This is a genomic window from Streptococcus sp. 27098_8_12 (assembly GCF_041432115.1).
Lineage (GTDB): Bacteria > Bacillota > Bacilli > Lactobacillales > Streptococcaceae > Streptococcus > Streptococcus parasanguinis_V.
The window spans coordinates 1-57,671 of the sequence record NZ_JAPVZA010000002.1 but is presented as its reverse complement, the minus strand read 5'-3'; the positions used below and the strand labels follow the sequence as shown (position 1 = coordinate 57,671).

Here is a 57,671-nt window from a genome sequence, read left to right as displayed (position 1 = left end):
CCAGCCTGAAAGCTTCTGGAATTCTAAGACCACGATGGGGATCCTGATGCCGGTCAACGAAGAATTCTTGAAATCCAAGGGAGATGATTACGGTCAAGGAACCTCTCCGTCTAGTATCCTCTACTGCGGACCTTATTTGATCAAATCCATTACTTCGAAATCTTCTGCGATATTAGAAAAAAATCCAACCTACTGGGATGCGGAAAATGTCAAGATCAGTAAAGTCAAACTGACCTATTATGATGGTCAAGACTCCGAGTCTCTGATCCGTGGATTTGATAACGGTGACTATACAGTTGCCCGTGTTTTCCCAAATGGTTCCAACTATAAGAGTGTAGAGAAGAAGCATAAGGACGACATCGTCTATACTGACCAAGGTTCCTCAACCTATAACCTTTCCTTCAACATTGACCGTCAGGCCTATGAAATCACAAAGAAGACCACGGATGCTCAAAAGGCCTCTACCAAGAAAGCAATCTTGAACAAGGACTTCCGTCAAGCTATTATGTTTGCCTTCAACCGCAAGGCTTATGTAGCGCAAACTAACGGGGAAGCGGGTGCCAATAAGGTGATCCGTAATACCTTTACGCCACCAAACTTTGTCCAAATCGATGGCAAACAATTTGGTGATGCAGTAGAAAAAGACTTAGAAGCTTATGGGGATGAATGGAAAGGGGTCTCTGTCGCAGATGGAAAAGACACCCTCTACAATCCAAGCAAGGCCAAAGAAGAGTTTGCCAAAGCTAAGGCAGAATTGCAGTCTCAAGGAGTTGAATTCCCAATTCATTTAGACCTTCCAACTTCTTCGACTTATACGGAAGGAATCAAACAAGCCCAATCCTTCAAACAGTCGATTGAATCTACATTGGGAGCAGAAAATATTGTCATCGATCTGAATATGGTTTCTGAGGATGATCTTCAACGAGTGACTTACTTTGCTGAAAATGCTTCCCAACAAGACTGGGATCTAAACAATAACTTGGGCTGGGGACCAGACTATACGGACCCATCTTCTTACATCGACATCACCAGTGGTAAATCTGGTGAAAATGCCAATTCTTACTTTGGATTCGATGCTGGTACGGATAATGCGGCGGCAAAAGCAGCTGGCTTTGATGAGTACAATCAATTAATTGAAGACGCTCAAAAAGAAAACACAGATGTCAACAAGCGTTATGAAAAATATGCTGCGGCTCAAGCTTGGTTGACCGATAGTGCCCTCTTGATTCCGATTCATTCGGATGGAGCTTCTCCAGTCGTTCGTAAGACTGTACCATACTCTGCAGCCTTTGCTTGGACCGGCCACAAGGGTCAAACCTTTAACTATAAGTATTTAGAAGTTCAAGACAAGGTCGTAGCGGCGAAAGACTACGACAAAGCGCGTGAACAATGGAAGAAAGAAAAAGAAGAATCCAATAAAAAAGCGCAAAAAGAACTTGAAAAGCATGTGAAATAGACTTTTCTTAGCGAAAACAGGATGGACAGGTCCCGTATGGGACCTGTCTTTTTCTTTATCTGAACCTTTAAAAATCGCCTAAAAATGGTATAATAGGAGCATCACGAAAATTGGAGAGACGCTATGAGTTTTTACGATCATAAAGAAATCGAGCCTAAGTGGCAAAAATACTGGGCTGACCATCATACTTTTAAGACAGGAACAGATGCTTCAAAACCTAAGTTTTATGCATTGGACATGTTCCCTTACCCATCTGGAGCGGGTCTACACGTAGGACACCCAGAAGGCTACACAGCAACAGATATCCTTAGCCGTTTCAAACGTGCGCAAGGCTACAACGTCCTTCACCCAATGGGCTGGGATGCTTTTGGTTTGCCTGCAGAGCAATATGCGATGGATACAGGGAATGACCCAGCAGAATTCACAGCGGAAAACATTGCCAACTTCAAACGCCAAATTAATGCCCTTGGATTCTCTTACGACTGGGACCGTGAAGTCAATACGACAGACCCAAACTACTATAAATGGACACAATGGATCTTCACTAAGCTTTACGAAAAAGGTTTGGCCTATGAAGCTGAAGTGCCAGTAAACTGGGTGGAAGAGTTGGGAACAGCCATCGCCAACGAAGAAGTCCTTCCTGATGGAACGTCTGAGCGTGGAGGCTATCCAGTTGTCCGCAAACCAATGCGCCAATGGATGCTCAAAATCACTGCCTATGCGGAACGTTTGCTGACTGACTTGGATGACCTTGACTGGCCAGAGTCTATCAAGGACATGCAACGCAACTGGATTGGAAAATCAACTGGTGCCAATGTCACCTTCAAAGTGAAAGGGACTGACAAGGAATTCACCGTCTTTACGACACGCCCTGACACCCTTTTTGGGGCGACTTTCACTGTTTTGGCTCCTGAGCATGACTTGGTAGATGCTATCACAAGTCCTGAACAAGCTGAGGCTGTAGCTGATTACAAACACCAAGCTAGCCTTAAATCAGACTTGGCTCGTACAGACCTTGCCAAGGAAAAAACAGGGGTTTGGACGGGTGCTTATGCCATCAACCCTGTCAATGGGAAAGAAATCCCAATCTGGATTGCTGACTATGTTCTTGCTAGCTACGGAACAGGTGCTGTTATGGCTGTACCTGCCCACGACCAACGTGACTGGGAATTTGCCAAACAGTTTGGTCTTCCAATCGTAGAAGTGCTGGAAGGTGGAAACGTTGAAGAGGCTGCTTACACAGAAGATGGCCTTCACGTCAACTCAGACTTCTTGAACGGTCTTAACAAAGAAGAAGCGATTGCCAAAATTGTGACTTGGTTGGAAGAAAAAGGCTGTGGTCAAGAGAAGGTGACTTACCGTCTCCGCGACTGGCTCTTTAGTCGTCAACGTTACTGGGGTGAACCAATCCCAATCATCCATTGGGAAGATGGAACTTCAACAGCTGTTCCAGAAAGTGAACTCCCACTTGTCTTACCAGTAACTAAGGACATCCGCCCTTCAGGTACTGGTGAAAGCCCACTAGCTAACTTGACAGACTGGCTGGAAGTGACTCGTGAAGATGGCGTCAAAGGTCGTCGTGAGACCAATACCATGCCACAATGGGCAGGTTCAAGCTGGTACTACCTCCGCTATATCGATCCACATAACACAGAAAAATTGGCTGATGAGGACCTCCTCAAACAATGGTTGCCAGTGGATATCTATGTGGGTGGTGCAGAACATGCCGTACTTCACTTGCTTTACGCTCGTTTCTGGCACAAATTCCTCTATGACCTTGGTGTTGTACCGACTAAAGAGCCATTCCAAAAACTCTTTAACCAAGGAATGATCTTGGGAACTAGCTACCGTGACCACCGTGGTGCTCTTGTGGCGACTGACAAGGTTGAAAAACGTGATGGTTCATTCTTCCACATGGAAACAGGGGAAGAATTGGAGCAAGCACCGGCTAAGATGTCTAAATCCCTCAAGAACGTGGTGAACCCAGACGATGTGGTGGAACAATACGGTGCTGATACCCTTCGTGTCTATGAAATGTTCATGGGACCACTTGATGCTTCAATCGCTTGGTCTGAAGAAGGTCTAGAAGGAAGCCGTAAATTCCTCGACCGTGTTTACCGTTTGATCACAAGTAAAGAAATCGTTGCGGAAAACAATGGCGCTCTTGACAAGGTTTATAACGAAACGGTTAAATCTGTTACTGAGCAAGTCGAGTCTATGAAATTCAACACAGCCATTGCCCAACTCATGGTCTTTGTCAATGCAGCTAACAAGGAAGACAAACTCTATGTAGACTACGCCAAAGGCTTTATCCAATTGATTGCCCCATTTGCGCCTCACTTGGCAGAAGAACTCTGGCAAACAGTCGCAGCAACAGGTGAGTCTATCTCTTATGTGGCTTGGCCAACATGGGACGAAAGCAAATTGGTTGAAGACGAAATTGAAATCGTCGTTCAAATCAAAGGAAAAGTCCGTGCTAAACTCATGGTCGCGAAAGATCTTTCACGCGAAGAATTGCAAGAAGTCGCTCTAGCTGACGAAAAAGTCAAAGCAGAAATCGATGGCAAGGACATCGTGAAAGTGATTAGTGTCCCTAATAAACTTGTTAATATCGTTGTTAAATAACGAGTTTATTAGCCCTATCTGCCACCTTCAATAGTCCACTGGACTATTGAAGCCAACTAAATTGGTTAATATTGTTGTAAAATAAAAATGAATCCTTCAGAGTTCAGCTCTGGAGGATTTTTTCGTTTGGTTGATTAAGGATCAAAAAAGCTTCGGTAGGAAGAACCCTACCGAGGCTTTTTAACATGTTGAAAACGATTGTTGAATATCTGGATGATTTTCCCAATCAGCTCGATTGTAGCTTCCTGTAATGGTGTGCTCTTCAGAAAAGAGCAGAACCCGTTCCACAATCGGAGCGATTTGCTCGAAATGGTGGGAGGAAATAACAATCGTTTTTCCTGCTGTTTTGAGTTCTTGGAACAAGGCGACAATCAGCTTCTGGTATTTGGGGGAGAGACCGTTAAAGGGCTCGTCAAATAGCAAGAGACTAGGATTCATGGTGAGGACACTGGCAATGGCGACTAGCTTCTTTTCCCCTCCGGAAAGATGGTAGGGAATACGATCTCTCAGGTGCTCAATCTCTAGAAGACCGAGCGTATCCTTAACGCGTTGTTCGACTTCGGTCTCGGCTAAGCCTAATTGGCGTGGCCCAAAAGCAAGCTCATCATAGACGCTTGTATTGAACAATTGGGTATCGCTGTTTTGAAAAATGAGTCCAACCTGCTGGAAGAGTTGCCCAGCACGATGGGGATCTTTCAAGAAGTCTTGGTCAATGGTCCAGTCCTTGAAGTGGTACTGACCAGAAGAGAGGGGCAGGAGTCCAACCAGAATTTTAAAGAGGGTCGATTTTCCAGCTCCGTTTGGGCCCATCAAGCCCACGGTTTCCCCTTTTTGAATCTGGAGTTGAATATCGTGGACACCAGTTTCTTCGGTATAGTGGTAATTTCCATCCTGAATGGTAATCATAGGGCTTCCTTTCTAGCCAAGTAAGGTCGTGAAGGTCGTGAGAACCGCCAATTCCAATAGGAAAAAGACGTCTTCCTTCTTCCAGTGGAAGGCTTCTTTGCGCTTTGTATCCATACCGTAGCCTCTCAGCAACATGGCCTCGTAGACCTCTTTGGTATGGTTCTTCGTTGATAGATACAGGAGACCCAGAAGAGAGCCAAAGAGATGGAGGTTCACTTTTTGACCAACGGTCCGGAGTTGGACGCACTCAATTTGTTGGTGAAGGTGTTTTCCCAAAATATAACTATATTTCAGCGTAATATCAATGGTCTGGACAAAGGTCTTGGGGACATGTAGCTGCCTTAGGGCCTCGACCAGTTGCACACTTGTCGTTGTGGCTAAAAAGAGAGAAATATTGAGGACAATCATCCCTGCACGTAGCAAAAAGAGTCCTCCATTTTGAAATCCTTGAAATAAGATGCTAGGCAATATCACAATTGTGGAAATCAACAGCACCTTGAACAGGACCTTAAAGAGGTGGAGTAGGACCTCTCCAGGAAGCATGGCAATGTGCATTAACAAAAGGATGCCGATCAACCACAGTTGGATGGGATGGTGGGCAGTCGTAATGAGAATGGCTAAAATTAAAAAGGAAACGAGCCGCATCCAAGACGAAGTTTTGGCCTTGAATGCGGGCGTCGTTTGTTTCATTTTGCCAAGAAAGTGGCGCAATGTTTGAAGATTCATTTGTAAATAGTGATGGCTTTTTGAAGCTTCTAGAGTCGCTTGCTCTTGATGAAGCCAGTCAGGGAGTTTACGCATGAGAAGTTTTTTCTCCGTTCATTGATCGAATGATTTTACTGATGATATAGAAGATAAGGACGGCTGTCACGGCTGAGAGAATATAGCCGATCGCAATTTTAGTTCCAGGAATGGTGTAATCACTAAACAAGGCATCAAATGAGAATCCATTTTTGATCCCTGTTGGAACTTTGCCATGAAGCAGGCTACCCAATTCTTCAGCAGACCATTCACCAAAGGCTGTCCCATCTGCGAGAAGTCCAAGTGGGCTGAGGACGATCAAAGCAAGGAGCACCCAGCGAATTTTTTTAACGAATGAAGTTGTATTGACTGAACTTGGTGTGTACAACTCTGTAGGAGCGACTTGTTTGACAAAACGGTAAATCACAAAGGTGAAGAAGGCTTCGACCCAACCTGCTACAAGGAGGTGAGCTCCCAACATGGCAGGTACGGTAATACTCAATCCATAAGGGTTATAGAGCGGCTGACCAGCTTCTGAAGCGATGAGTGGTTGCAAGCCCAATTCAACACCAGCTAAGAAGGCTGCAGCATTGATCGAAAGATAAGAGCCGACAATGACGCCAAGCGTTTCCTGATGGTGCTTGCGGAACAAGCTATAAATAGCATAACCAACGAAAGGCATCACAATGGCCATGTTGAAAATATTGGCCCCAAGAGCGAGAATACCTCCATCCCCAAATAAGAAGGCCTGTAGCAGTAAGGCGACTGTCAGCGCCAGAGAGGCTGCATAGGGACCTATGAGAATGGCAAGAAGGGTTCCTCCGACAGCGTGAGCGGTCGTTCCGCCAGGGACAGGAACATTAAACATCATTAATAAGAAGGACAAAGAAGCAGCGATCCCAAGCATCGGAGCCAGCTCTTTATTTTCTTTTAATTGCACCTTGACTTTTTTGACAGATAAGACAATAACAGGTGCAGCAGCAACCGCTAAAACCGCACAACTTGCAGGACTAAGGTAATTATCTGGTATATGCATAACAAATTCTCCGTTAGTATGAATTATTTTCGTTAACAGATTACCACATTATAAAATCAGGTGTCGTTACAAAACGAGTCCAACATTTGTTACACATGCTAGAAAGAGGGCTATCTTGCTAAAAGAAATTAGTAGAAAGAAGAAGAAAAAACTAGTTTGAAGGGCTAGAAAGGCTTTTTTAAGGTGAATTTGGATAAAATTATTGGTTCCATATCGAAATAGTTGACAGATGTAACAAGCAGTGGTACAATGATTTTGATATTTCGATATAGAAATAAAAAGGAGACAAAATGGACAAGATGTTAGGGGGCTACCAAGCTTTACAGATACGCTTATTAGACGGGCGACTTTTTCAAAAACTCTTGAGCAAGGAACCAGATGCCCAATACCGAAGTGAACAGGGGAAAATTTTAACGATTTTGTGGAAGCAAGACTTGGGGTGCGCTACTGCGACCGATATCGCTCTTGCGACGGGCCTAGCCAATAATACATTGACCAGCATGGTTAAGAAACTGGAAGAACAAGGCTTGGTTACGATTCAACCTTGTACGCAGGATAAAAGGAAAAAATATATTTCTTTGACAGATCTCGGTTGGGCGCAAAAAGAAATTGGAGACCGCGTTAGTAAAGAGTTGGGTGAGATTTTCTACCAAGGCTTTTCGGATCAAGAGATCCGAGAATTTGAAGCCTATCAAGAGCGTATTATTGACAATTTAAAAGCTAAAGAAAATGACATCTAGGGAAAGGAAGAAACAGTTATGATTGGAATAACAGGTGTAACAGGGAAATTAGGCTCTTATGTGGCTGATCTTGTCGATAAAAAAGGAATTGCTTCTATCCATCTGGCAAGAAGCCCAGAGCGTGCAAAAGTCTACGCGTCTGCGGAAATCCGTAAAATAGTGTATACCAATACTCCAAAAGTGGTTGAGGCCTTGAAGGGGGTCGATGTCTTATTGATGGTCTCTGCTCGGGAAAATCCAGAGCGTGTTGAGGAACACAAGAGTCTTTTAGATGCCGCAAAGCTTGCTGGGGTGCAGCATATTGTTTGTACCTCCTTTTATGGGGCAGATGAGAAGGCAACTTTTACATTGTCTCGAGATCATGCCCAGACGGAAGCCTATATCAAGGAGTTGGGGTTCACCTACACTTTTTTGAGAGATAATTTTTACTTGGACTTCTTGATTGATATGGCGCTTGAAAATGGAGAGATTCGTGGTCCAGCAGGAAGTGGGAAGGTTTCAGCAGTTGCCCGTAAGGACACATCTAGTGTTGCAGCAGAGATTCTTTTACATGCTAAGAAATGGGAAAATCAAACCTTGAATTTGACAGGGCCAGAGGATCTTTCCATGGAAGAAATCGTAGCGCTTCTCTCAAAAGAGAGCGGTAAAACCATCGCGTATGTAGATGAATCAGTAGAAGAAGCCTATGAGTCACGGAAAAAATGGCCAGCACAAACTTGGGAGTATGATGCCTGGGTCAGTACCTATACAGCGATTAAAGCTGGAGAACAAGCTGGGGTTTCAACAGATGTCGAAAAAGTCCTAGGGTATCCAGCAAGTAGCTTATTGGATATTCTTAGAGACAGAAAACTTATTGAGGAAAAATATGATTGAATACAAACATGTAGCCTTGCGCTACACGGAAAAGGACATTTTGAAAGATGTCAATCTCCGCATTGAAAATGGAGAATTTATGGTTCTTGTGGGACCTTCAGGATCTGGAAAGACCACCATGATCAAGATGGTGAACCGTCTCTTGGAGCCGACGGATGGCAATATCTATATGGATGGGAAACGCATCAAAGAATATGACGAACGGGAGTTACGTCTCAGTACCGGCTATGTCCTTCAAGCCATTGCCCTATTTCCAAACTTGACCGTTGCTGAAAATATTGCTCTCATTCCTGAGATGAAGGGCTGGACTAAAGAACAAATTGCTTCTAAAACAGAAGAACTCTTGGCCAAGGTGGGGCTACCTGCTGCAGATTATGCTCATCGTTTACCAAGCGAGTTATCTGGTGGCGAGCAACAGCGGATTGGTATTGTGCGGGCTATCATTGGGGAACCAAAGATTCTATTGATGGACGAGCCTTTTTCAGCCTTGGATGCCATCTCCCGTAAGCAGTTGCAGGCTTTGACTAAAAAATTGCACAAAGAGTTTGGTATGACCACCATCTTCGTTACCCATGATACGGATGAGGCCTTAAAATTAGGGGATCAAATTGCAGTGTTGCAGGATGGAGAAATCCGCCAGGTGGCAGACCCTGAAACAATTTTACAAGCGCCTGCGACAGACTTTGTCGCAGATTTGTTTGGAGGTGCTCACCATGTCTAAACTACTTACAACTTTTCAAGATCGTTTTGGGGAATGGTTAACAGCCCTTGGGCAACACTTGCAATTGTCTCTTTTGACCTTATTGGTTGCTATTTTTCTGACCATCCCACTTGCGGTTTATCTAAATAGTCACAAAAAAGTGGCGAATTGGGTGCTACAAGTTGCGGGTATCTTCCAGACCATTCCCTCAATGGCTTTGTTGGGGCTCTTTATTCCTTTCATGGGGATTGGAACCTTACCGGCCCTTACAGCTCTAGTCATTTATGCTATTTTCCCGATTTTGGAAAATACAATCACAGCCTTGAACGGCATTGATCCTAGTCTTGAGGAGGCAGGGATTGCTTTTGGAATGACCAAGTGGGAGCGACTCAAGAAGTTTGAAATTCCACTGGCCATGCCTGTTATTGTATCAGGGGTTCGTACAGCAACCGTTATGATCATTGGGACAGCGACTTTAGCCGCTCTTGTTGGAGCTGGTGGATTGGGCTCCTTTATCCTTTTGGGGATTGATCGTCGAAATGCTAGTCTCATTTTAATCGGCGCAATCTCATCAGCCATTTTGGCCATTCTATTTAATGTTATTCTCAAATGGTTGGAAAAGGCAAAGTTGCGTACGATTGTTGCGGCCTTTGCGGTGATGCTCCTTGGTTTGGGAGCGAGTTACGCTCCAAGCATGATTCCTCAGAAAGAAAAAGAAAATCTAGTCGTAGCTGGGAAATTGGGGCCTGAGCCTGAAATTCTCATGAATATGTACAAACTTCTCATTGAGGAAAATAGTGACATGACAGTGACGGTTAAGCCTAACTTTGGGAAGACAGATTTCCTTTATCAAGCGCTTAAAAAGGGTGATATCGATATCTATCCAGAATTTACAGGGACCATTACAAGTTCTCTTTTGCAACCAGCTCCTAAAGTCAGCAACGACTCCAAAGAAGTTTTCGAGGTTGCGCGTGATGGTATAAGGAAACAAGACAATCTCGTCTTGCTCAAACCCATGGCTTATCAAAACACCTATGCGATTGCTGTTCCGAAAAAGATTGCAAAAGAGTATAATCTGAAGACGATTTCTGATCTCAAGAAAGTTCAGGACAAGCTTAAAGCTGGTTTCACGTTGGAATTTAACGACCGTGAGGACGGAAACAAAGGGCTTCAATCAGTTTATGGACTAAATTTTAATGTAGCTACCATGGAGCCGGCCCTTCGCTATGAGGCAATCCAACAAGGCAATATCCAAATAACAGATGCCTATTCAACAGACCCAGAAATTGCTCAATATGATCTAGTTGTTCTAGAGGATGACCAACACCTCTTCCCACCTTACCAAGGAGCACCCCTCATGAAAGAAGCTCTTCTTAAGAAACATCCAGAATTGGAAGGTATTCTTAATAAGTTATCTGGTAAAATCACAGAGAGCCAAATGAGTCAAATGAACTACCAAGTGGGAGTAGAAGGAAAACCTGCTGCCAAAGTAGCGCGTGACTTTTTGGTCAAACAGGGATTATTGAAGAAATGATGCAGCAAGAGGAAATACAAGAGACTCTTTTGCGACTCTGTGAGCACTATGGAGAACAAAATTGGTGGCAATCGGAGAACAAACTGGAAGATCTGGTATCGACTATTTTGATCCAACGGACAACAGAGAAGAATGCTAAGTTGGCTTTAGCTGGTTTGATGGATGTCATGACAGTAGAGGGGATCCTGGCTTTACCGCTAGAAGAGTTACAGGAACGTATTCGGCCTGCCGGATTTTTTAAGCAAAAATCTCAAACGATTAGGGGACTTCTGATATGGTTAAGAGAAGTTGGTGGTTTTGAGGTTCTGTCCAAGATTGGAACAGAAGATTTACGGAAGCAACTGTTGGAGTTAAAAGGGATTGGACCAGAGACTGCAGATGCACTTTTACTTTATCTTTTTGATCGTCCAGTTTTTATTTCGGATGAATATGCGAGAAGACTTTTTCGACGCTTAGGATTTGGAAACTATGATACCTATAATGACATGCATGCTGTTTATGGTAACGTCTTGGAAGGGCTCGCTCTCAAACAATGCCAGGAGATCCATGCTGTCATTGATGAACATGGGAAAGCTTTTCGCAAAAGTAAAGGCCAGTTAGACGAAAGTTGGTTACGATAAAAAAGAGCCCGGGACAGTCGTTCCCTGACTCCACAAAAGCAACGGATTTGCCGTTGCTTTTTGCATGGTTTCGATAGCCTTAGTAAAATAGAATTGGTCAATAAGTCATTTAGAAAATCGATCTCATGCATATGAAAAAGTGATGAATACAGTAGAGAATAGTCACTTCTACACTCTCTATCATCACTTTGGCTGCCCTTTTTAACCCCTAAAATGCTTTCAGCAAGCTTTTGGGTTAGAAGAGGAGACCTTCCTTCAAAAACTCTCCATTGAGTCTGGCTTAAAATTATGTTACAATAAGCTTTGAAAATGAATGAAAGTATATGGAAAAAGTATGAAAAAACAACCAGTGATTGGAATTACAGGAAATGAAAGACCCTTCCCAGATGATCCAGACGCGAACATGAGTTATGCGGCGACTGGTTTTGTCGAAGCGGTCAAAGAGGCAGGAGGGATTCCCTTGATCTTGCCAATTGGAGATGCAGCCTTGGCTAAAGACTATATATCGATGATTGATAAGCTCATCATCACCGGTGGACAAAATGTCTTGCCCAAGTTTTACGGAGAAGAAATCACCATCGACAGTGATGATTACCTCTTGAAACGCGATCTCTTCGAGTTGGCCTTGATTGAAGAAGCGCGTGCGGCTAAAAAAGCGATCTTTACCGTCTGCCGTGGGACCCAGCTCTATAATGTCGCTTTAGGGGGAACTCTGCATCAAGACATTGAACACCACTGGCAGGACAATCCAGGTCAGTACACCAGCCAAGAGTTGGTGACCAAGGATCAGACGACCCTGCAAGAGATCTATGGTAAGACCAGTCGCATCAATTCTTTCCATCATCAAAGTATTAAAGACTTGGCAGATGGCCTAGAAGTGATCGCGTGGGATCCTAAAGATGACATCATAGAAGCTGTTCAATCCACAGATGAGAGCCGTTTCCTCGGCGTTCAGTGGCATCCGGAACTGCGTTTTGACAAGAGCCCAGCAGATCGCAAGCTCTTTGAATATGTCGTGACTCAATTGTAAAAAGGACCAGCTCCCTTAGGAATTTTTCCTAAGGGGCTTTTTCTTTAATCTGCGTAAGAAAGACTGTAAATTGTGCCTAGGTTTTGGGGGAGGATGCGCTACAATAGAGCTAGTAGAATGAGGAGGATTAGGACATGTATCAATTTCCAAAGGATTTTTTATGGGGGAGTTCGACCTCGGGGCCTCAAACAGAAGGACGTCTAGCCCAGGATGGAAAGGGAGACAATCTCTGGGATTACTGGTATAGGGTCGAGCCCAACCGCTTTTATCAAGGGCAAGGACCAGAGAAAACATCGACTTTTTATGAACACTGGGAAGAAGATTTGGATCTCTTGTTAGAAACCGGCCACACCGCCTTTCGAACCTCTATTCAGTGGTCACGTATTTTCCCAGAAGGACGAGGGGAGATCAATCAAACAGGTGTTGATTTCTACCGCCGTGTCTTTGAAAAGATCAAAGAAAAAGGGATTCACCTCTTGGTCAACCTCTATCATTTTGATTTACCGATGGCTCTTCAAGAGCAAGGGGATGGTTGGGAAAATAAAGAAACCGCCTATGCTTACCAAGAATATGCGCGTTTTTGTTTCAAGACCTATGGGGATCTGGTCGATCAGTGGATCACCTTTAATGAACCCATTGTCCCTGTGGAGTTTGGTTATTTTTATGATGCTCATTTTCCTCATAAGGTAGACGCGGCAGCAGCAGTAAAAGTGGCCTACCACACCCAGTTAGCAAGCTCTCTAGCAGTGAAGGCCTGTCATGAGGTGAATCCTAATTACCGTATCGGGATTGTGCTCAATTTGACACCAGCCTATCCTCGGAGCCAGCATCCAGAAGATGTGAAAGCTGCGCGTATTGCCGAGCTCTTTCAAGCCAAATCTTTTTTAGATCCATCTGTTCTTGGTCATTATCCTGAAGAATTAGTGGAGATCCTACGGGAGCGCGATCTCTTACCGGATTATGATCCCTTTGAATTGCGCTTGATCGAGGAAAATACGGTGGATTACCTAGGGGTTAACTATTACCAACCACTCCGTGTGGCGGCTCCTCGTTATGCTCCAAATCCAGCATCTCCTCTACTCTTTGAACAATTCTATGAACCCTATGTCATGCCAGGCCGCAAGATCAATCCCCACCGGGGTTGGGAAATCTATGAGCAAGGCTTGTATGACATTGCCCAAAATATCAAGGAAAACTATGGCAATATCGAGTGGATCCTGACAGAAAATGGGATGGGAGTCGAAGGAGAGGAAAAATTCCGCAAGGATGGCGTGATCCAAGACGACTACCGGATTGACTTTGTCAAAGACCATCTTCGTGAGCTCCATCGGGCTATTCAAGATGGTGCCAACTGTAAAGGTTATTTGATCTGGACCTTTATTGACTGCTGGTCATGGCTCAATGGCTACAAGAACCGCTATGGCTTGGTTGAGTTGGAGCTCGAAAGTCAAAAACGAACCCTCAAAAAATCTGGTCATTGGTTCCGTAAGTTGAGTCAGCGGAATGGATTTGAAGAGTAGAAAAAGCAACCTATCAACCAAGATGTTGATAGGTTTTTCTTAACCCTCCCTTAACTAGACCAATTTTCTTGAATTTCCTAGTTGACAAACTGGAAGAAGCATTGTATACTGACTCCGATGGTTGCTTTTTGGTCAAATTAGACTAGACCAATTTTAAAGTAGCTGAGAAATCGACCATGGGTCGTTTGACTAAGTAAAGGGGAAAGTATAGCAAGGCTATATCGTAAAAATTATGTGCGGAATCGTTGGTGTTGTAGGAAATACAAATGCTACAGATATTTTGATTCAAGGACTTGAAAAACTCGAATACCGAGGCTATGACTCTGCGGGTGTTTTCCTGGCTAGTGAAGGCAAGAGCCAATTGGTAAAGGCAGTTGGCCGCATTGCAGAATTGTCGTCTAAGGCAGAAGGTGTCGAAGGAACAGCTGGGATCGGACATACCCGCTGGGCCACTCACGGAAAACCAACTGAGGACAATGCTCACCCACACCGCTCGGAAACAGGTCGCTTTGTTTTGGTCCACAATGGGGTCATTGAAAATTACCTTGAAATCAAGGAAGAATACCTAGCAGGTCACCATTTCAAGGGGCAAACAGATACAGAAATTGCTGCCCACTTGATCGGAAAATTTGCTGAAGAAGATGGCTTGTCTACGCTTGAAGCCTTCAAAAAAGCCCTCCACATCATCCGTGGGGCCTATGCTTTTGCTTTGATGGATGCGGAAGATCCAAGCACCATCTATGTAGCAAAAAATAAATCACCACTCTTGATCGGTCTTGGCGATGGCTACAATATGGTCTGCTCAGATGCCATGGCTATGATTCGCGAAACCAACCAATACATGGAAATCCATGACCAAGAGTTGGTCATTGTCAAGGCTGACAGTGTTGAAGTGCAAGACTATGATGGAAACGTCAAAGAACGGGCTAGCTACACGGCTGAACTTGACCTTTCTGATATTGGAAAAGGGACTTACCCATACTATATGCTCAAAGAAATTGATGAGCAACCAACTGTCATGCGTAAGTTGATCCAAGCCTATACAGATGAATCTGGTCAAGTAGTGGTAGATCCAGCTATTATCAAGGCTGTTCAAGAAGCGGACCGCATCTATATCCTTGCGGCTGGTACCTCTTACCATGCTGGATTTGCGTCTAAAAAAATGTTAGAAGAGTTGACAGATACCCCAGTAGAACTCGGTATCTCCTCTGAGTGGGGCTACGGTATGCCACTTCTCAGCAAGAAACCACTCTTCATCTTTATCAGCCAATCTGGTGAAACAGCCGATAGCCGCCAAGTGTTGGTCAAAGCCAATGAAATGGGAATTCCAAGCTTGACAGTGACCAATGTTCCAGGTTCAACTCTTTCACGTGAAGCAGACATGACCATGTTGCTCCATGCTGGTCCTGAAATTGCGGTAGCTTCTACTAAGGCTTATACGTCTCAAATCGCAGCCCTTGCCTTTCTGGCTAAAGCTGTTGGGGAAGCCAATGGCAATGAGAAGGCCAAAGCCTTTGATTTGGTGCACGAATTGTCTATCGTTGCCCAATCGATCGAATCAACCCTTTCAGAAAAAGAAGTGATCGACGAAAAAGTTCGTGGCTTGTTGGAAACAACCCGTAATGCTTTCTATATCGGACGTGGCCAAGATTACTATGTTGCCATGGAAGCTAGTCTGAAACTAAAAGAAATTTCTTACATCCAATGTGAAGGCTTCGCTGCGGGTGAGTTGAAACACGGTACCATCGCTCTGATCGAAGAGGGTACACCGGTCATTGCCCTCTTGTCTGATCCAGTCCTAGCCAGCCACACACGTGGGAACATCCAAGAAGTGGCAGCACGTGGGGCTCATGTTTTAACCATTGCAGAAGAAAATGTCGCTAAAGAGACAGATGATTTAGTCTTGACGGCGGTTCACCCTTATCTATCACCAATCTCAATGGTGGTGCCAACCCAATTGATTGCTTACTTTGCAACCCTTCATCGTGGACTCGATGTCGACAAACCACGGAACCTTGCTAAGTCTGTAACGGTTGAATAAACTTGTCTATATAGAAAAAACATCCTCGTTAGGTTTTTCCTAACGAGGATATTTGTTTTATTTATCAAAACCTTGCAAGGCTTTGAGGCGTTCTTCTGTTTGTCCCTTGGCATCTAGTTTTTTACCTTGGTAGACAGCAGATTCCCATGATCCATACATTGGATTTGGGAAGATGATGAATTTTTCACCAAATTCTTTTTGCAATTCGTCTAATTTCTTGTCGCGATCAGCTTCAGATGTCTTAGAGAAGTCTGCAAAGTCGACCAGGTTGTCCCCAAAGAGCAAGACAAGATTGGTCTTTTCTTGCACAGCTTGGCGACGACCTTCTTTTGATTTGACGCCATCTTCTAAGAACATGAGGTGGTCACGTCCTTGTACCGGAATGCCTTCTTTTTCAAGATTCTTGATGGTATCATCTACTTGAGAGGTTGTACGGTCAGAAATATAGTAGATTTGAACCCCATTTTGATCCGCATATTGAAGAAAATCTTTGGCACCTGGTACCGCTTTTGCGGCTGCTTTTTTCACCCAAACATCCCAATCTTTAGGATTGAAGGCCGTACCATCTTTGACGTTTTGAACTTGGTAAGGGCTGTTGTCTAAAACAGTTTCATCCAAGTCTAATACGATTGAGTATGGCTTATCAGAAGGCGTTTGGAGGATCTCTTTCAAACGGTCAGTAGCGACATTGTAGCCTTGTAAATACAAAGCCTTGGTTTCTGCTGCCTTTTGGTACCAGAGAACAGACATGGTATTTTCTTGTGAGCGCTGCTGATCATAGGTCATCGTCACCTGATTTTTAGTGCTACTTGCTTTTGTCTCTTGCGTTTTAGTGGTGTTGCTTCCACAACTCGTCAGTAAAATGACAGAAGCAAGAGCAGAAACGATGGTAAAGGTGGTTTTTGTTGTTTTCATAAACCGTACACTCCTTAAAATTATTCTATAAAAATTATACTCCTTTCAATCTTGCCTGACAAGAAAGAGAAGAAGGTGTCTAGGAATCGGTGAAAAGAAAAAAGAAGGAAAAACGCTGCTATGAAAGGTTTCTTCGCCTCAACATATGCTATTTTTTCCTTTAAAAGAAGGGATATAGTTTTCTGCTATAACCGGATCAAGAAAAGATCAAAGCATCCCTTTTCTTCTAAAATGAAACAATAAAGAAAGATACTCGCAAGTCCCTATTTTCAAGCACTTGCGTTTTTTTGATGCCTTTCTCAATAAAGAAATTTTAAGGCCTTGATAGGGAAAATATATTAGTCAGCTACTTTTTGAGGTGATATCATGGTTACAAATTCCAGAAGGAAAGCAGTCAGTCTTTCTGTTGGAGAAATATTGAGGAGGATGTACAGTATGAGTAAAAAAGAATTGGTTCTTCGTGCCATTCGAGGCGAAACAGTAGAGCGAATCCCTGTAGGATTTTGGCTCCATTATGTGACCCAAGAAGAAAAAGAATTGGGTCTAGACAATCCGGCTGTAGTAGAAAAAAGTATTAAGGGCCACCAACACTATGTAGAAGAAATTTCACCTGATTTTGTCAAGATCATGAGTGATGGCTTCTTCCGCTATCCGAGTGCTCTTTATTCGAGAGAGATCCAATCGATCCGAGAATTGAAGGATATTCAACCGATTGGAGAGCATCATCCATGGATTGAAAAACAAATCGAGGTGGTCAAGGAAATTTGTTCTCATTTCCATGAAGAGATTGCTTCTTTCTACAATATCTTCTCGCCCATTTCTTATTTGAAACGCTGGTTCCGTACGGATCAATCTCGTGGAGACCAAGTGATTGCAGACTTTATCAAGGAAGATCCAGAAACTTTAGCTCATGTCCTTGACGTGATTGCAGGAGACATCGCTACTTTAAGTTGTCGCTTGATCCAAGAAGCAGGTATTGAAGGTATTTACTTTTCAACCCAGCAGATCCAAGATGAGCGTGTGACAGATGAAGAATACCGCAAGTTCATTGAGCCTAGCAGCATCGCTGTCCTAGAAGCAGCCAATGAAGCTGGAGGCATCAATATCCTTCATATTTGTGGTTTTGAAGGGGCCAGCAATGAAGTGGAGCTCTTCAAGGATTATCCAGCCCAAGTCATTAACTGGGCGACCCATCATGAAGGCCTTAGCCTAGCCGCAGGTCGTAAACTTTTCGGCGATCGTGCCGTCTTGGGTGGCTTTGTCAATGGCAAGAAAGGTTTGCTCTACCAAGGGGAACGAGAAGCTATTGAGCAAGAAACGCGTCGCTTGGTGGCTGAAGCCGGAAGTCGTGGTTTGATCCTTGGAGCAGACTGCACCGTGCCAGATGATTTCCAATTGGAACGCTTAGATTGGGTGCGTCAAGCAGCCGTATTGTAAAAAGAAAGGAGAGGGAGATGAAAAAGATCAATGTATGGTGTATCCTGGTAACCGTTTTGTTTTTGCTTCTCGGGCTTAGTAAAGTTGCTCTAGCAAGTAGTCAGGGGAAAGCAAAAAAAGATCCAGATATGGCAAGACTGGAGAAAATTCCTGCCCATAGTCTCTCCCTCCTTCGCCCGTCTGATCTAGCAGGAATTCTTCTTCTCGAAGATCAGTGATAAAAAAAGATGAAGAGCTTGATAAAAAATATATATTAGTCAAAGCATTATTGAAGTGATAAGATAACAAACAAGAAAAGATAGAACGAGGTAAGAACATGTCATCAAAAAGAGAATTAGTGTTAAAAGCTTTTAAAGGAGAAGCAGTTGACCGTGTGCCAGTTGGATTTTGGCATCATTTTACAACAGAAGAAGAATGGTTGAAAGGATTTTCTAATCCGGAAATTATTGAAAAAAATCTCAATGGCCATAAAAACTTCCTTCACAAGGTCAAACCAGACTTTGTCAAACTCATGAGTGATGGTTACTTTGCTTATCCAAATCCAGCCATTCACAAAGGCCTTGAAAATATTTCTGACTTAGCAGGGATTGAACCACTCGGAGCAGATCATCCATGGATCACAGAGCAGGTAGAGCTCGTTAAAAAAATCCGTGCCGGTTTTGAAGAAGACATTGTGGCTATCTACAATATCTTTGCTCCGGTGACCTACTTCAAATGGTTGGTCGGAGAAGTTTCAGGAGGAGATGACTTGATCGCAAACTTCATCGATCAAGATGCAGCAACTCTTAAAAAAGTATTGGATACAATTGGCCAAGATATTGCAAGTTTGAGCCAACGAATCATTAAAGAAGCAGGAGCAGACGGGATCTACCTCAGTGTTCAAAGTATCCAAGATGCGCGTGTCAGTCAGGAAGTTTACAAACAAGTCATTGCACCGAGTGAACTCCATGTCTTAGAGGCAGCTAAGGAAGCCGGTGGCGTAAATATTCTTCATATCTGTGGCTACGAAGGAGCTCGCAATGATATCCATCTCTTCACAGACTACCCAGCCCAAGTCATTAACTGGGCAGTCGGACCAGAAGGCATCAGCCTAGCAGAAGGACGCGAAATCTTCGGTGGACGCACGGTTCTTGGTGGTTTTGAAAATGGCAAAAATGGTCTTCTCTACACAGGAGACAAGGCTGCGATCCAAGCAGAAACTAAACGCATCATTGCAGAAACCGGAACGACAGGCTTGGTCATCGGTGCCGATTGTACCATTCCAAGTGACATTGATGAAGAACGAATCGAATGGGTTCGTGAAGCTGCAGCAGAATAAGGAAAATAGAAAGAGGGAGAACAGAGTATGAGTAAAAAAACATGGATTATCGGTGGGGTGGCAGTACTTGCCATTGCAGGTGCAACCATTCTTGGACGGAGCTTGAACCATGCAAATGACAGCAAAGGCTCGACAGGATCTAATAAAGTAACAACCTTGAAAGTAGCCCACACTCAAAACTATGTGCCTTATGATTTCGTTGATGAAAAAGGAGAATCAGATGGCTATGAAGTAGCCGTTCTCAAAGCCATTGACGAAAAACTACCGGACTACAAGTTTGAGTACACTGGAACAAGTGATGATGACCTCTTGATCGGTCTAGAATCTGGTAAATACGATATCGGAACCAAAGGAGCTTGGTATACCGAAGAACGTGCCAAGAAATTTATCATTCCAAAAGAACCAATCGGAGCAAGTATCATCGGATTTACCATACGAAAAGAAGATGCGGATAAATACAAGAACATTGATGACTTTGCTAAAGAAAAAGGAAAATTGGTTCCAATTTCACCACAAAATGCACAATGGAATGTTATTAAAGAATACAATGAAAAGCATAAGGACCAACAAATCGAATTGACAGCTGCGGAATCTTTCAAAGTCGCAGATGCCTATGCTTGGGTTCTTGAAGGACGTTACGATGCCTTCTTTGACATTAAACTTTCCTTTGAAAAAGCTGTCACAGATAAAGATGGTTCTTACCACCAATATGCGGACAAACTGAGCTGGTTTGCCTACAAAGGAATTCCAACTTACCCATTGATCCATAAGGATAAGAAAAACGAAAAATTTGCGGAAGCCTACAGCAAGGCCATCAAAGAATTAGAAAAAGATGGCACACTTGCTAAATTGTCGAAAAAATATTTCGGTGAAGATGTCTTCAGTTATGTAGATAAAGAGAAATAAGATGAAACTGGGTGCGCATAGCCCCAGCTTCCTTATTTCTATACGGATACAGAAAGGAAAAGAAACATGGTCTCATACGACATTTCCAAGGTCTGGTCATTTCTTCCAACCTTGGTCCAAGCTCTGCCAGCGACCCTAGCTTTGATGGTTTTAACGACGGTTCTCGGTTCTGCATTTGGCTTGGTTTTGACCTGGGCACAAGTATCAGAAGATAAGGTAGGAGCAGGTCTGGCAAAAGGTTATGTCTTTACTTTGCGTTGTACCCCTCCGATTGTCTTGCTCTTTTTGGTCTTTTATGGGCTCCCCCAATTTTTGAACTGGTGGTTGGGCATTGACATTGACCACTGGTCCAAGTTTGTCTTTGTCTTGGTTGCCATGTTTCTTCTCTTTGCCGCTATGATCTCTGAGGTCTTCAAGGCAGCCTATTTGGCCATTCCAAAAGGTCAGATGGAAGCGGGCTTGAGTATCGGCTTGACGCCAGCTCAAACCATTTGGCGGATTGTCCTTCCCCAAGCCTTTCGCGTGGCTCTTCCAAATATGACAACTGCCATCTTGAACCTCATGCGCGATGCCGCTTTGGCTTATACCATTGGCTTTATCGATATCATGGGAGCAGGCAACAACTTGATCAGTCGCAATCTTGGGAATTATTCCCTCGAGACCTATACAGCTGTAGCAGTGATCTACTGGGGAATTGCCCTTGTCATCTCCTTCTCCGCTCAACTCCTTGAGAAACGACTCAGTGTAACAGAAAGGTAGCTTATGGATTTCAATTTTATTAGTAAAACGTTTCTAGCCACCTTGGGTGGTGTGCCAGTGACCCTTCTGATCATGGTCGTATCGATTCTCTTGAGTTTTTTTCCAGCCCTCTTTTTGGCACTCGGCCAGATCTATAAGGTCAAAGGGGTTCGCAGTTTCTCAGTGGTTTACTTAGCTTTTATCCGCGCGACGCCTCCGATTCTCTTAATTCTCTTCTTTTATAGTCTCTTCCCAAGTCTCTTAAATAGCTTTTTTAAGAGCATAGGCAGTCACTTTAATGTCTTTGAGATCAATCCCATTTACTATGCCTTTATCATTTTTAGCTTGATGACAACGGGGAGTCTGGCTGAAATTCTCCGGTCAGCTATTCTGACGGTGGATAAGGGCCAGCTAGAAGCAGCGCAAGCTATAGGTTTGACCAACCGCCAAGCCTATATCCGCATTGTTTTTCCACAAGCCCTGCGTGCAGCCCTTCCCAATTTGTGTAACTTAGTTATCAATTTGGTCAAAGGAACCTCCCTTGTCTTTGTCATGACGATCAAGGATATCACCGCCATTGCCAAGGTAGAAGCCTCTTATGGCTATCAATATTTTGAATCCTATCTAGTGATTTTTATTCTTTATATTGTCATTTGTGGGGTGATTCAGTGGGGATTCAATCTCTTAGAAAAACGCCTGACACTCGCATAGAAGAAGGAGAAATAAGAAGATGTTAGAAGTAGAACACGTATCGAAAAAATTTAAGGACCACCAAGTCCTGGTAGATGTTAATCTCAAGGTCAACCAAGGAGATGTCGTCGTTATTTTGGGGCCATCTGGATCAGGAAAAACAACCTTCCTTCGCTGCCTCAACCACTTGGAAAAGGCAGATACAGGCCACCTCACTTTAGGTGGAAAAGAGTATGACCTCTCAAAACTCAGCAAAAAAGAGATTCTAGAAATCCGCCAAAAGACAGCCTTTGTCTTCCAGCATTACAATCTCTTCGCTAATAAAACAGCGCTTGAAAATATCTTAGAAGGGCTGGTTGTAGCCCGTAAGATTCCAAAAGAAGAAGCCATCCAACGGGCAGAATCAGCCCTTGAAAAAGTTGGTCTCCTCGCTTACAAGGATTACTATCCTTCTCAATTGTCAGGTGGCCAGCAGCAACGGATCGGAATTGCGCGTGCCATCGCAGTCAAACCAGACGTGATCTTGCTAGACGAGCCGACTTCAGCGCTAGACCCAGAGTTGGTCGGTGACGTCTTAGATGTCATGAAGCAATTGGCCCAAGAAGGAGTGACTATGGTTGTCGTAACCCATGAGATGGGCTTTGCGCGTGATGTGGCTAACCACGTTATCTTTATGGATGGCGGACACATCATCGAAGAAAATGAACCGCATGAATTCTTCAATAGTCCAAAGGAAGAGCGAACCAAACAATTCCTCTCACGGATTTTATCCGATGCCACTTATAGCGTCGAATACATGATTTAACAAGAGACACACCTAGTAAGGGTGTGTTTTTTAGGTTCTGGAAAAAATTTTTAAAAATTGGGTCATTTTTTAAAAATCATTACGAATAATATAAGTGAGAGGGAACATATGACTGATAAAAAACAACGATTAATGCTACTATTCTTACTGACTTTGTTTCTAGGAGGCTGCAGTCTTTTTACAGATAAAGCTGCTGAGAGAAGGGAAATGATTCAGATTGTAGAAAGCACGAAAATGGAGCGAGCGATAAAACACTTGTTAATCAGTATCGATCCGAAAGCTTTCACTTCAGAAGGAGTCATTCACTCCTATACCCTGATAAAAGGTGAATTGGAATACAACCCAATGGGAGGCATGAATGTCTACCTCGTTATCAATGGCGATAGACAGTTAACGATCGATACGACTGTTCAAATGGAGGATTCAGGACAGTTCGAAGCAGGTAGTTACGGCATTTCAGCAAAATTAGATGATCTGTTAAGTAAAGCAGAAGAGGCTGGGAAATAAACTCATTCAGGTAAATACCCCTAATATAAGTAAATAGAAACATTTCTGGATCAAAACCAATATGTTACATCAATAGCTAGTGCTTGTAACGATTTGGCAACATTTTTTAACAAAAGTAACATTTCAGGTATGAATAGAATTTTGTATAATAAATTCTAAGAAAGCTGAAGAAAGAATGGGAAGAAGATGAAAAAAAGTAAATTTATTGTGTTGCTAATGGTAGTATTTAGCCTGAGCTTAGGAGGCTGTAGCTTTTTTAATGGACAATCTGCCAAGAAACAAGAAATGATTCAAATCGCAGAGAGTAAGAAGATGAAGGTAGCGATTGAAAATATGTTGAAAAAATTAGACCCTAAAGCTCTTACTCCAGAAGGAAAAATAAAATCATATAAAATTTCTAAAGATGATTTAGATTATAATCCGATGGGAGGGCTATTAGTAAAAATAGTTATAAATAATGATGAAAAATTAGTTTTAAGCACAACTATACAAGAGGACGCTACAACAGGGAAATATGAAGAGACCTATTTTGGGGAAACAGAGGAGTTAAGTGATTTATTAGATAAGGAGTGATAATGGCTAATAATTTAAATTTCAATGATCAACAAAATGTTAAAGCTGCTCTACTTGAATACGAAAAAGATGTCAAAATAAATGGAAAGTTTAAAATTGGGACGAAGAAAGACGAATACATTGGTAATGTTGCCCATATTTATGATAACGTAAATGACAATGAGGAGCAGGTCTTCGTTCTTACTAATAATGGCCAAGGCGCGCAACAAAATGCAGTCCCCTATACTGCTTCAGATGAAGAACGTGCCCAAATCCATGACGTGACTGTCTTGATGAAGGGATCTGAAACTGAAATAAGTACACAAAAATTACTCCATGATACATATACGGATTGGGTAAAGACAGATTTGCCAGCAGCTTCCAATATTTTGAACCCTGGTGGTGCGAGCGAGTATGCAACCGAATATGCGAAGAATTATGCGCGAGATAAGGCTAAGGATAGTTTTAATAATTTTGTAGAAGCTTTTGAAGATGCGATTATTCCTACTTCTGTTAATCTTCCTCCGGAGGCCACACCCTTAGGTAGGTTTATGAAAAAAGCGCTGGATAATCCTGTCAGCAATTTCGTACAGGAAAAAGCATCAGATGTGGTCGGCTTTTTTGCAGAAAGGACAGCCGAAGAACAGGTTAAATTTCCCGCTTTAGTGGGAGCTGCTTTTTTAAAAAAATACAATGATGAAAACGGGACTTTCCCGCCTCCGCAGTTTAAAGATGCTGCAGCTCATTTGAAAGAGGTGATCCGAAAATACCCCAATGCCAAGATCGATCTATACGGTCACTCTCTGGGTTCTATGAATATTCAGTATGCGCTTGCCTGTTTGACGGAAGAGGAAGCTTCTCATATTGGGACCGTACACCTATATAATGGCCCTAATGCCTATCCTATCTTAACACCTGAGCAAAAAGTGCGTATAGATTCGCTGAAGTACAAAATCTACAACCACATTGACCATAAAGATTTGGTTAGCTTGGGCTATCAGGATTCTGGAAGCAAGGAATCCAGTGGGATTGTCAAGCACCTCAAAACTAAGAATTTGATAAATACGGGCCTTCAGCACATGATGCATGGTTATATCTATGATAAGGACGGGAATTTGGTTCTTGAAAAGGGAACGGAAGCCATCACTCGCAAGGAAATCATTGAAGAGCGGATGAAGGTTTACTATCGCCTAAAGGATAAATTGCAAAAAACAGGTGGTGGACTGAGTTCAAGTGAACAAATCTATCTCGATGCCTTGCAGGCACGCTTGGCTTCTGATGAGCTGATTCGAGTAGTGGATGAAGGGCTGGAGCAAGCTCAGAAATCTAAGGCACGACTGGATACAGATTTAGAAGCTTTGGAGAAAGTATTACAGACCGTTCCGAAAGGCTTCATTCTCAATCTTTCCGAAGTAGAAGAGGCCTATGCACAGGCTGGTGCAACAAGGCAAACAGTTGTCACTCAAGTAAGAGAAAGGTTCGACAATCGTTTGGCTGCATATCAGTCCTTATCGAATGAATTTCATGCTTTAAACGAGCAAGTGAATACAGGAATTGAGCTCTTAAAAGCAAAAGATCAAAAAATAGCAGGAGAAATGAACCAGTGGGAACAACTAGCTTATTAATTTCATCTACTCTTTCAAAAAAGGAAAAGAAACTAGATCACTTGGAAAGAGAGTTCCAAAAAGCGCGCTTGGAGCTAGATGAAAAGCGTTGCCTAGTGGAAAGAAAACAGCAGCTCTTCACCCAGATGCTGGAAGAAGAGTATGCGATGGCAGCTTCCTTCTTACAAGAGCAGGAAGTTGATAACAGTTGTGGATGGGAGTCCCTCCATCGCTGTATCGAAGAGTATGATATCGAAGCTAGAGAAGCTGCACAAGTAGCTTTAAAACAGATCGAAATCGAGGAAGAGAATTTATGGCAATCCTACCGGAAAGATAGACGCCAACTGGAAGAGGAGTTTGCACAAGATAAAGTTTCATAGTATAGAAGAGGAGGAAGTATGGGTGATAGTCCAGTCAAAGATTTCTTTGATTTAGATATGAAAGATAAGATGAGGATCATCGAAAGCCGAAAGAAACTTGAAAAAGATTTAATCCGGGTTGTCTATGCGCCCGTTTTATTGACCTGCAAGGCAGGAGTTGAGAAGCGTTACAATGATGGCTTGACTGCGATTGCAACAGTAGCTGAAGAAGACGTCCAAGTGGTCGGGAAGCAACTAGACCAATCCATGGTGGGGCAATTTGCTAAAAATGTACAGACAGCTATTCAAGAAAAAGCTGGTAAATTTAAATCTATCTAGCCAAGAACTTCTATTTAAATATGGAATCTGGAGTGACATCCAGATTTTTTTAATAAATTTAAAAAATTATGTAAAAAAGCGTTGACAAAGAAATCAGTCTGCGTTATAATAATTTATGTAAACAAAAAGAGGTTGAAAAAACCTACTAGTTTACAAGATCAATAGTGGAAAGGAGATGGTGATATGCTATTTCCAAAATTAAGACAACTAATTGATAAAAGGAAAAATAGAAACTGTTAGCCTGTAGGGCTATTATTAAATAAATGAATTAAAATTATGTAAACAATCAAACAGCAGCCAATTGGTCTGCTAATTTTCAAGAATGAATTAAAATTATGTAAATTAGAGGTATACAATATGAATAACAACTTTAACAATATGGATGATCTTTTCAATCAACTAATGGGAAACATGGGTGGTTTTCGTTCTGAAAGCCGTCGCTACATGATCAACGGTCGTGAAGTGACACCTGAAGAATTCGCTATTTACCGCCAAACTGGTCAACTTCCAAATGAAGGAAGCGAGCAAGTGCAACACCATCAAGGTAAAGGAATGAAACAAGATGGGATCCTTGCAAAACTTGGTCGCAACTTGACCGAAGAAGCTCGTGAAGGAAAATTGGATCCGGTCATCGGACGTAATAAAGAAATTCAAGAAACTGCTGAAATCTTGTCTCGTCGTACCAAGAACAACCCTGTCCTTGTAGGTGATGCCGGTGTTGGTAAAACAGCAGTTGTAGAAGGTTTGGCACAAGCTATTGTGAACGGGGATGTTCCAGCTGCTATCAAGAATAAAGAAATCATCTCGATTGATATTTCTGGTCTAGAAGCTGGTACGCAATACCGTGGTAGCTTTGAAGAAAATATTCAAAATCTGATCCAAGAAGTCAAGGCTATGGGAAATGTCATTCTCTTCTTTGATGAAATCCATCAAATTCTTGGTGCAGGTAGCACAGGTGATGGTCAAGGATCTAAAGGTCTTGCGGATATCATCAAACCTGCTCTTTCACGTGGGGAATTGACAGTCATTGGGGCAACGACTCAAGATGAATACCGTAACACTATCTTGAAGAATGCGGCTCTTGCTCGTCGTTTCAACGAAGTGAAAGTCAATGCTCCATCAGCTGAAGATACTTTCAAGATCCTCCAAGGGATCCGTGATCTTTATGAAAAACACCACAATGTCATCTTGCCAGATGAAGTTTTGAAAGCAGCGGTTGATTATTCGATCCAATACATTCCACAACGTAGCTTGCCTGATAAGGCCATTGACTTGGTCGATGTGACAGCTGCTCACTTGGCAGCCCAACATCCAGTAACAGATGTCCATGCTGTGGAACATGAAATTGAAGAAGAAAAAACCAAACAAGAAGAAGCTGCGGCTAAAGAAGATTACGAAGCAGCTTTGAAAGCAAAAGTTCGAATCGAAGAACTTGAAAAGAAAATTGAAAACCATACGGAAGACCATAAAGTAACAGCAACAATCAACGATGTGGCTGAATCAGTAGAACGGATGACGGGTATTCCAGTGTCTCAAATGGGTGCAACTGATATTGAACGTTTGAAAGATATGGGTCACCGTTTGCAAACTAAGGTTATCGGTCAAGATAAAGCCGTTGAAGCAGTGGCACGTGCTATCCGTCGGAACCGTGCAGGATTTGACGAAGGGAACCGTCCAATCGGTAGCTTCCTCTTTGTAGGTCCTACTGGTGTTGGTAAAACTGAGTTGGCTAAACAATTGGCTCTTGATATGTTCGGAACCAAAGATGCTATCATCCGTTTGGATATGTCAGAATACAGCGACCGCACAGCCGTTTCTAAATTGATTGGTACAACAGCTGGTTATGTTGGTTACGATGATAACAGCAATACCTTGACAGAACGTGTTCGCCGTAACCCTTACTCTATCGTCCTTCTTGACGAAATTGAAAAGGCAGATCCTCAAGTGATCACCCTTCTCCTTCAAGTCTTGGATGATGGTCGTTTGACAGATGGTCAAGGTAACACGGTCAACTTCAAGAACACTGTGATTATCGCCACTTCAAACGCTGGATTTGGTTACGAAGCTAACTTGACAGAAGATGCGGATAAACCAGAACTCATGGATCGTTTGAAACCTTACTTCCGTCCAGAATTCTTGAACCGTTTCAACGCTGTCATTGAATTCTCACACTTGAGCAAGGAAGATCTTTCTAAGATTGTTGATTTGATGTTGGTAGATGTCAATAAGACCCTTTCTAAGAAAGAAATCGACTTGGCAGTGAGCGATGCAGCTAAAGAATACATGACTGAAGAAGGTTATGATGAAGTGATGGGTGTTCGTCCACTCCGTCGGGTAGTTGAACAACAAATCCGTGACAAAGTCACAGACTTCCACTTGGATAACTTGGATGCCAAACATCTCGAAGCAGACATGGAAGATGGTGTCCTTGTGATCAGAGAAAAAGACACAAAGAAGGAAGAAAACGCTGATAAACAAGCAGATTAAGGCGAATTAGTTTGTGAAAAATAGAGACTGCTATCATATAGCAGTCTTTATTTTTTCTTCCCACCTGGGGGAAATTATTCGCCGTATAAGGCCAAAATCCTCCTATTTGAGCTAAAAAAACATCAATAATTAGTGAAATTAATCCAATTTGAGCAAAATTATTAATAAATAAAGAAAATAAGTATATAATCTATACAAGAATAAAATTTGAGGAATGGAAGTAAGATGAGCAATACAATTGATATCTACTCAACTCCCGAATACAGAAAAGTGGAAGCCGTTGTTCAACTGATGGTTGACGGTCGCTTGACGAGCTATCGTGTCGCAACTGAAACAAACATCAGCAAAATGAGCTTGGCGACTTTGACGAAGGGAACGAGTAAAATCAAAAATATTACCTATCAAACGGCTTTGGCCTTGATTGATTGGTATGATGAGAATCATGAAAAGTATGGCATTACGATTGACTAGTCAGTAGCCCACTTTTCGTGGTTTTTTTCTTTTTCAGCAAAACTTGCCTCCTCTCTGAGACTGGACTCTGATTTTACTTGAAGAGGATGGGAAAACTTGAAAAGACGGGCGAAATTTGATATAGTATAGCATATATGAAAATTAAAGGAGAAACATATGCAAGGCGGAAGTTTGCTAATTATGCTCGTTCTTATGGTCGGTTTGATGTACTTCATGAGCCGTAGCCAAAAGAAACAGTACCAAAAACGGATGGAAAGTTTGAATAAACTTCAAAAAGGAAATGAAGTCATCACGATTGGTGGCTTGTACGGAACCATCGATGAAGTCGACACAGACCGCAAGACCGTTGTCTTGGATGTTGATGGTGTCTACCTGACCTTTGAATTGGGAGCGATCAAAACAGTTCTTCCTGTATCAGAAGGAATCTCAGCCACTGCTACAGAAGGTGCTAGCTCAGATGCCGATTCAGCCATCGAAGAATAATCATCAAAGAAGAGGCAAGGGCCTCTTTTTTGGTGGGCAAATAGGACGATGTGATGAAGGAAAGTCCTGCTGGTTCAAAAAAGAGGCCAGAGTCCCTATTTTATGGGGATTTATGGTATAATGAAGCGATAAATATTGAAATAGGTAGAAAAACATGTTTCGTTTTAAGAAAAAAGAAAAAATCGAGATACCTTTAGAAGTCCCGAAACACATTGGGATCATTATGGATGGTAATGGTCGCTGGGCGAAAAAGCGGATGCAACCGCGCGTCTTCGGTCATAAGGCAGGGATGGAAGCTCTCCAAGAAGTGACGATTGCAGCAAAAAATATGGGGGTTCAGGTCCTGACTGTCTATGCCTTTTCTACGGAAAACTGGACACGCCCTGAAGATGAAGTCAAGTTCATCATGCACTTGCCGGTCGAGTTTTATGATCGTTTTGTCCCCGAATTGCATCGCAACAATGTCAAGATTCAAATGATCGGTGATACCAAGAAATTACCAAAAGAAACGCTGGAGGCTTTGGAAAGAGCAGAAGCGATGACCCATCTCAATACAGGCTTGATCCTGAATTTCGCGCTCAATTATGGTGGACGTGCTGAGATCACCCAGGCCGTGAAGCAGATCGCCCAAGAAGTCTTGGATGCGAAGTTCAGTCCAGAAGATATCACAGAAGAGATGATCGCAGATTCTCTCTATACCGAGAGTTTGCCACGCGTCCTAAGGGATCCGGATTTGATTATTCGTACCAGCGGAGAGATCCGTTTGAGTAATTTCCTTCCTTGGCAGGCTGCTTATAGTGAGTTGTATTTCACAGATGTGATGTGGCCAGATTTTGGAGAGGAAGCACTACGAAGTGCCATAGTAGAATATAGCCATCGCCATCGGAGATTTGGTGGTGTTTAGGAGAAGATGATGACGAAAGATTTACAAAAACGTGTGATTTTTGGAGGAATTGCCCTGCTCTTTTTCATTCCAACAGTAATGGTTGGAGGGGTGTTCTTCCAGATTGTGATTGGCTTGATCGCCATGCTTGGGGTTCATGAATTGCTCAAGATGAAGGGGCTTGAGACAGCGACCTTTGAAGGAGCACTAGCCATGTTAGCGGCCTTTGTCCTGACTTTGCCGATCGAGGACTATCTCCCTTACCTTCCAGCAGATGCCAATATGATTGCCTATGGTCTGGTTGTCTTGATTCTCATGGGGACAACTGTTCTTGCTCAGAATTACAATTATGAAGATGTGGTCTATCCCATTGCCTCCAGCTTTTATGTTGGACTTGGTTTCCATTCCTTAGTAGATGCGCGAATCGCTGGTATTGATAAGGTCTTATTGGCACTCTTTATTGTCTGGGCGACAGATTCCGGTGCCTATTTAGTAGGAAGTCGCTTTGGGAAACGTAAGCTCATGCCTGCGGTTTCTCCTAATAAAACGATTGAAGGAAGTCTTGGGGGAATCTTGTCTGCAGTTGCGGTAACTGTGATCTATATGATCGTGGATCGCTCGGTGGCAGGTGGACATGGTTTTCTAGCTATGATCTTCTTTACCATTCTCTTTAGTATTGCAGGTCAGTTTGGCGACCTGGTAGAGAGTGCAATCAAACGCCACTTTGGTGTCAAGGATTCTGGGAAATTTATTCCAGGACATGGCGGTGTTCTAGACCGTTTTGATAGTTTGATTTTTGTCTTTCCCTTGATGCATTTTTTGGGCTTGTTCTAAGACAGAAGAGATAGAAAGGAAACCACGTATAGAACGATGCAGTTTATTGCCTTTATAGTTATTTTTGGAGTGATCGTTCTCGTTCACGAGTTTGGTCATTTCTATTTTGCAAAAAAATCGGGCATCCTGGTGCGAGAATTCTCGATCGGGATGGGTCCAAAGATCTTTGCCCATATTGGTCAGGATGGGACAGCTTATACCATTCGGATCTTGCCTTTAGGTGGCTATGTTCGTATGGCTGGCTGGGGTGAGGATACCACGGAAATTAAGACCGGTACTCCTGTGAGCTTGACGCTCAATGAGGCTGGTAAAGTCGTCCGGATCAATCTTTCAGGAAAGAATCTGGATCAGACAGCCCTTCCCATGAATGTCACCCAGTTTGACTTTGAAGATAAATTAGAAATCACCGGCTTGGTTCTCGATGAGACAAAGACCTATGATGTCGATCATGATGCGACCATCGTTGAGGAAGATGGGACAGAAGTGCGGATTGCACCGAGAGATGTTCAGTATCAGAATGCCAGCATTTGGGGACGGTTAATCACCAACTTTGCGGGTCCTATGAACAACTTTATCCTCAGTATTGTTGTCTACTCACTCTTAGCCTTTATGCGAGGCGGTGCGATTGACTACTACAGCAACAATGTTCAGGTGGCACCTGATGGGGCGCTGGCCAAGGTTGGTGTCAAAAGCAATGTTCAGATCCTTCAGGTAAACAACGATACCGTTAGCAACTGGGATGAGTTGACAGACGCTGTTGAAAAAGCGACCAAGGACAGCAAGACGGCTCCTGAATTGACCCTGAAGGTCAAGACAAATGGCCAAGAAAAAGAAGTTAAAGTAAAGCCAACCAAGTCAGGGAATCGTTACTATCTGGGTGTGACAAATGGGATCAAGACTGGATTTGTGGATAAACTCTTGTCTGGTTTTACAGATACCTGGAATACAGCGACACGGATTTTGGGAGCTTTGAAAGATATCATTTTCCACTTTAGTCTCAATAAACTGGGTGGTCCGGTCGCTATCTACAATGCCAGCTCACAAGCTGCTCAATTAGGGATTCCGGCAGTCTTGTCTCTTATGGCCATGCTCTCTATTAATATTGGGATCTTCAATCTAATCCCGATTCCGGCTTTGGATGGCGGGAAAATCTTGATCAATTTGATCGAGGTCGTCCGGAGAAAGCCACTGAAACAAGAAGTAGAAACCTATATGACGCTTGCAGGTGTAGCTGTAATGGTTATTTTGATGATTGCTGTCACCTGGAATGATATTATGAAATTATTTTTGAAATAGAAAAGGATATTGTCCATGAAACAAAGTAAAATGTTGATTCCAACGCTTCGCGAAATGCCAAGCGATGCTCAAGTCATTAGCCATGCTTTGATGTTGCGTGCAGGTTATGTTCGCCAAGTCTCAGCTGGTGTCTATTCTTATCTGCCATTAGCAAATCGAGTGATTGAAAAAGCAAAAGGCATCATGCGCCAAGAATTTGAAAAAATTGGAGCAGTAGAAATGCTAGCTCCAGCCCTTTTGAGTGCGGATCTCTGGCGTGAATCTGGTCGTTACGAAACTTACGGGGAAGACCTTTATAAGTTGAAAAACCGTGAAGGCTCTGACTTTATCTTGGGTCCAACTCACGAAGAAACCTTTACCGCTATTGTGCGCGACTCAGTAAAATCTTACAAACAATTGCCGTTGAATCTCTACCAAATTCAACCAAAATACCGCGATGAAAAACGCCCACGGAACGGTCTTCTTCGGACCCGTGAATTCATCATGAAAGATGGTTACAGTTTCCATGCCAACTACGATAGCTTGGACGTTACTTATGATGAATACAAGGCAGCTTATGAGCGGATCTTCACCCGCAGTGGCATCGACTACAAAGCCATCATCGGTGATGGTGGTGCCATGGGTGGAAAAGATAGCCAAGAGTTTATGGCTGTTACGCCTGCTCGTACGGACTTGGACCGTTGGGTTGTTTTAGACAAATCAGTAGCTTCCTTTGATGAGATCCCAGCAGAAGTTCAAGAAGAAATCAAAGCAGAATTGCTCAAATGGATGGTTTCTGGTGAAGATACCATTGCCTATTCAAGTGAATCCACCTATGCTGCGAACTTGGAAATGGCTACTAACGAATACAAGCCAAGTAACCGTGTCGTAGCGGAAGAAGAAGTGAAACGCGTGGAAACACCAGGTGTCAAATCGATTGATGAAGTAGCTGCATTCTTGAATGTTCCAGAAGAAGCTACTATCAAGACTTTGGTTTACATCGCAGATGGTGAGCCTGTTGTTGCCCTTCTTGTAGGTAATGATCAGCTCAATGAAGTGAAGTTGAAAAACTACCTCGGCGCAGACTTCTTTGAACCTGCAACCGAAGTGGAAGTGAAAGAATTATTAGGAGCTGATTTTGGCTCTCTCGGTCCAGTAGATCTTCCTGAAAATGTTAAGATTATCGCAGACCGCAAGGTCCAAGACAGTCGCAATGCAGTAGTCGGTGCCAATGAAACAGGCTACCACTTGACTGGTGTCAACCCAGGACGTGACTTTACTGCAGAATACGTCGATATCCGTGAAGTTCGTGAAGGCGAAATCTCACCAGATGGGAAAGGGGTCTTGAACTTTGCACGAGGGATCGAAATCGGTCACATTTTCAAACTCGGCACACGCTACTCCGCTAGCATGGGGGCAGATGTCTTGGACGAAAACGGTCGTGCGGTTCCAATCATCATGGGCTGCTACGGTATCGGTGTCAGCCGTCTTCTTTCAGCCGTTATGGAGCAACATGCTCGCCTCTTTGTCAATAAGACTCCAAAAGGGGAGTACCGTTACGCTTGGGGAATTAACTTCCCTAAAGAATTGGCGCCATTTGATGTGCATTTGATTCCAGTCAATGTTAAGGATGAAGCAAGCCTTGCTTTGACCGATCGGATCGAAGAAGCCTTGGTGAATAAAGGCTACGAAGTCTTGGTGGATGACCGAAATGAACGCGCTGGTGTCAAATTCAGCGATAGTGATTTGATTGGACTTCCAATCCGCGTAACAGTTGGTAAAAAAGCAGCTGAAGGTATCGTAGAAGTGAAAATCAAAGCAACAGGAGATACCATCGAAGTTCATGCGGACAATCTCCTTGAAACCCTTTCAATCTTGAACAAATAAGAAAAAGCTTTCTGAGCCCTCACCAGTGTGGTGATGAAACTCAGGAAGCTCTTTTTATTTTTCTTCTTTGAGACCTTGATCTTTGAAATAGGTAAAGAGATCTTGAGGTTTGCCATTGAGGTATTTCAACATGGTAGTGTTGGTTTCTTCCCCTTGATCAGCCAGTAATTTCACAAAATCTTCTTTTTTCATTTGAGTAAAATCAACATGCATAACGTTTGTATAGGTCTGTTTATCATCAGCGATTTTGATGCTTGTGTTGATTCCAGCTTGTCCGTTAACACCGTGTTTGGAATTTGCTTTATCAGCTTCTTCTTGATAGACTTCCTTCAATTCAGCGACATCTGATTTTTGCATATCTTCCGGTATTGGTGCAACTCCCATGATGGTCATGGAAACAATCTCATCATTCTTGTAGCCAATTTGAATTTTGTTTTGGTGGTGATCGCCGAGGTCGCTAACAAAGGTCTTGGTTTGGACTTGCTCCTTTTTGGTTTGAGTGGCTTCTTGCTTGGAAGAAGCGGCAGTAGTTTCTTTACCTTGTTGGCCTTGGCTACAAGCGGTAAGGGCTAGCAGACAGACAGAGGCAAGTAGAAATTTTTTCATATATACTCCTTATAGGTTAATGGTGTTCGATCTTGTATGAAACAAGTTTTGAACAGGTTTCATTATACCATAAAAGTTTTAAAAATGAAAAAATATACAAAAGTCATCGAAATTTGCTTTTAAAAACACCTAAAATCAACAACTTTTATCTATGTGTTGAGTTAATATAAAAGGACAGAGTGTCTTCTTTTCTTCTCAGAAATAATACTAGTTAGAGACTACTGGGGCAAGGAATCCAGGAAACATGTTACACTTTTATGACAAAATGTTACACAATTGTAACAAAGTTACAATGTTTTATCAGTTAGTCCTCTAAACTTGACATTCTGGCAATATTTCATTAAGATATTTTTAAGTAAATAATACAAACAGGGAGAAAAAGGTAAAATATACAGTTATCTGGCATTTTACTAATTCGTACTAAAATGTATTGTTTATGAAAAAAATATAAGGGTATCAGCCCAAAAGGAGAAAAATATGGCTCAAATTAAATTAACTCCAGAAGACCTACGTGCTTCAGCACAACGTTATGCACAAGGTTCTCAAGAAATCGATCAAATCCTTACTACTTTGACTCATGAACAACAAGTCATCGACGCAAACTGGGATGGATCTGCATTTGATAGCTTTGAAGCACAATTCAACGAATTGTCTCCAAAAATCAAACAATTCGCTCAATTGTTGGAAGACATCAACGGTCAATTGATCAAAGTTGCTGATATCGTTGAACAAACTGACCAAGATATCGCTGCACAAATCCACTAAGATAGTCTTGGAGGTGATCTTACTTCTTGTAGGTAGATCACCCTTTTGTCTTTTGATATATAGAAAATAGGGGTTAGATTCTTAATTCCTAACCCCTATTTTGTATCTATGAATTAGAAAAAGGAAAAGGTATGGAAGTTAAAAATAAAAAATGGTTAAAATACATCGGTCAGAGTGCGGTTGTGCTCCTTTTGATGGGATCTGTCGTGGGTCTTTATACGACGGTTCAAAAGGACCAAAAGCAAAACGAAGCCAAGACCGTGCAAACGACAGAAAACACCAAGCTCAACATTGCGGTTGTCAATGAAGACAAGGCGGTCAAGCTGAATGATAAAGAATACAACCTTGGGGCTAGCTATGTAAAGAATATCGAGCGGGATAATTCGCAAAACTGGTCTGTACTCCCTCGTGGAGCTGCTGAGTCAGGGCTTGCAGATGGCAAGTACCAGTTGATGATCGTCATTCCAAGTGACTTCTCAGAAAAGGTCTTGGAAGTGAACGCGGTTAATGCAGAGAAGACCACGGTGACATATAAGGTCAATGCAGCTGGGAATTCTCAGGTTGAAAACGAGGCCAATAAAGTCGCTAAAGATATTGTTTCAGACTTGAATAGCCAGTTGGTTGATATGTATATGGTTAGCATTTTGAGCAACCTTTATACAGCTCAGAAGAACGTGGAAACAAGTAACAAAATCCAATCGACCAACATTGGTTCATACCGGAGTAACTTATTGGATTCAGCTTTAGATTCAAAGAATATCTTTCCAAGTCTCTATAGCTTGTCTACGTCTTCTGTCGAGTCGAACAATGCTTTGAAGACAGTCCTTGAGTCTTATACACAGGCTTTTGACCAATTGACCCAATCTCAGGATCAGTACGGTCAAAACTTCGACACATTGATCAAACAACGCTCTGAGGACAAGATCAGCCATGAAGAGTTCATGAACCAGCTGATGTCTATGAACCAGTCTGTTGTCAGTGAAAAGACCCAAGAGTTGTATAAGAATCTACAACAAAACCAAGAAGCAATTACCAAACAATTGAGTCAACCAACTGAAACAGAAGGAGATGCTTCAGGGACCAAAACCTATGCAGGCTTGACAAAAGATGTGAATGATCGTGTGGCAGACCTCGAAAAAGGGATCAAGGCAGAACGCGACAAATTAGATGAGCACGAAAAGAACATCGAGTCTTCTGTAAAATCGAAGATCCTTGACTACTATGGTCTAAAAGAAGGAGACAAAGTCACTCTTCGTACCTTGCTTGGAAAGCCAAAAATCGAAACTATCAGCAAGGCTCGAGATAAAGCGGATGATGACATTCGTCAAGCGATTGAAAAACTTCCGTCTTTAGACCCTGCTAGTCTTAATCTGAATAAGTATGGGAATCTCAACGCAGCGATTAATTTTGATAGTGCTTTTGCTGGAACGAAGGCGCAAGCAAAAGGGAATGCCGATGACTTAAAACGATTGGCTGCAGAAGTGGATGCCAAATCAACGGCAGTTGCGGATGTCCTCAATGCTAAATCTGGAAAACAAAAAGTTAGCATCCAAGTGCCAGCAGGAGTCAAGGTTGATACTTGGACCTATGATGGACATACTTATACAGGTAGCGGCGAGCAGGAAGTCGAACTGAAAGATGGCAAACAAATTCAAATTCACCTTGTTGAAGATGGAGGAGCTATGCCAAGCGCGATTGATGTTGAAGTTCTTGTGAATGGAGTTTCCTCCACCAGTGTGACTGTATCTGCAGATGAATTGAAAACAGCTGTCGCTAACTATGCATCGAAAGCTAGTGAAATCGCCTTGGATTATCAACGCGCAGGAGCATTGATCGATGCCTACTATCCAGAAGATGACAACCATGTTCGTCATTCGCTCTATGATCCGATCGAAGATATGGATTTGACAAACGCTTTGGTCGACATCGTGAAGGCAGCCGTTTCAAGTAACATAAAGGACTACCGTAAGAGTATTGAAACGGATGAATCTGGTGATGCAACGAAGAGTGTGAAAGCCCAGTTAGATGGTACACTCCAACAGTTGCAAGACTTGGGACCACAATTGCAGGCCAATCTTCAAGCAATCGAAAATACTAACAAAGATCTGACCCAAAATATCAACGATCAATTGGCGCAGTATGCAGACCTTCAAAAACGCTTAGAAGCTATCTCAGCTGCACAAGAAACAGTGACACAGGCTCAAACCAAGACCGATGCAGATTTGTCAGCTCTTGGTTCTGAATACACGTCATTATTGAGCTCGACAGAAGGCGTTAAGAGCTCATCTCGTAGCAATGTAGAAGCTGCTAACTCTACCAATGAAATCTTTAGCCAATTGAACAAAGAATTGGAAAAAGCCCAAGGCAATACAGAGAAATTGTCTAGCAATGCGGAAAGTTTGATGGGTGAATTCGACAAGGAATTGTCTGAAAACGGGAACTTCGTCGAAGCCTTCCGTAAAGTCTTCAACAATGCCTATGAAAACGGAGTGCCGAATGAAGTCTTGCTCGACTTCTTGTCAAATCCAGTTGCAGAGAAATCGTCTTCTGTGAAAGCGACCATCAACGTCTACCGTCCATTTATCTGGATCTTTATGTTGGAAGTGTTAAGCCTCTTCACAGCTTATCTCTTTGCGACTCAACCAATCATTCGCAAGGTTAAGGATCGTTTCAAATTGGATCGCTTGCAAGAATCAGATCTCTTGTCTGTCGGTGTCCTTGTGGGACTCTCTCTCATCCTTGGACTAGTGATCGGAATGATTTCAAGTATTCAACTCTCTGTTGGTCGTGAATATGTACCTTCTTGGGTATTCTTAGCGGTTCTAGCAAGCTTTGTCTTGGTACAACTGCAATACCTTCTCTTGAAACACTTCCGTGTGATCGGAATGGGACTGGCCTTCTTCATGTTGATCAGCTATGTCTACCTATCAAGTGCGATCGGAACGACCGCGACCTTATCAGGCCTTCCAGCACTGGTGAAAAATGTCAACCTCCTTTCTATTTTGGAAGGACAGTTTGCGGGTTACTTTGATGGACAAACAGCCGGTATCGGCGTCTTCTTCGGATTATTGGTCTTCTTCGGACTTTTGGCGGTTGTCAATATCTTCATTCCAAAGAAGTTTACTCAAACAAAGGAAATTGAATCAAGCTTATGAAAAAAATGATGTATCTTCTCTTTGTCTTTAGTCTCTTACCAGTACCTGTTGTTTCTGCAGATGATTTTATTGATAATCGTCTGCAGGTCAACAACTCACGTCTTGAGACCGAGCAGGAAAAGACACTTGGGGGCCAATTGGATGCGACTGAGTCTCTTTTCAATGAGAAGGATCAGAAAAAATTAGCAGATGAAAAACGCAAGCAAGAGAAACAATTGACCGATTCAGACGGCCAGTTGTTTTCTGCTATAAAGGGAAAGAAAAAAACGGGGCCTGAAGCGGACCTGTTCCAGCCTGAAAATCAAAAATTATCTAAATTCGAGTCCAATGTGGAGGACAATTCGGCCAGCTTGTCGGATTTTATTCCAGCCTTGCAAATGCTGGCTTGGAGTGCCCTTCTCTTTGGGATTGCTGGCTATATTTCCTATCGAATCTATAGAAAAGAGGCCTAAATGGACCAACATATCAATGTCACCTTCCGTATGAATGGTGCAAGCCATGACCTCCGAATCCCAACACGGATGGAGGTGCGACGCTTGATTCGGGAATTGGATCAGATCTTTGGGTCTGCCATGGAGCCTAGAAGCAAGTATCAGTTGCGCGTGGTAAATAAGGGCATCTTGCTGGATGAAGGCAAGGTGGTACAAGAGTATCCGATCACGAGTGGTGATCTGATCGAGATTGAGGAGTGGTAAGGTGAAAGAAGAACAATTTACACTGGGAGAACAAGTCTTCCGTTTTGAAAAAGAAGAAACGAGCTGGCGGCTGGACCTCAAGCGTTCAGAAGTGGATAGCCAGGATTTACGCAATTTATGGATTTTGGATCTCCATCATCCCTTGTTTTTAGAGCAAAGTATGACAGCGGATCAAGACCGGATTCATCTGACATATCAGACAGATGCGCTAGGCTTGAGTGCTGAAGAAATCCAGGCATTACCAGTTTCAGACCGTCTGCGTCTAGCCATTAATGTCTTGGATTTGGCGCCAGCCTTGGAGCTTCCGGTGACCTTTATGTTGCATCCCATCAATTTGTTTGTGACCAAGGATGCGCAAGTCAAGATCGCTTACCGCGGGGTTCCGGGAATGATGGTGCCACGCAAGTGGGATCAGGATGAATTCTTGCGTCAGGCCAAGTGCTATGCGGTCACTCTTTTTGGGGACTGGGATTTCATGGAGCTCTATCAAGGGACGCTTGAATTAGAAGATCTACCAGATTTCTTGGTGGAAATCCGTGATGCCGCTAGCTTAGAAGAGATGAAAGCTCTCTTAGAGAAAGCCTACCAAGAACGCAAGGAAGAGGAAGAAAAAACCTTGACCTTGGTTTCAAGTCGTCAACACCGAATCTTTAAGTTGGCAACCGTATGGCTTTCAGCTGTAGTGGCCCTCTTACTCTTGCCTTTGATCTATTTAGTCTTTTTCCAAGCACCCTTTAAAGAAAAGTTGCTTCAAGCGGATACAGCCTATCTCAAGGTAGACTACACCGGTGTGATCGATGAATTGGAGGGAGTAGCTCCAAGCAGTCTTCCAACGACACAGAAATACGAGTTGGCGACGTCTTACTTGCAAGGCTTGAATTTCTCAGAGGACCAAAAGAAGGTCATCCTTAACAACGTCACGCTCAAGTCAGACAGCCTCTATCTCCACTACTGGATCTATATCGGACGTCATGACTTTACTCAAGCGCTGGATACAGCCAAGCGGATCGACGATTCAGACTTGATCATCTACGCCCTTCGTAAAGAAATCAAGGCGACACGTGATAGCGAAAAACTCTCTGGTGAACAGCGCGAGAAAAAACTCTCTGAGCTTGAGGGCGAATACAAGAAATACTGGGATGCCCGCTCTAAACTCTTGGAAGCAGAGACAGATGAAACCAAAGCTTCCACTAGCAGCTCAACAACAGCTTCATCTACAGAAGGTTCCTCAACAGAAAGCTCGTCTTCTACAACTGCAAGCTCGACTGAGTCTAGCGAACACAAGGAGTAGTCTATGAAAAAACGTATCATACTCTATAAAAAAGGTTTTCGCTATGAGCTAGCGCTAGAAGAGGGAAAAACAGCGACCGTATCGAATCAAGAAACAGCTCAGTTGACCCTGGCTTCGCAAGAAAAACCCCTTCATTTCCAATGGAGTCAAGGAGAAATCTTCTACCAGTATGGTGAAGACAAGGGTGTGCTTGAAAATAGCAAGATTCTTGGAGATGTGGTCTGCTACTTGGCGACAGGGGAAGTCCATACCTATGAACTGCTTGATAAGGAAGAAATTCTCGTAGCAGATGAAAAGGGTGCGGATGTGCGCTTGCACTATCCAGTACGCTTTCTCCTTGTGAAAAAAGAGCAGACTTGGACTTGTCAGCTCTTATCCGGAAAACTCTACCATAACCACAAACTCGTCAGTGAAGCGACTTTTCCACTGGCCTTTGGGGATGAACTGGCTATTGGAGATGTGACCTTTAAGCTCTATCCGGAAGAATTTGGCGTGGAAGGGGCTGTCGAAGTGAGTCCTTATCTGGTGCCGCGCTTGCATTCACGCTATGACTTCTACAAGGACTATCCAGAGTACCACCGGTCTCCGCGGATCATCTACCGGAGTTCGGAAGACAAGATCTTGATCAATCCTCCAGGAGCGGAGCCTCAAAAGCCATCGGATGAACTCTTGAAGTTGATCATGCCACCCCTCATCATGGTTGGGGTGACCCTCTTGATCACCATTTTCCAACCGCGGGGTCTCTATATCATCGCGACGGTATCCATGTCTGTGGTCAGTGTGATCTTTTCGGTCCAAGGCTTCTTCAAGAATCGTAAGAAATACAAAGAAGACAAGAAAGAGCGCGTGGAGCTCTACCATCTCTATCTCAAGGACAAGGCCAAGGACTTGGAACAGCTATCTCGTAAGCAGCGAGAAGGCATGTTTTACCATTTCCCAGCGATCGAAGATTTGACCAAGATGGTCAAACGCTATGATTCGCGGATCTACGAAAAAACACCGCTTCATTTTGACTTTTTGGCCTATCGTTTGGGATTGGGCAAGGTTCCAACCAGCTATGAGCTCAAATATGGTCAGGAAGAGCGCAGTGGGAAGAAAGATGCCTTGGAAGAAGAAGGCTATGCTCTTTTCCAAGCTCATCAAAAAATCGACAATCTTCCGATTGTAGCCAGCCTCAATCGGGGTCCCGTAGGGTATGTCGGCCCTCGTCCTATCGTGCTCGAGCAGTTGCAACTCCTGGTTGCCCAATTGGCTGTCTTTCACTCTTACCATGATCTGACCATTATTCCGATCATTCCAGAAGAGGAAAAAGAAAGCTGGGATTGGATGCGCTGGTTGCCCCATGCGACCTTGCAAGACATGAATGTCCGTAGCTTTGTCTACAATCAGCGGACACGCGATCAGGTCTTAAACAGTCTCAACCAGATCCTCAAGCTCCGCAAGGCGCAAAAAGAGGAAGAAAAAGCTAATGATACCAAGATCTTCCACCCTCACTATGTGGTGCTCATCACCGATGAGACTTTGATTTTGGATCATGTCATCATGGAGTTCTTCCGTGAAGATCCGACTGAGCTAGGCTGCTCCATTATCTATGTGGCAGACGTACTCTCATCTCTTTCTGAAAATATCCAAACCGTTATCTCTATCAAGGACCGCAACCAAGGGCAATTGCTCTTGCAAGAAGGGGTTCTTCGGGAGCTCGACTTCCAATTGGATCACTTCCCTGAAGGCTATGACAAGGAAGCCATCTCGCGTGGCCTTGCCCCACTGAAGCATATCCAACAGCTCAAGAGCTCGATTCCAGACTCGGTGACCTTCCTTGAAATGTACCAGGCGGAAACTTTCAATGACCTCAAGGTCTTGAGTCGTTGGGAGAGCCATGCCCCTTACCAAAGTTTGGCCGTGCCGATCGGTCTGCGTGGGAAGGACGATTTGGTCTACCTCAATCTCCATGAAAAAGCTCATGGACCACACGGTTTGATCGCAGGGACGACCGGTTCTGGTAAGTCTGAGACCATTCAGTCTTATATCCTGAGCCTTGCCGTTAACTTCCACCCCCACGATGTGGCTTTCCTCCTCATCGACTACAAGGGTGGAGGAATGGCCAACCTCTTCAAGGATCTGCCTCACTTGCTTGGGACCATCACCAACTTGGATGGTGCCCAGTCTATGCGGGCCTTGGCTTCTATTAATGCGGAGATCCATCGTCGGGAGCGGCTCTTTGGCCAATATGGGGTCAACCATATCAACCAATACCAAAAGAAATTTAAACTTGGTGAAGCGACTGAACCGCTTCCTCACCTCTTCTTGATCAGTGATGAGTTCGCTGAGCTCAAGGTCAACCAACCAGACTTCATCAAGGAATTGGTCTCTATCGCGCGTGTCGGGCGTTCCCTCGGGGTACACTTGATCCTTGCGACGCAAAAACCTTCTGGGGTCGTGGATGACCAGATCTGGTCCAACTCCCGCTTCAAGCTAGCCCTCAAGGTGGCAGACCGTGGCGACTCTATGGAGATGCTGCGGACGGCAGATGCGGCTGAGATCACGCAGACCGGCCGGGCCTATCTCCAAGTCGGGAATAACGAAGTCTATGAACTCTTCCAAACCGCTTGGTCAGGGGCAGACTACCAGCCTGAGAAGGATCAGCTAGGAATCGAAGACCATACCATCTACTTGATCAATGAACTGGGTCAATACGAAGTCCTCAACCAAGACCTATCTGGTCTGGATATGGCAGAAGAAATCAAGGAAGTGCCAACAGAGTTAGATGTCATCGTGCAAGAAATCAATCACTTGCACCAAGAAGAAGGCATCGCAGCTGTGGCCCAACCATGGTTGCCTCCGCTCAAAGAGCGGATCACGCTGGATGAGTTGGACAAGGTCGTGCCGATCGAGGCTTGGCAAAAACGGACAGCTCCAAGCGTCCTGATCGGGGTCGCCGATATCCCGCAAGCGCAAAAGCAAGAAGCAGTCGCTATCGATCTGTCAAAAGATGGGAATATCCTCCTTTACGGAAGTCCAGGTACAGGAAAGACCACTTTCCTTCAGACAGTCGCAATGGATCTGGCTCGCAAGCAGAGTCCAGAAAATCTGAGCATGTACCTGCTTGATTTCGGAACCAATGGTCTAGCACCCTTGACTCAACTGCCGCATGTGGCCGACAGCCTCTTGCTGGATCAGACGGAGAAAATCCAGAAATTCATCCGGATCATCAACCGCGAGTTGGATCGTCGCAAGAAGCTCCTGTCTGAGCATGGTGTCGGCACCATCGCCCTCTACCGTGAAGTGACCGGTAAGCAAGAGCCAACCATGGTCATCCTCATGGATAGCTATGAGTCTATGAAGGACGAGCCTTATGAGACAGATCTCTTCAAGCTCTTCATGCGGATCTCTCGTGAAGGTCTCAGCATCGGTGTGCACTTGATCATCACAGCTAGCCGTCAGAACAACCTACGGGCACAGCTTTATTCAAACTTCAAGCACCAACTGACCTTGCCACAAAATGATATCTCTGAAGTCCGCGGTATCGTGGGAGCAACGCCACTGGCGTCTACGATGGAAGACATTAAGGGACGGGCACTCATGAAGCGTGACGAAGTCGATGTCGTCCAGTTTGCCCTACCAGTCGCAGGGGACAATGATATCCAAATCATCAACAATCTCCGCGACCAAGTCCAAAGCCTAAAAGAGATGTGGACAGGCCGCACTCCAGCAGGCATCCCAATGGTGCCAGATGAGTTGACAGAGGCAGCCTTCTACGGACGTGAGGATGTAGCAGCCTTGCTGGATGAAGGAAAAGTGCCACTCGGACTGGATCTTGAAACAGTTGAACCGGTGACATGGGATCTCAAGAAAGGCAACCTTCTCTATCTGACAGATAAGGAAGAGCAGATGACTCAATTCGTCAAACAAATTGCTCGTAGCAAGCAGAAGGTGATTGTGTTGGCTCCACGTTATCATTCATTAGGAAACTTAGACGATTTGACTTTGATTAATCAAATAAGTGAAATTGAAGAGATCGTGAACGTCTTAGAAGCTAAAATTCAGGAACGTTTGGTACATCGGGTTTCTGAACATGAAGTAACTGTTGTCTTATTCAACATTAATGAACTTGTTGATAAGATGGATGCTACTTTATTAGAAAAAATAGCATTTATTCTTACTAAGGGAATTGGTGCAGGATATGGTACTGTAGTTATCGGTCGACCTAATATGAATAGAAGTATTGACATGGTGTCACAAAATGCTAAAAACATTAAACAGGCGATCCTTGGAATTAGAATGAATGATCAAACGGTTGTTAATATAAATAACAAACCATATAGAGAAGCTGCATTGGAAGAACAAATCCATTATTATATAACTGATGGTATTTCTAGAACTGTAAAAGTATTAATGAAATAAAAATGAGAGGTTAAGGAATGGGAAAAAAAGACAATAGTGCTAAAATAAGACAGTTAAAGACAGAGGCGGCCGGGTTAAGTTCACAGATATCAGAACTGGAGACCTTACTTAAAGATTTGAATGCTGCATATACCTCAATTAAATATGAACTAATAAGCCATAGTAGTATAAAAGAAAATTATACTTTAGCTGGAACTAAATATTTAGAAGAAACTCAGGCGGAGCAAGATCTATTAAAAAATGAGCAACGTAACTTGAAAACCCATAAAGAAAATGCAGCTTCGGCAGTAGAAAAAAAGATAAAATCGCTCAGCTCGCAACTTGAAAGCATTAATAGTCAGATAGAAAAATTACAATAAAGGAAGGATTGTAAATTATGTCAGATAGGATTAAAATTCATGATTTGCCAGGTCTATTGCAGTATGGGACTGCATTGAATAGCTATGGAGATAATGTCGAAGCAGCTGCGAAGGATACTGAAAGAATATTTAAAGATAAATCGGATGGAGCAGAATCAACGGCTGTACTTGCTTTTTTTGAAAGATTAAATATCTTGCAACAGCAAGTGTTTTATAGTGCGCCATCTATCATAAAATTATATGGATCAAATGTTACTACATTTAGTAATGATGTGACAGGTGTAGGTTTTAGTAAGAAAGCTTGGACATGGGGTGATGGGAAAGATAGCGTTAAAACTATTTTAACTGGTAAACAAGTAGACACTATAAAAACACGATTTCAGGCAATTCAACCATTGTTAGACCAAGCAACAGAAAAAGCGGATTTTCCTGAGGTGAATTTAGAAAAACGCCATTTAGCCACTGCGACAGAAAATTTATCTACTATGGCTTCTAACCGTGAATCAACACATACCTCAGTTGAAAATGCCCATACAACATTTAACACGAGTCTAAGCACTAGAATCTCAGAATTAGAAGCATTGAATACAATTATTGAGAGAGCTAAAGCTGTAACTGCGATTAGTCCAACCGTAATTTTTGCGGCAATCAAAGACCAATTGTTAACCGAAGAAACCATGTTTTATATAGATAATATTGCAAACGAAACAGATGCACGAGCAGTTGAGGCAGTATTAGGTGGCCACCCAGAAATATTGATGCAACTAGATCAAAATGCAATTTCAGAAGGGACCTACCCATCACTGGCTAGTGTAATGTCTGTTTGGTATCGTAGAGCAGCTGATGGGAACAAGGAAGCTATAGAGATAATGAATCACTATATGGATTCATTTAATGGAGTAGATTCAACTAGAGTTGGAGATTTTGTACAAAAAATGATGATAGGTGGGATAGAGGCAAGCTCGATGCTTGAAGGTAGAATGACGAGCCTATTTGATGCCGGATATTCATTAAATTCTCCAGAGTTAGTTGAGTATCAAAAACAGTTGGATTATTTTAATCTATTTAATGGACTAATGAAATCAGTTCAATACCTGGAGGTTGGCAGAAGTGTAGAAACTGTAAAAATTTCAGAAAATCCTTATGCTACATATTATAAGGATATAAATTATGATAAAAATATTCAAATAAAGTTTGAAAATGGTATAGCTGTTTTAACCTTGACAACATATTCCTATCAATCGGCTGAAGCTCAAAGTGATGCTCAAAAACAGAGGATGTTTGATCTTATTAAAAAAACACCTAAAGATAAATTAACAGTTGGATTCAATAAATCTACAGAAACCTGGCGATCAAGCACAGAGTCAAATACTTTTGGAGTCCGTGGATTAGAGTATAGTGAAAAAATGAAAGCATATGAGGAAGAACGAAAGGAGGCAAAGAAAAAATTTCTTAAAGATATGGCTAAGGCATTTGCGGATGCGGCCACAACAGCGATAGCTCCAGAAGCGTATTTTGCTAATAAAGTTGTTCAAGCTGCATTAACGGTTGATGCCTCTAAAGCAGCGAATAATAGTTTTAAACTCTATAAAAAATTGGATGGTTCGGATCCAAAGGATAGGATAGAAAAAATAAAAATGGGGGGCGTCGGATTAGTATCAGATGGTTTGTCATCATATTTCGAGAATCAGGAAAAATTAAGTGAAATTGATGTAAAGGAAGATAAAGCTAAGTTTGATCGAATTCAAGACTACACCAATCAAGGAGCGTGGTACTTGAAAAAAGGAAGTGTGAAGGATAAAGATTCCAGTATTTATACAGACTTCAATGCAGATCTACGCAAAAGGGAGCTGAATGAAAATGGTCTAAAGGGATACATTAAATCATCGGGTATCGATTTAGAAGGTAAGAGTGTAGAAGCTTATATTGATGAAAGTATTAAAGAGATAAATTCTAATTTAGATAAAAAAGATCAAATATCTAATAAAGTTAAAAAATATGCAAAAGGTGAGGGAAGTTTGACATTAGAAGAAATGTCGGCGAAAGAGTTAGAACAATTAGATACTGTGGCTTCAAGTATCCAAGCCAATGGATCTAGTAACCTAGAAATATATTTAAACTCTACTTTTGAAGCAGGTGATAAAAATGAAAAAAAATAAAAAAATTATATTGATTTTATTAACGGTAGTATCGCTTTTAAGTATTGTTTTATTCTCTCTTCATACATATGAAAAGCAGTATTATCGTCAATTTAGTCAATATAGCGGAAAAGCAAAAATTGATGACTATGAGATGATTGCAGATGGTTCAGGTGTAATCGCTCACTGGAAATCAGTAACGCCTGAGGAAGATCAAAAGAAGAAGAAGTACGGAGGTTCTTTAAATCTAAAACGCATTCAGGTTGGAGCCCACTTTATTTTACGTTCCAATATAAAATTGAAAGACAGTCCCTATTATTACGAGAAGCGTCCATCAAAAGATGAATATTGGACACTGAGCCTTTATAAGATCGAAGGAAAGAAACTAAAAGAAGAGAAAGAAATTGATTTATATAAAATTGTGGAGGATTTTGATTCCAATTATATTCCAACAGAATTAGGGGCTATATATAGTTCGAACGGAAGAGAACTAGCTGCGCTACAGATCCGGAGTCTAAAGGATCCTACCATTCGGAAGATGATGTTTCTAGACTTGGAAACTCATAAACTGCAACAAAATGATCATTTAGCAGAAAAGGTATATGAAAAGTATCCTTTGGTACGGTTCAATGTTAATCTAGACAAGAATCAAAGCAGTCTGGAATATTTACGCTTATCCGATGGAAGTTTCTCTATTGATCCGAAGGACCTTTCAAAAACGCAATTCAAGAAATCTTCGAAAGCTTATCGGTTGCTAAAACAAAAGGATACTAAGGTGATGATCCTAAATCCACAAAATAGTGCTAATCGATATTCGAGGGGGATGTCTGTATTTGAACTCTTTATGAAAAAGAGCGTGAATCTTTACCGGGACGTCACTATTCCAGCTGAGCTTTCAAAGGATGGACAAGTCCATACTACACATTCAAAAGAAGAGTTCGATCAAATTTATGATATTGAAAAGGCGCGTAAGGTATACAATAATATGGAATAATATTAGAAAGGAAACAATATGACTGGAGAAACTAAGCGGATAAATCCTGCAAAAATAACAAATATCACAGCTTCGTTTAATGCTTCTGAATCAGCAATTCCTGATAATGTGCAAAATGACATGCTTGATGCACCAGCTAGGGAAAATTTTGAAACTGCTACTAATTTAGTCAAGACTGCTATGACGAATCTGACTACAACAGTTCAATCGTTAGATCAATATTTAGATGCAGTTGCGCATGCATTTCAAAATACTGATGAAACGATTGCTGCTACAATTAATCAAAGCAGTGGATCTAATATACAGCCCATAGGGGATAAAATGTATGTTCAAGGGCCGAAAGAACCAGAAAAACAAGTTCTACAAAAGGATGTAAAAAATAGTCAATATTACGAGCAATTGCCAGGAGCTCAATAAATATTTGTTAGATTTTAGAGAGAACCACTTGGTTCTCTCTTTTTTCATACCCAACTCTTTCCATCTAGTGAGGAACTTGCTCTTCAAACTAAATTTCGGTAAGATAGTAAGGAACGATTTTTAAATCCAACTCAATCATAAAAGAAGGGAAATAATCCATGAAAAAGACGATGGTATTGCTGGTGAGTGTGCTTGTGTTAACAGCCTGTGCTCAGCCAAAAAAAGAGGCTAAGGAGGCAACCACAAACAAAACGGAGCAAACCTCAAAAGCCTCCTCGTCTGTTAAAGAGGAAAAGGGCTTGAAATTTGTAGTCGCGCCTCAATTCGAAGGAAAGACATCAGATTTGATGGAACTGGGTAAGAAGTTAGTTAAGGAGCATCCGGAAGTTGGTGATCAAGGGGATATCACTGTGTATTATACAGGGAACACCTATACTGTCGACCAACAGGAATATGCAGTATTTATGTTGGTCAACAAAACGATAACGAATATTGACCATGATGCTACTTTTAAAATTAGCTGGAGTTATGATGGCCAATCTGTTTACCAAGATCAAGTGGTCCAGTATAGTCTATCGAATAACCCTAAGTTACCAACGCAATCAGCGACTCTCTTATTGCTTCCTTTGACGAGTGAACAAAGCTCGATCGTAGAGAAGATATCAGATGAAACAAAGATGAGCCTGAGTATCACAGACATTATGATGAAGTAGGTGATGGGGATGCCTGATATCAGAATACTTCTAGTCATTGCTGTGGCTGTTATTGGATTTCCCTTATTTGCCGTACTCTTTTTTGGACATTTTTATAGAAGAGAAGTTAGGATTAAGACCCTCTCGTCAAAGAGCATTGAGGGAGTGGGTAGTTGTCTATAAAAGGGCACAAATTGTAGCGGCTCCGATTGTAGAATATAGAGTGGATGGTCAGACCTATCGAAATAGCCTGAAATATTATTGGGTGGTGCGGGCAACACTTCCTTGGAAAACGAATCAAGCGTCTAGTGACATCGATTTGATGGCGCAAAGGATAACTATCTACACTAATTCTACAGTCTCAAAGGGAAATCTTTTTCAAGATGCTTTTCCACTGGGATCGAAGATGACGGTCTGGTATAATCCAGCCTGTCCAAAAGAATCATACGTTGAACGCTATAGTGGACTAGACAAATCTTATAAGCGGGAAATGTGGATTGGAATCTGGATGTTAATTTTATTGCCTATTTTAGCAGTTGTGTCCATAGTCATGGGGATGCGTTATAAGTGATGGATTTCCGGCAAGATAGTAGGAAATATTTTTTGAGTGATTCTTGTATTTTGGATGGACTAAGTAATGATTCGTTTTATCAAGTATTCAAGAGGTCATGAAGTTATATACTGGTAAAGAAAGAGGTTGGTATGAGAAAGAAGAATCTTCTAGTAATGGGGACCAGTTTACTTCTTATCATCGTTTTAGTGGCGATTGGATTGTTGTATTTCTCTAGGAGTTCGAAAACTAAAACTTATAACACGTTTCAATCAATAACATCCAATGATATTAAAGTATTTGGTGACAAAAATCAATTTGTAGCTATTACTAAGGGATGGTCTGCTGGAAAACAGTATACCATCAGCCAAGAGGGACGTATTGTTGATAAAGAAGATGGGAAAAATGTATTGAGTCACTCTCAACGAAAAGGAGAGTATTGGAATGTAATCGTTTTTGACTTGGATAAGGAAGGGTACCCTTCTATAAAAGTAAATCTTTATCAAGCTGTAAAATCTTATAATTCATCATACTTTCCTACTAGGTCTAATCATTTGATTCACTATCAAGGAGTGGATTACCTTGTCGTTACAATACGCCCTAAAAATGAAACAAACTCGGACAGAGACAAGCAAGTATTTTTGAATCTGCAGTCACATGAAGTTAGTGACATACCTGAAGAGTATAAAAGATTGAACCCTACAGACCACTGGGCTGATCTTGCAAACCCAACTTTATCGCGTGATGTTAATGATACAACTCTAACTGGCATAGCGAGAAAAAATGGTTACCTACTTTTGGATCACCTAGTGAAAGATAATTCAGAAAAGAATACATCGAAACAAGGATATGATATTAATTTAATAAAAGATAATCCACAGATAAAAGAAATTATTAGTAAAGGTGGAACGGTCTATCCTCGTCAAAGTATGGTGTCCTCGGAAGAATGGTTTAACCAGATGTTGCATTGGTTAGCTCCTGTGGGAGAAAAGAACTTGACTGTTTATCCCGTAGATAAACCCTATGCTGATAATGCACAACCTTTAACAGACTACCCAATTAAAAGTTATCAGGATTATATTACTTGGAAAGAAAATCAAAAGAAGGAGTGACCGATGTCTAAAGAGACTTATTTACAGCTGAAAAAAGAATTTTTGATGCGTTTTGCGTTTAATGTGGGGATTGCGGGGATCGGTCTTGTGTTATTGATCGTTATGATCTTCAATCAATCGCGTTATATTCCCTACTTGCTTGTGGTTATGGGGATGATTTCCTTAATGAACCAAGTCTTGGTCATGCCGACCAAGGCTAAGAAAGATGCCTTTGAGAAAGAGCATCCGGAGTGGAAGGAGGTGTCGGTCAAAGGCGTCAAGGTTGACTCTCAGGAACAGTCAAAACGCTATGGGGTGAGCCTGATCGCGTTGCTCGTGGTCGTTGGGACTTTCTTTGCCTTGTACCGTCCAACCCTCCATGCGCAAAAAGAGCAAGAGGAGAAAGTGGAAATCCGTCAGAAATTGCAGCCAGCTGTGGAGAATATCCGAAAGCAAGAACAAAGCTCGAGAGAAGCGGTCCAGTCTCAGATGAAAGACTTGTTGCGGACACCAAGTTCCAGATCAGAAACAGAAGCAACAAGTGGGGAATGATCAGTCTGATAGACTTTCGTTGAAACTGATCTTCGACGAAATACGTTGACTATTTTAGTGATTTGTGATATCATAATATTACAAAAGGTGATACCATACCTACCTAAAGTTGGCAAAACATTAAGGTGATACCATACCTACCTAAAGTTGGCAAAACATTAAGGTGATACCATACCTACCTAAAGTTGGAACAATCCCCTTTCATAAAGGGGTTTTTTAGTAGGGAGAATAATGACAGAATTTAGTTTTCACTTTATTTCAGACTCGTACATAAATTATCTTCGTAAAAAGGAACCTCATATTCAAGAGAATAAAAAAGGAACTAGACCATATTTGGTATTAGGTGTAGCTATAAATGGTTTGGAATATTATATTCCATTCTCGTCTCCAAAGTTTATCGAAGATGAAACAGGCGAAATTACTTATAGTGCTCCTAAAATCCATAAAAATTTATTTCATACTTTATCAAGAGTGAATAGTGAAGGAGAAGTTGAATATTTAGGTAATCTACTCATTAATAATATGTTGCCTGCTCCCCTAACAGAAGTAGATTTTATAGATTTTAAAGAATTATTTGCAACAGATAAACAATACGCAATACTATTATCTAAACAATATGATGTAGTAAAAAATGATATAGAAAAGATAGTTGCTCAAGCTTTAAAGGTTTATAACATGCGAGTAGGGGTAGGACAGCTATCGGATTTGAATCCGTACCAAACCTTGATAAAGAATCAATGTTGTGATTTTCAATTATTAGAATTAATGAAATCAAATTATGAAAAATGATAATGATAAAATGAATAAGCGAATCACCGTCCTATCGGTGATTTTTTCGTCTTCACTTCTCCCTCGAATTAATCCTTAAATTGTGATAAAATAAGGGTTACGAATGTTTTTGAATGGTCTGTTTTTGCTTAGAGTCGGGCCACTCAAAAGCGAACAAAAGAATCAAGATCAAGGGAGAAACAATGTCCAACACCTTTGAAATTTTAATGGATCAGCTAGATATGCCGCTGGAGATGAGATCTTCCAGTGCCTTTTTGCATGCGGAGATTCAAGAAGTCGTGGTGCACAAGGTCAGTCGGGTTTGGGAGTTCCGCTTTGCCTTTGCGGAAGTCTTGCCGATTGCTTTGTTTAAGGAATTGCGCCAGCGCTTGAAGGACGAATTTTCAAAGACGGGAAACCAGGCGACCTTTACCATTCAGGTTGCTAATCAGGATTTTTCTGATGATTTATTGCAGGCCTACTACCGGGAGGTCTTTGAGGATGGCTCTTGTGCGAGTCAAGGCTTTAAGGGGCTCTACCAAAACTTGCAGGTACGTGCAGAAGGGCAGGAATTGATCATCTCAGGGCCTTCTTCGGTCGATACAGAGCATTTCCGTAAGAACCATTTGCCCAATCTTGCCAAGCAGTTGGAAGCCTTTGGTTTTCCGCATTTCACCTGTCGGGTGGAGTCTGATGATACGCTGACAGAGCAAGAAGTGGCGCGCTTTGAGCAGGAAAATGAAAAGATCTTCCAAGCGGCCAATGAAGAGACCTTGCGGGCTATGGAATCCTTGGCCCAGATGGCTCCGCCACCAGCAGTTGAAGAAAAGCCGGTATTTGATTTCAAGGCTAAGAAGGCGGCGGCTAAACCTAAGCTAGACAAGGCCGAGATCACTCCGATGATCGAGATCACGACGGAAGAGAACCGGATTGTCTTTGAGGGTGTGGTCTTTGACGTGGAGCACAAGGTGACACGGACCGGTCGGGTCTTGATCAGCTTTAAGATGACCGACTATACCTCGAGTTTTTCCCTTCAGAAATGGGTCAAAAATGAGGAAGAAGCCCAGAAGTTTGACATGATCAAGAAGAACAGCTGGCTACGGGTGCGGGGAAATATCGAAATGAACAATTTCACGCGCGACTTGACCATGAATGTCCAAGACATCCAGGAAGTCGTGCATTATACCCGCAAGGACCTGATGCCAGAAGGTGAGCGCCGGGTGGAATTCCACGCCCATACCAACATGTCGACCATGGATGCCCTACCGGAAGTCGAAGAGCTGGTTGCCAAGGCAGCTGAGTGGGGCCACAAGGCGGTGGCCATTACCGATCATGGCAATGTGCAGAGCTTCCCACATGGCTTTAAAGCAGCCAAGAAGGCTGGGATCCAGCTGATCTATGGGATGGAAGCCAATATTGTAGAGGACAAGGTGCCGATCACCTATAACGAGGTGGATCTGGATCTCAATGAAGCGACCTATGTGGTCTTTGACGTGGAAACGACGGGACTTTCAGCCATTTACAATGACTTGATCCAGGTTGCCGCTTCTAAGATGTACAAGGGCAATGTCATTGAGGAGTTTGACGAATTTATCGATCCGGGCCATCCTCTGTCGGCCTTTACGACCCAATTGACTGGGATCACCAACGAGCACGTCCGTGGAGCCAAGCCCTTGGTGCAGGTCTTGAAGGAGTTTCAGGCCTTCTGTGAGGGAACGGTTCTTGTCGCCCACAATGCTACCTTTGACGTGGGCTTTATGAATGCTAACTATGAGCGCCATGGTCTTCCCAAGATCACCCAGCCGGTCATCGATACCCTGGAATTTGCCCGCAACCTCTATCCAGATTTTAAACGGCATGGCTTGGGTCCATTGACCAAGCGCTTTGGGGTAGGCTTGGAGCACCACCACATGGCCAACTACGATGCGGAAGCGACGGGGCGCCTGCTCTTTATCTTCATCAAAGATGTCGCTGAAAAGCATGGGGTGACCAATCTCAAGGACTTGAATATCGATTTGATCGATGAGAATTCTTATAAGAAGGCCCGGGTCAAGCATGCGACTCTCTATGTCAAGAACCAGACTGGCCTTAAGAATATGTTTAAACTGGTCTCGCTTTCTGGAACCAAGTATTTCGAAGGAGTCCCGCGTATTCCCAAGACCGTGCTGGATGCCCACCGCGAGGGCTTGATCCTCGGATCGGCCTGCTCAGAAGGGGAAGTTTTTGATGCCGTCATGTCGCAAGGGGTGGATGCGGCAGTCGAAGTGGCCAAGTACTATGACTTTATCGAGGTTATGCCGCCAGCTATCTATGCACCCCTCATTGCCAAGGAGCAGGTCAAGGATATGGAGGAGCTCCAGACCATTATCAAGAGCTTGATCGAAGTGGGGGATCGTCTCGGCAAGCCTGTTCTTGCGACAGGAAATGTCCACTATCTGGAGCCGGAAGATGAGATCTATCGGGAGATCATTGTCCGTAGTCTCGGTCAAGGGGCTATGATTAACCGGACCATCGGGCACGGAGAAGATGCCCAGCCAGCGCCACTGCCAAAAGCGCATTTCAGAACTACCAATGAAATGTTGGATGAATTTGCCTTTTTGGGAGAAGACTTGGCGCGCAAGATTGTTATTGAAAACACCAATGCGCTCGCAGAGACCTTTGAGCCGGTCGAAGTGGTCAAGGGTGACCTCTATACGCCATTTATCGACAAAGCCGAAGAAACAGTTGCGGAATTGACCTATAAGCGAGCCTTTGAGATCTATGGTAATCCGCTCCCTGATATTGTCGATCTGCGAATTGAAAAAGAATTAACCTCCATCTTGGGGAATGGCTTTGCCGTTATTTATCTGGCTTCACAGATGCTGGTGCACCGTTCCAATGAGCGGGGCTATCTGGTTGGATCGCGTGGATCCGTTGGATCTAGCTTTGTCGCGACCATGATTGGGATCACCGAGGTTAATCCGCTCTCGCCTCACTATGTCTGCAGCCAGTGCCAGTACAGTGAGTTCATCACAGACGGTTCTTATGGATCTGGTTTTGATATGCCGGACAAGGATTGTCCAAACTGTGGCCACAAGCTCAGCAAAAATGGGCAGGATATTCCCTTTGAAACCTTCCTTGGTTTCGATGGGGACAAGGTACCCGATATCGATTTGAACTTCTCCGGGGAAGACCAGCCAAGCGCCCACTTGGATGTTCGCGATATCTTTGGGGAAGAATATGCCTTCCGGGCAGGAACGGTAGGTACGGTCGCAGCTAAGACTGCCTACGGCTTTGTCAAGGGCTATGAGCGTGATTTTGGCAAGTACTACCGCGATGCCGAGGTCGAACGCTTGGCTCTTGGTGCAGCTGGGGTCAAACGGACGACCGGTCAGCACCCGGGGGGAATCGTTGTTATTCCAAACTATATGGATGTCTATGACTTTACTCCGGTCCAGTATCCGGCAGACGATGTGACAGCTGAATGGCAGACCACTCACTTTAACTTCCACGATATCGATGAGAACGTCCTCAAGCTCGATGTCCTGGGACATGATGATCCGACCATGATTCGCAAGCTCCAAGACTTGTCAGGTATTGATCCAAATGATATCCCTATGGATGATCCAGGGGTCATGGCCCTCTTTTCTGGGACAGAAGTGCTAGGGGTGACAGCCGAGCAGATCGGAACGCCGACGGGAATGTTGGGGATTCCAGAGTTTGGGACCAACTTTGTTCGGGGCATGGTCGAAGAGACCCATCCGACGACCTTCGCAGAGTTACTTCAGCTCTCTGGTCTGTCTCACGGTACCGACGTGTGGTTGGGAAATGCCCAAGACTTGATTAAGGCAGGCATTGCCGATCTATCGACCGTTATCGGGTGTCGGGACGACATCATGGTTTACCTCATGCACGCGGGTCTCAAGCCTAAGATGGCCTTTACCATCATGGAGCGCGTGCGGAAAGGGATGTGGCTCAAGATCTCAGAAGAAGAGCGCAACGGTTACATCCAAGCCATGAAGGAAAACAATGTCCCTGAATGGTACATCGAGTCCTGTGGGAAGATCAAGTACATGTTCCCTAAAGCCCATGCGGCGGCCTATGTTATGATGGCCCTTCGTGTGGCCTACTTTAAAGTGCATCATCCACTTTATTACTACTGTGCTTACTTCTCGATTCGGGCCAAGGCCTTTGACATCAAGACCATGGGTGCAGGCCTTGAGGCCGTGAAAGCGCGGATGAAAGAAATCTCTGAGAAACGCAAGAACAACGAAGCTTCCAATGTAGAGATTGACCTCTACACCACCCTTGAGATTGTCAATGAGATGTGGGAGCGGGGCTTCAAGTTTGGTAAGCTAGACCTCTATCGCAGTCAGGCGACAGAATTCTTGATCGATGGGGATACCCTGATTCCACCATTTGTCGCTATGGATGGTCTGGGAGAGAACGTTGCCAAGCAAATCGTGCGAGCGCGTGAAGAAGGAGAATTCCTCTCTAAGACCGAGCTCCGGAAGCGCGGCGGTGTTTCGTCCACCCTGGTTGAAAAGATGGATGAGATGGGCATTCTCGGCAATATGCCAGAGGATAACCAGTTGAGCCTCTTTGATGATTTGTTTTGATGGAGGAAATCCATTTACAAAAGTTGATCCAGTTTCATCTAATTAAGACTTAACAGTAAAACCAGTAGAGATGATTTTTATGATTTTCATTTCTGCTGGTTTTTAGATATGATAGAATATAAATAAGTTTTTATCCAGAGACTAAAACTTTAGGAAGTTATATATTGAAATTATCAAAAATGATCGCTATAAATTATTAATAATGATACTCTCAAACAAGAGTAGGCTTAACGGAAGTAGTGTTTGCTATACCTTAATAACTTTTCGATATGGAATGGAGATAA

At 42.9% G+C, this 57,671-nt stretch carries 50 protein-coding genes (1 of these 50 running past the window's edge); 45 read left to right on the top strand and 5 right to left on the bottom strand.

Annotation, left to right across the window (positions count from 1 at the left end):
* Positions 1–1,456, top strand: the 3' portion of a protein-coding gene (locus tag O3629_RS01060) for a peptide ABC transporter substrate-binding protein (RefSeq protein ID WP_371608583.1). Its footprint begins 524 nt before the window's first position; the window shows 1,456 of its 1,980 coding nt (coding positions 525–1,980); its start codon lies beyond the left edge, outside the window; the stop codon is at positions 1,454–1,456.
* Between the two features lie 123 nt (positions 1,457–1,579).
* Positions 1,580–4,081 carry a leucine--tRNA ligase gene (leuS, locus tag O3629_RS01055; protein WP_371608582.1) on the top strand — a complete coding sequence of 834 codons (2,502 nt, stop codon included), beginning with the start codon at positions 1,580–1,582 and terminating at the stop codon, positions 4,079–4,081.
* Positions 4,082–4,261: 180 nt separating this feature from the next.
* Here the strand turns inward: leuS and O3629_RS01050 are convergent, their stop codons facing one another.
* From O3629_RS01050 to cbiM, 3 genes are read right to left on the bottom strand one after another with little or no spacing between them, the layout of a single operon-like run.
* On the bottom strand, positions 4,262–4,987 hold the full coding sequence (locus O3629_RS01050) for an energy-coupling factor ABC transporter ATP-binding protein (protein ID WP_371608581.1): 726 nt from the start codon (positions 4,985–4,987) through the stop codon (positions 4,262–4,264).
* A 12-nt stretch (positions 4,988–4,999) separates the two neighbouring features.
* Entirely contained in the window at positions 5,000–5,788 is a 789-nt protein-coding gene (locus O3629_RS01045) for an energy-coupling factor transporter transmembrane component T (protein ID WP_371608580.1), read from the bottom strand.
* Complete coding sequence (cbiM, locus tag O3629_RS01040; protein ID WP_021154344.1) at positions 5,781–6,764, bottom strand: cobalt transporter CbiM; 984 nt, start codon at positions 6,762–6,764, stop codon at positions 5,781–5,783. Before cbiM ends, O3629_RS01045 begins: the two co-directional genes overlap by 8 nt.
* Positions 6,765–7,054: 290 nt before the next feature.
* Here cbiM and O3629_RS01035 point away from each other — a divergent pair, with 290 nt between their 5' ends.
* The 8 genes from O3629_RS01035 to glmS all read left to right on the top strand — a co-directional run bounded on the left by O3629_RS01035 (position 7,055) and on the right by glmS (position 15,822).
* Positions 7,055–7,504 (top strand): MarR family winged helix-turn-helix transcriptional regulator, encoded by a 450-nt coding sequence (locus tag O3629_RS01035; protein WP_024054888.1) that lies wholly within the window; start codon positions 7,055–7,057, stop codon positions 7,502–7,504.
* Positions 7,505–7,522: 18 nt separating this feature from the next.
* Positions 7,523–8,377, top strand: a complete 855-nt coding sequence (locus O3629_RS01030) for an SDR family oxidoreductase (RefSeq protein ID WP_045759035.1) — start codon at positions 7,523–7,525, stop codon at positions 8,375–8,377.
* The gene (locus O3629_RS01025; RefSeq protein WP_045759036.1) at positions 8,370–9,098 is read left to right on the top strand and encodes an ABC transporter ATP-binding protein; all 729 of its coding nucleotides are present in this window, start codon (positions 8,370–8,372) and stop codon (positions 9,096–9,098) included. Before O3629_RS01030 ends, O3629_RS01025 begins: the two co-directional genes overlap by 8 nt.
* Complete coding sequence (locus tag O3629_RS01020) at positions 9,091–10,611, top strand: ABC transporter permease/substrate-binding protein (RefSeq protein WP_371608579.1); 1,521 nt, start codon at positions 9,091–9,093, stop codon at positions 10,609–10,611. Before O3629_RS01025 ends, O3629_RS01020 begins: the two co-directional genes overlap by 8 nt.
* Complete coding sequence (locus O3629_RS01015; protein ID WP_024056208.1) at positions 10,608–11,231, top strand: endonuclease III domain-containing protein; 624 nt, start codon at positions 10,608–10,610, stop codon at positions 11,229–11,231. Before O3629_RS01020 ends, O3629_RS01015 begins: the two co-directional genes overlap by 4 nt.
* Positions 11,232–11,565: 334 nt before the next feature.
* Positions 11,566–12,261 (top strand): gamma-glutamyl-gamma-aminobutyrate hydrolase family protein, encoded by a 696-nt coding sequence (locus tag O3629_RS01010; RefSeq protein ID WP_371608578.1) that lies wholly within the window; start codon positions 11,566–11,568, stop codon positions 12,259–12,261.
* A 134-nt stretch (positions 12,262–12,395) separates the two neighbouring features.
* On the top strand, positions 12,396–13,781 hold the full coding sequence (locus tag O3629_RS01005) for a glycoside hydrolase family 1 protein (RefSeq protein WP_371608577.1): 1,386 nt from the start codon (positions 12,396–12,398) through the stop codon (positions 13,779–13,781).
* A 232-nt stretch (positions 13,782–14,013) separates the two neighbouring features.
* Positions 14,014–15,822 (top strand): glutamine--fructose-6-phosphate transaminase (isomerizing), encoded by a 1,809-nt coding sequence (glmS, locus tag O3629_RS01000; protein ID WP_155168100.1) that lies wholly within the window; start codon positions 14,014–14,016, stop codon positions 15,820–15,822.
* A 57-nt stretch (positions 15,823–15,879) separates the two neighbouring features.
* Here the strand turns inward: glmS and O3629_RS00995 are convergent, their stop codons facing one another.
* Positions 15,880–16,737, bottom strand: a complete 858-nt coding sequence (locus O3629_RS00995; protein WP_003004374.1) for a 5'-nucleotidase, lipoprotein e(P4) family — start codon at positions 16,735–16,737, stop codon at positions 15,880–15,882.
* Positions 16,738–17,172: 435 nt separating this feature from the next.
* Here O3629_RS00995 and O3629_RS00990 point away from each other — a divergent pair, with 435 nt between their 5' ends.
* From O3629_RS00990 to O3629_RS00900, 19 genes are all read left to right on the top strand, one after another.
* Complete coding sequence (locus tag O3629_RS00990) at positions 17,173–18,174, top strand: uroporphyrinogen decarboxylase family protein (RefSeq protein WP_151191187.1); 1,002 nt, start codon at positions 17,173–17,175, stop codon at positions 18,172–18,174.
* A 17-nt stretch (positions 18,175–18,191) separates the two neighbouring features.
* Entirely contained in the window at positions 18,192–18,392 is a 201-nt protein-coding gene (locus tag O3629_RS00985; RefSeq protein ID WP_003004502.1) for a hypothetical protein, read from the top strand.
* A 98-nt stretch (positions 18,393–18,490) separates the two neighbouring features.
* Positions 18,491–19,492 (top strand): uroporphyrinogen decarboxylase family protein, encoded by a 1,002-nt coding sequence (locus tag O3629_RS00980; protein WP_003013614.1) that lies wholly within the window; start codon positions 18,491–18,493, stop codon positions 19,490–19,492.
* A gap of 27 nt (positions 19,493–19,519) precedes the next feature.
* Entirely contained in the window at positions 19,520–20,398 is an 879-nt protein-coding gene (locus O3629_RS00975; protein ID WP_155168102.1) for a transporter substrate-binding domain-containing protein, read from the top strand.
* A gap of 66 nt (positions 20,399–20,464) precedes the next feature.
* The gene (locus O3629_RS00970; RefSeq protein WP_003004525.1) at positions 20,465–21,157 is read left to right on the top strand and encodes an amino acid ABC transporter permease; all 693 of its coding nucleotides are present in this window, start codon (positions 20,465–20,467) and stop codon (positions 21,155–21,157) included.
* 3 nt (positions 21,158–21,160) lie between these two features.
* Positions 21,161–21,847, top strand: coding sequence for an amino acid ABC transporter permease (locus O3629_RS00965; protein ID WP_006595037.1), 687 nt, complete (start codon positions 21,161–21,163; stop codon positions 21,845–21,847).
* Between the two features lie 19 nt (positions 21,848–21,866).
* On the top strand, positions 21,867–22,631 hold the full coding sequence (locus O3629_RS00960; protein WP_003016067.1) for an amino acid ABC transporter ATP-binding protein: 765 nt from the start codon (positions 21,867–21,869) through the stop codon (positions 22,629–22,631).
* A gap of 108 nt (positions 22,632–22,739) precedes the next feature.
* Positions 22,740–23,138 (top strand): DUF1310 family protein, encoded by a 399-nt coding sequence (locus O3629_RS00955; RefSeq protein WP_371608576.1) that lies wholly within the window; start codon positions 22,740–22,742, stop codon positions 23,136–23,138.
* Positions 23,139–23,324: 186 nt separating this feature from the next.
* Positions 23,325–23,711 carry a DUF1310 family protein gene (locus O3629_RS00950; protein ID WP_371608575.1) on the top strand — a complete coding sequence of 129 codons (387 nt, stop codon included), beginning with the start codon at positions 23,325–23,327 and terminating at the stop codon, positions 23,709–23,711.
* Positions 23,712–23,713: 2 nt separating this feature from the next.
* Positions 23,714–25,315: a hypothetical protein gene (locus O3629_RS00945; RefSeq protein ID WP_371608574.1), complete on the top strand. Its 1,602-nt coding sequence runs from the start codon at positions 23,714–23,716 to the stop codon at positions 25,313–25,315.
* Entirely contained in the window at positions 25,294–25,674 is a 381-nt protein-coding gene (locus O3629_RS00940) for a hypothetical protein (RefSeq protein ID WP_021154366.1), read from the top strand. The genes O3629_RS00945 and O3629_RS00940 overlap by 22 nt, the downstream gene beginning before the upstream one ends.
* Positions 25,675–25,692: 18 nt before the next feature.
* Positions 25,693–25,992 carry a hypothetical protein gene (locus O3629_RS00935; protein ID WP_070586354.1) on the top strand — a complete coding sequence of 100 codons (300 nt, stop codon included), beginning with the start codon at positions 25,693–25,695 and terminating at the stop codon, positions 25,990–25,992.
* 357 nt (positions 25,993–26,349) lie between these two features.
* The gene (locus O3629_RS00930) at positions 26,350–28,479 is read left to right on the top strand and encodes an AAA family ATPase (protein WP_021154368.1); all 2,130 of its coding nucleotides are present in this window, start codon (positions 26,350–26,352) and stop codon (positions 28,477–28,479) included.
* A 225-nt stretch (positions 28,480–28,704) separates the two neighbouring features.
* Positions 28,705–28,950 (top strand): hypothetical protein, encoded by a 246-nt coding sequence (locus O3629_RS00925; protein ID WP_003009969.1) that lies wholly within the window; start codon positions 28,705–28,707, stop codon positions 28,948–28,950.
* 156 nt (positions 28,951–29,106) lie between these two features.
* Positions 29,107–29,433: a preprotein translocase subunit YajC gene (gene yajC, locus O3629_RS00920; protein ID WP_003004444.1), complete on the top strand. Its 327-nt coding sequence runs from the start codon at positions 29,107–29,109 to the stop codon at positions 29,431–29,433.
* A 154-nt stretch (positions 29,434–29,587) separates the two neighbouring features.
* Positions 29,588–30,337, top strand: a complete 750-nt coding sequence (locus tag O3629_RS00915) for an isoprenyl transferase (RefSeq protein WP_003009971.1) — start codon at positions 29,588–29,590, stop codon at positions 30,335–30,337.
* 9 nt (positions 30,338–30,346) lie between these two features.
* Positions 30,347–31,150, top strand: a complete 804-nt coding sequence (locus tag O3629_RS00910; RefSeq protein ID WP_371608573.1) for a phosphatidate cytidylyltransferase — start codon at positions 30,347–30,349, stop codon at positions 31,148–31,150.
* A 36-nt stretch (positions 31,151–31,186) separates the two neighbouring features.
* Positions 31,187–32,446: an RIP metalloprotease RseP gene (rseP, locus tag O3629_RS00905; protein WP_371608572.1), complete on the top strand. Its 1,260-nt coding sequence runs from the start codon at positions 31,187–31,189 to the stop codon at positions 32,444–32,446.
* 15 nt (positions 32,447–32,461) lie between these two features.
* A complete protein-coding gene (locus O3629_RS00900; protein WP_155125064.1) occupies positions 32,462–34,312 on the top strand; it encodes a proline--tRNA ligase in 1,851 nt (616 codons plus the stop codon).
* A 54-nt stretch (positions 34,313–34,366) separates the two neighbouring features.
* Here the strand turns inward: O3629_RS00900 and O3629_RS00895 are convergent, their stop codons facing one another.
* Positions 34,367–34,918, bottom strand: coding sequence for a hypothetical protein (locus O3629_RS00895; protein WP_371608571.1), 552 nt, complete (start codon positions 34,916–34,918; stop codon positions 34,367–34,369).
* A gap of 477 nt (positions 34,919–35,395) precedes the next feature.
* Here O3629_RS00895 and O3629_RS00890 point away from each other — a divergent pair, with 477 nt between their 5' ends.
* The 16 genes from O3629_RS00890 (at position 35,396) to O3629_RS00815 (ending at position 57,387) form a co-directional block, all read left to right on the top strand.
* The gene (locus O3629_RS00890; RefSeq protein WP_003016069.1) at positions 35,396–35,683 is read left to right on the top strand and encodes a WXG100 family type VII secretion target; all 288 of its coding nucleotides are present in this window, start codon (positions 35,396–35,398) and stop codon (positions 35,681–35,683) included.
* 131 nt (positions 35,684–35,814) lie between these two features.
* Positions 35,815–38,838 carry a type VII secretion protein EsaA gene (gene esaA, locus O3629_RS00885; RefSeq protein ID WP_371608570.1) on the top strand — a complete coding sequence of 1,008 codons (3,024 nt, stop codon included), beginning with the start codon at positions 35,815–35,817 and terminating at the stop codon, positions 38,836–38,838.
* Complete coding sequence (gene essA, locus O3629_RS00880) at positions 38,835–39,290, top strand: type VII secretion protein EssA (protein ID WP_371608569.1); 456 nt, start codon at positions 38,835–38,837, stop codon at positions 39,288–39,290. Before esaA ends, essA begins: the two co-directional genes overlap by 4 nt.
* On the top strand, positions 39,291–39,533 hold the full coding sequence (locus O3629_RS00875) for an EsaB/YukD family protein (RefSeq protein WP_003013697.1): 243 nt from the start codon (positions 39,291–39,293) through the stop codon (positions 39,531–39,533). It abuts the gene before it with no gap.
* 1 nt (position 39,534) lies between these two features.
* Complete coding sequence (gene essB, locus O3629_RS00870) at positions 39,535–40,824, top strand: type VII secretion protein EssB (RefSeq protein ID WP_371608568.1); 1,290 nt, start codon at positions 39,535–39,537, stop codon at positions 40,822–40,824.
* A 3-nt stretch (positions 40,825–40,827) separates the two neighbouring features.
* The gene (gene essC, locus O3629_RS00865) at positions 40,828–45,228 is read left to right on the top strand and encodes a type VII secretion protein EssC (protein ID WP_371608567.1); all 4,401 of its coding nucleotides are present in this window, start codon (positions 40,828–40,830) and stop codon (positions 45,226–45,228) included.
* A 17-nt stretch (positions 45,229–45,245) separates the two neighbouring features.
* Positions 45,246–45,587: a hypothetical protein gene (locus O3629_RS00860; protein WP_049485870.1), complete on the top strand. Its 342-nt coding sequence runs from the start codon at positions 45,246–45,248 to the stop codon at positions 45,585–45,587.
* Positions 45,588–45,604: 17 nt separating this feature from the next.
* Complete coding sequence (locus O3629_RS00855) at positions 45,605–47,746, top strand: hypothetical protein (RefSeq protein WP_049485871.1); 2,142 nt, start codon at positions 45,605–45,607, stop codon at positions 47,744–47,746.
* Positions 47,733–48,719: a hypothetical protein gene (locus O3629_RS00850; protein ID WP_065427747.1), complete on the top strand. Its 987-nt coding sequence runs from the start codon at positions 47,733–47,735 to the stop codon at positions 48,717–48,719. The genes O3629_RS00855 and O3629_RS00850 overlap by 14 nt, the downstream gene beginning before the upstream one ends.
* A gap of 18 nt (positions 48,720–48,737) precedes the next feature.
* Entirely contained in the window at positions 48,738–49,136 is a 399-nt protein-coding gene (locus tag O3629_RS00845; protein WP_021154380.1) for a hypothetical protein, read from the top strand.
* Between the two features lie 158 nt (positions 49,137–49,294).
* On the top strand, positions 49,295–49,849 hold the full coding sequence (locus O3629_RS00840; protein WP_371608566.1) for a hypothetical protein: 555 nt from the start codon (positions 49,295–49,297) through the stop codon (positions 49,847–49,849).
* 136 nt (positions 49,850–49,985) lie between these two features.
* A complete protein-coding gene (locus tag O3629_RS00835) occupies positions 49,986–50,399 on the top strand; it encodes a DUF3592 domain-containing protein (protein ID WP_229042373.1) in 414 nt (137 codons plus the stop codon).
* A gap of 131 nt (positions 50,400–50,530) precedes the next feature.
* Positions 50,531–51,490 carry a hypothetical protein gene (locus O3629_RS00830; RefSeq protein WP_371608565.1) on the top strand — a complete coding sequence of 320 codons (960 nt, stop codon included), beginning with the start codon at positions 50,531–50,533 and terminating at the stop codon, positions 51,488–51,490.
* Between the two features lie 3 nt (positions 51,491–51,493).
* On the top strand, positions 51,494–52,021 hold the full coding sequence (locus O3629_RS00825; RefSeq protein ID WP_371608564.1) for a hypothetical protein: 528 nt from the start codon (positions 51,494–51,496) through the stop codon (positions 52,019–52,021).
* A gap of 231 nt (positions 52,022–52,252) precedes the next feature.
* Positions 52,253–52,810 carry a type III toxin-antitoxin system ToxN/AbiQ family toxin gene (locus O3629_RS00820; RefSeq protein WP_061455693.1) on the top strand — a complete coding sequence of 186 codons (558 nt, stop codon included), beginning with the start codon at positions 52,253–52,255 and terminating at the stop codon, positions 52,808–52,810.
* Positions 52,811–52,992: 182 nt separating this feature from the next.
* The gene (locus O3629_RS00815; protein ID WP_371608563.1) at positions 52,993–57,387 is read left to right on the top strand and encodes a PolC-type DNA polymerase III; all 4,395 of its coding nucleotides are present in this window, start codon (positions 52,993–52,995) and stop codon (positions 57,385–57,387) included.
* Positions 57,388–57,671 lie beyond the last annotated feature (284 nt).

Coding starts and splice junctions, on each gene's coding strand:
- leuS (WP_371608582.1), top strand. CDS start 1,580: ATGAGTTTTTACGATCATAAAGAAATCGAGCCTAAGTGGCAAAAATAC.
- O3629_RS01050 (WP_371608581.1), bottom strand. CDS start 4,987: ATGATTACCATTCAGGATGGAAATTACCACTATACCGAAGAAACTGGT.
- O3629_RS01045 (WP_371608580.1), bottom strand. CDS start 5,788: ATGCGTAAACTCCCTGACTGGCTTCATCAAGAGCAAGCGACTCTAGAA.
- cbiM (WP_021154344.1), bottom strand. CDS start 6,764: ATGCATATACCAGATAATTACCTTAGTCCTGCAAGTTGTGCGGTTTTA.
- O3629_RS01035 (WP_024054888.1), top strand. CDS start 7,055: ATGGACAAGATGTTAGGGGGCTACCAAGCTTTACAGATACGCTTATTA.
- O3629_RS01030 (WP_045759035.1), top strand. CDS start 7,523: ATGATTGGAATAACAGGTGTAACAGGGAAATTAGGCTCTTATGTGGCT.
- O3629_RS01025 (WP_045759036.1), top strand. CDS start 8,370: ATGATTGAATACAAACATGTAGCCTTGCGCTACACGGAAAAGGACATT.
- O3629_RS01020 (WP_371608579.1), top strand. CDS start 9,091: ATGTCTAAACTACTTACAACTTTTCAAGATCGTTTTGGGGAATGGTTA.
- O3629_RS01015 (WP_024056208.1), top strand. CDS start 10,608: ATGATGCAGCAAGAGGAAATACAAGAGACTCTTTTGCGACTCTGTGAG.
- O3629_RS01010 (WP_371608578.1), top strand. CDS start 11,566: ATGAAAAAACAACCAGTGATTGGAATTACAGGAAATGAAAGACCCTTC.
- O3629_RS01005 (WP_371608577.1), top strand. CDS start 12,396: ATGTATCAATTTCCAAAGGATTTTTTATGGGGGAGTTCGACCTCGGGG.
- glmS (WP_155168100.1), top strand. CDS start 14,014: ATGTGCGGAATCGTTGGTGTTGTAGGAAATACAAATGCTACAGATATT.
- O3629_RS00995 (WP_003004374.1), bottom strand. CDS start 16,737: ATGAAAACAACAAAAACCACCTTTACCATCGTTTCTGCTCTTGCTTCT.
- O3629_RS00990 (WP_151191187.1), top strand. CDS start 17,173: ATGAGTAAAAAAGAATTGGTTCTTCGTGCCATTCGAGGCGAAACAGTA.
- O3629_RS00985 (WP_003004502.1), top strand. CDS start 18,192: ATGAAAAAGATCAATGTATGGTGTATCCTGGTAACCGTTTTGTTTTTG.
- O3629_RS00980 (WP_003013614.1), top strand. CDS start 18,491: ATGTCATCAAAAAGAGAATTAGTGTTAAAAGCTTTTAAAGGAGAAGCA.
- O3629_RS00975 (WP_155168102.1), top strand. CDS start 19,520: ATGAGTAAAAAAACATGGATTATCGGTGGGGTGGCAGTACTTGCCATT.
- O3629_RS00970 (WP_003004525.1), top strand. CDS start 20,465: ATGGTCTCATACGACATTTCCAAGGTCTGGTCATTTCTTCCAACCTTG.
- O3629_RS00965 (WP_006595037.1), top strand. CDS start 21,161: ATGGATTTCAATTTTATTAGTAAAACGTTTCTAGCCACCTTGGGTGGT.
- O3629_RS00960 (WP_003016067.1), top strand. CDS start 21,867: ATGTTAGAAGTAGAACACGTATCGAAAAAATTTAAGGACCACCAAGTC.
- O3629_RS00955 (WP_371608576.1), top strand. CDS start 22,740: ATGACTGATAAAAAACAACGATTAATGCTACTATTCTTACTGACTTTG.
- O3629_RS00950 (WP_371608575.1), top strand. CDS start 23,325: ATGAAAAAAAGTAAATTTATTGTGTTGCTAATGGTAGTATTTAGCCTG.
- O3629_RS00945 (WP_371608574.1), top strand. CDS start 23,714: ATGGCTAATAATTTAAATTTCAATGATCAACAAAATGTTAAAGCTGCT.
- O3629_RS00935 (WP_070586354.1), top strand. CDS start 25,693: ATGGGTGATAGTCCAGTCAAAGATTTCTTTGATTTAGATATGAAAGAT.
- O3629_RS00930 (WP_021154368.1), top strand. CDS start 26,350: ATGAATAACAACTTTAACAATATGGATGATCTTTTCAATCAACTAATG.
- O3629_RS00925 (WP_003009969.1), top strand. CDS start 28,705: ATGAGCAATACAATTGATATCTACTCAACTCCCGAATACAGAAAAGTG.
- yajC (WP_003004444.1), top strand. CDS start 29,107: ATGCAAGGCGGAAGTTTGCTAATTATGCTCGTTCTTATGGTCGGTTTG.
- O3629_RS00915 (WP_003009971.1), top strand. CDS start 29,588: ATGTTTCGTTTTAAGAAAAAAGAAAAAATCGAGATACCTTTAGAAGTC.
- O3629_RS00910 (WP_371608573.1), top strand. CDS start 30,347: ATGACGAAAGATTTACAAAAACGTGTGATTTTTGGAGGAATTGCCCTG.
- rseP (WP_371608572.1), top strand. CDS start 31,187: ATGCAGTTTATTGCCTTTATAGTTATTTTTGGAGTGATCGTTCTCGTT.
- O3629_RS00900 (WP_155125064.1), top strand. CDS start 32,462: ATGAAACAAAGTAAAATGTTGATTCCAACGCTTCGCGAAATGCCAAGC.
- O3629_RS00895 (WP_371608571.1), bottom strand. CDS start 34,918: ATGAAAAAATTTCTACTTGCCTCTGTCTGTCTGCTAGCCCTTACCGCT.
- O3629_RS00890 (WP_003016069.1), top strand. CDS start 35,396: ATGGCTCAAATTAAATTAACTCCAGAAGACCTACGTGCTTCAGCACAA.
- esaA (WP_371608570.1), top strand. CDS start 35,815: ATGGAAGTTAAAAATAAAAAATGGTTAAAATACATCGGTCAGAGTGCG.
- essA (WP_371608569.1), top strand. CDS start 38,835: ATGAAAAAAATGATGTATCTTCTCTTTGTCTTTAGTCTCTTACCAGTA.
- O3629_RS00875 (WP_003013697.1), top strand. CDS start 39,291: ATGGACCAACATATCAATGTCACCTTCCGTATGAATGGTGCAAGCCAT.
- essC (WP_371608567.1), top strand. CDS start 40,828: ATGAAAAAACGTATCATACTCTATAAAAAAGGTTTTCGCTATGAGCTA.
- O3629_RS00860 (WP_049485870.1), top strand. CDS start 45,246: ATGGGAAAAAAAGACAATAGTGCTAAAATAAGACAGTTAAAGACAGAG.
- O3629_RS00855 (WP_049485871.1), top strand. CDS start 45,605: ATGTCAGATAGGATTAAAATTCATGATTTGCCAGGTCTATTGCAGTAT.
- O3629_RS00850 (WP_065427747.1), top strand. CDS start 47,733: ATGAAAAAAAATAAAAAAATTATATTGATTTTATTAACGGTAGTATCG.
- O3629_RS00845 (WP_021154380.1), top strand. CDS start 48,738: ATGACTGGAGAAACTAAGCGGATAAATCCTGCAAAAATAACAAATATC.
- O3629_RS00840 (WP_371608566.1), top strand. CDS start 49,295: ATGAAAAAGACGATGGTATTGCTGGTGAGTGTGCTTGTGTTAACAGCC.
- O3629_RS00830 (WP_371608565.1), top strand. CDS start 50,531: ATGAGAAAGAAGAATCTTCTAGTAATGGGGACCAGTTTACTTCTTATC.
- O3629_RS00825 (WP_371608564.1), top strand. CDS start 51,494: ATGTCTAAAGAGACTTATTTACAGCTGAAAAAAGAATTTTTGATGCGT.
- O3629_RS00820 (WP_061455693.1), top strand. CDS start 52,253: ATGACAGAATTTAGTTTTCACTTTATTTCAGACTCGTACATAAATTAT.
- O3629_RS00815 (WP_371608563.1), top strand. CDS start 52,993: ATGTCCAACACCTTTGAAATTTTAATGGATCAGCTAGATATGCCGCTG.